Below are 57,671 nucleotides of genomic sequence, written 5' to 3' on the forward strand. Positions count from 1 at the left end.
ACGGTAAAACCACTTTGGTTGATAAAATTATGTATCACTGTCAATTATTTCGTGACAACGAAAATACAGGTGACTTAATCCTTGATAACAACGATTTAGAGCGCGAAAGAGGTATTACCATTACTTCAAAGAATGTTTCGGTAGTTTATAAAGGAACAAAAATTAACATTATCGATACTCCTGGTCACGCTGATTTTGGTGGAGAGGTAGAGCGTGTATTGAACATGGCGGATGGTGTTTGTTTACTAGTAGATGCTTTTGAAGGACCAATGCCACAAACTCGTTTTGTATTGCAAAAAGCAATCGATTTGGGATTAAAACCTTGCGTTGTAATTAATAAAGTGGATAAAGAAAACTGTACTCCTGAAGAAGTTCATGAAAAAGTTTTTGACTTAATGTTTGAATTAGGTGCCGAAGAATGGCAGTTGGATTTTCCAACCGTTTATGGTTCAGCCAAAAATAACTGGATGTCTGATCATTGGGAAAACGTAACTGATAATGTAGAAGCATTGTTAGATATGGTTATCGAAAATGTTCCTGCTCCAAAAGTATCAGAAGGAACACCACAAATGTTGATTACCTCATTAGACTTTTCAGCCTTTACAGGTCGTATCGCTATTGGTCGTCTTGAAAGAGGTGTTTTGAAAGAAGGAATGCCAATTTCTTTGTGCAAAAGAGACGGTACAATAACTAAATCTCGTATCAAGGAATTACACACTTTTGAAGGATTAGGTCGTAAAAAAGTACAAGAAGTAATTGCGGGAGATATTTGTGCCATTATTGGTGTTGAAGGTTTTGAAATTGGGGATACTATCGCTGATTATGAAAATCCAGAAGCGTTGAAAACTATTGATATTGATGAGCCTACAATGAGTATGTTGTTTACTATTAATGATTCTCCTTTCTTTGGGAAAGAGGGTAAATTGGTAACTTCTCGTCACATTAGAGAGCGTTTGACAAAAGAATTAGAGAAAAATTTAGCCATGAAATTGGGTGAAACTGATTCGGCTGATAAATTTATGGTGTTTGGTCGTGGTGTACTTCACCTTTCTGTTCTTATCGAAACGATGAGAAGAGAAGGATATGAATTGCAAATTGGTCAACCACAAGTTATCATCAAAGAAATTGATGGTAAAAAATGTGAGCCTATTGAGGAATTAACCATCGATTTACCAGAATCTCTTTCTGGAAGAGCGGTAGAGTTTGTTACTTTGCGTAAAGGTGAAATGTTGAGTATGGATGCTAAAGGGGAACGTATGATTATAAAATTCAACATTCCATCTCGTGGAATTATTGGATTGCGTAATCAATTGCTTACTGCTACTGCTGGTGAGGCTATCATGGCACACCGTTTTATAGGATATGAGCCTTACAAAGGAGAAATTTCTGGACGTAATAAAGGTTCGTTGATTTCTATGGAAAAAGGAAAAGCAATTCCTTATTCTATCGATAAATTACAAGATCGTGGTAAGTTTTTTGTTGAACCAAATGCTGAAATATACGAAGGTCAAGTAATTGGTGAAAACTCTCGTGGTGATGATATGTGCGTGAACGTAACCAAAGAGAAAAAACAGTCTAACGTTCGTTCTTCTGGAAATGATGAAAAAGCAAGAATTATTCCTCCAATTATTTTCTCTCTTGAAGAAGCATTAGAATACATTCAAAAAGATGAGTATGTTGAGGTAACTCCAAAAAACATTCGTTTGAGAAAAATATATTTGACTGAAACTGATAGAAAAAGATTCAAATTCTAAACGTTTTTTTATTTACTATTCAAAAAATCCCAAATTCCTATTGCTGGAATTTGGGATTTTTTTTTGCTATAATTTTGTATATTTGTACTTTAAATCAAGAAATTATGGGACTAGTGTATGTTGATATTGAATTGATTAATGCCGAAGATCTAACTTTGGCTAAAAATCATATCATTGGCGAGGATGATGTTAAGCGTATGACCGTGAATATGCTTGTAGATTCTGGTGCGTATAATATGTGCATTAACGAATCGATTCAAGAACAACTTGATTTGCCTTTTGTTGAAAAACGAAAAGGGATTCTAGCTAACGGTAGTATCGAAGAATATGATGTGGTTGGTCCTGTTCAAGTGAAGTTCAAAAACAGAAAAACGATATGTTATGCTATGGTTTTGCCTGGTAGTAATGAACCGCTATTGGGAGCAATCCCCATGGAAGATATGGATGTTTTGATTCATCCACAAAGACAAGAATTGATTGTAAATCCAGATCATCCGTATTATGCTCAAATGTCGTTGAAGGGAATAAGAAGTTAGTTTAGTGTAGTATTTTTAGCAAAAATCCCAAATTCCAGCAATAGGAATTAGGGATTTTTTTTTTGGGGAAACTGTTTTCGCTTTACGGGTGCGTGAGGGATAGGAGCAATCCGCCATGCGGAGCGGATAGCCCGACCTCATTTATAACAGGCGCAACTAAGCAGTTACGAGAGAGCGCCTGTTATAAATGAGGTCACGCCCAAATTATGATTCGAAGGGTATTACCGTTTTAGGCTAAAATGACCTTTGGCTTCTCGACCTTCTTCTAGTTTTATGGTAAACCAATAGTCATCGCTGGGGAGTGGTGCTTTGTTGTAAGTCCCGTCCCAACCTATGCTGTTAGGAGACAATTGCTTTATTAATTTGCCGTAGCGATCAAAAATGTAAATAACGGCATTTTTATAAATAGGGGAATTAATTCCTTTTAAATTCCAATAGTCGTTGTAGCCATCATTGTTTGGGGTGAAATAAAATGGTGCTTCGAGTACGGCTACACTTTGAAAAATAGGACCGCAATTACCTTCCTTATTTTTGATTATTAGTTCATGAAAACCTCCTGGGACATTATCAAAAACAGGTGAGTTTTGTAAAGCGGTGGTATTCCCATTTTGATATTTAATGGCGTAAAGATAATTATCCGGGTTGGTTACATTAACCGTTATCTGGTTGTTGGGCTGTAAATCTTGAATGGCAATGCTATTTATTTTGGCGAGATGGGATAGGGTTACTTTGCAAACTCGGGTGGCGGTACAACCTGACTTGTTGGTAACGGTTACGCTATAATCCCCTTCTTTAGTTACGCTAATTGTGGGTGTCGTTTCACTAGTTGACCATAGAAAAGTATAGTCCGTTGGAGTGTTTGGTGGAGTAAGTCCGGCATTGAGTAGGAGTGGGGTGGCGTCGTCTTCGCAAAGGATTCTATTTTCGGATGGTAGGATAACGGGTGTAGAATCTACTAGGAGCTGTAGCTGTCCTGTGCCGTAACAGCCGTCATTGTTTTCGGCTCGAATGAAGATTGTCTTTGCTATTGAAATATAGCTTCCTATAAGTTCGTTAGTTCCTAATGCTGCATCTTTTGGATTTTCGTAAAAAAACAAGCGCACATCAGCGGGTAAGTTCAATTCGGTTAGGATTGTTGCTTTTTTTAGCTCTAAATTGAAGGAGGCGTTTGCATTCCCTAAATCGCAAGCATGAAAAGAACTTGGCTGCAAATCGTTGTTTTTATTGGCGTGCAGGATCACAGTTGCTAGGGAGTAACAGGAAGAATTGGGTTGGGTAACTTTGGCATACACTATTTCGTCAGGAATGGTGTTTTGGTACAAAAGCGGAAGCGATTCGGTGTTGGTTTTATCGGCATCAGCTTCATTTATACTGTGGTAGTAAAATACATCATAGTCTTTGTTTCCTAGCGCAATAGGCTCATTGGCCAATGCCAAATTAAAGGTTGACAAGCCATCCATAGGGAAAGCATCTTGGGTATCGCATTGAACGAGTTTGTGGGTGGTTGCGAGCACCTTTGGGGTTTCATAAATGGTAATTGTTTTTTCAAGCGGTTCTCTCGTTTCGCCATTTATGGTTTTTATTAAAGTGACTTTGTAATCGCCTGGTGTTTTATAAATATGATGCGCATCCAGCGTTGTTGCTGTAGTTCCATCGCCAAAATCCCAAAGAACACTATCGATTTTTTCGACTGAATTAACAAAAAAATGAGTGGATTGTCCCAAACAATTGAATTCATAACTAAACGCATATAGAAACAAAGAGGTTATAAATGGTGGCAATCCTAAACGAGCTACTTTTCCGTTTAAGCTGATTTGGTTTTGCAAAAAATTACAAGCCGTTCCATCTAATTCGGGATTGTTTATTACGGATAAATGATCGCTACCATCCGAAGAAAAGGGGTATCCAGAGCGGTATATTTTTTCGTCTATTGCGAGTTGCAAAGCGCCTGCCACATTGCTTGACGAATTTACGGTAGTATTAGAAGTAGCGATATTGGCACTTTTTAAATTAAATTGCAGTAGCGAGCTTCCTAACGTAACTCCATTTGTATCGAATTTATTTATGGTTACGTATAGCTTTTTTGATTTAGCCGAAAATTCTAAACCATAGGGATTACTGCCACTCAATAGGGAAAGTCCATTGGTTAATTTTCCGGTTTGTGCATCAAAATCAAAGAGCCAAACGTTGCCAGTATTTCGTTTAATTTCATTTTTGGGACCTAACTCACTCGTGGGTCTTGTGGCGGTATTGGCAATAGCTACCTTTTTCCCGTTTGGAGACGCTTTTAGATATCCAATAGCATTAAAAATATAACCACCTGTTGGTATGTTGAGCGGTGTAGTGGTTACTATTGGTTTTTTATCAACGCCTTTTGTATCAATTTTGAACGCGTAGAAATTGTTTTTGAAATGGGTTATTACCCAAAACGAAATCCCATCTGAATGTTGTACGGCTGTTATTTTTTCGGAGGATTTGTATTTTACTTCTTCGGAATCATTGGGATTATAGGTCGTTAATGGAACGTTTTTTTCGGTTGCAACGATATCGCCTTGACCACCATTGAGCCTTAAATCGACCAAGGAATAATTCAGTCCATTATTGGGGGGGTCTTGGTCATTTAGCGGATTGTCATCGACATTTTTTGGATTTGGTTCATCAACTGTAAAAATATAATAGAAATTAGGGTTACCCGGTTTTGGAACAATAATCGCAGATTGTGTACTTGAATTGTGTCCTAATAATCCAAAGCCATTTGGCATAACCTGATGCAATTTGTCATAAACAATGGTACCATCAGTATAAAAAAGCAGGTTCCCATTTTTATCCGAAATGGTTGTACAGCCCTCGGCGGTATAAAGTTGCCCATTGGTAACTGCTACTGGACTTCCGGAATTAAAATCCAATCCAGCATTATTACCAAAGTACCAATTAGCCGCTTCTTTTTGAGAAAAAGCAGGAATTGAAAAAAATAGTAGTGTACTTACAATAAATTTGAAAATGTTCATATTTTCAAAAGTAATTTTTTTAACACAAAATAATTAATGTTTCTTCTTGATTTTGAGTAATTACCATAAACTTTAACGTTTCAAACTAAAATGTCCTTTTGCCTCTCGGCCATCCTCTAGTTGTACGGTGTACCAATAATCATCTCCTGGCAACGGGTTTCCATTTGATGTTCCATCCCATCCCTGACTATTAGTTGGAATTTTTGCTATTAATTTTCCGTAACGGTCAAAAATATAAATAATGGAATTGGAATTAAAGTCTGCGTTGACTCCTTTTACAGTCCAATAATCATTGAATCCGTCGCCATTTGGTGTGAAATATTTAGGAACGCCCACAACAGCAATGACTTGGCTAATGGTGCCACAACCGTTTTTGTCATAAATAAATACTTCGTGAATTCCTGCTGCTACATTATCGAAGAAATTTGATACTTGAAAAGGGCCTGTTCGCTCGTCTAAACTATAACTGTAATCGCCTTTACCACTCACATTTACCGTTACCGAGTTTACGGCTGTTAAATCAACAATTGTTAGGGAGTCAATTTTAGCAATATCGGAAGCGGTAACTACAATGGTTCTTGTTCTACTGCAACCCAAAAATGTATTTACAGTTACGGTATAAATTCCTTTGGTATTTACTTGGAGTGTGGCATCAGTTTCATTGGGTAAAAGGATTTCGTCTTTTTTCCAAGTATACGTAAAGTTGCTTGTTGGACTTCCGTCTAGAATCCCTGCATCGAGTTGCACAAAGAACGTTGGCAAATTAGAACATACCAATTTATCGTCATCGCCAGTAAGATTGATATCAATATTAGGCAAAGGATTTACAATAAACTGCAAGATGGTTTGCTCTGGGCATACTGTATTTACTAGATTGGTTACAATAGCAGTTACGTTTTGAGTGGCTGTAACAAAGGGATTTGGCAACGGACTAGATAGTGGTTTTCCATTGGCATCCAAGTAAGTGACGGTCATTCCTGATTGTCCTTTTAAAATGTCATTTTGAATTGTAGTGGTGTCAAATCGATTCGAACCATCGGTATCGCTTGGGGATTCATCATCGCATGCAGCGGGTATCACAACAGGATGTGCAATGGGATGTGCAGTAACCGTAAAGCGAATGGTAGTTTCGTCATAACAGGCAATTCCATTGGTGGTATTGGTGCTTGCATTGGTAATTCTTGCTTTTATAGTTTGTGAACGGGTGGCAAAAGTACTAGGGAATGGACTGGGTAGTGGATTGTTTTTTTCGTCCAAATAGGTAACAATTGCATTTTGTCCTTGCACTAACTGTGTTTCTAAATTTGAGGTGTCAAAACCAAAAATGCCGTCATTGCTGCTATCATCACAGGCTACATAATCAGGAATTGTATGGGCTATTGGCAAATTTTCGACGGTTAAAGTAATGAAGTCGCCTAAACCAAAACAGGCATTACCGATGGTGCTGTCAACACGTACCCAAATTTTTTGTTGGTTAGGATAGCCTACATTTCTATAGGATGAAATGTTGCTGATGGGATCTATTTCGGCTAGTGCATTAATTTGATTACGGTAATATTTAATGATGTAATTGCTGCTAGGAGCGGGAAGTTTATTTTGAATATCCGCAATAACATTACTGAAATCAAAAGTTGCAATGCCATCTCTATCCGTATTTGAGGCATCTACATAATCATCACAAACGGTAAACGAACGCTGAAAACTGGAATTAATTTGTGTAGCTGACACCACTAATTGTAGTTCACTAGTTGTAAAACAACCATTTGCATTTTCTATTCTTACCCAAATGGTGCGGCTACTAGTACGATACGCAGTTGGTGTTGGGATTTTGGTAGTACTATCATTGGCATTGGCACCAGCAAAAGTTTCAAAATAACTGAATTTTTCGAGTTCATAATTGACTGAAATGAAATCATTTTTTTCGGTTAAATTAAAATCCGAAATACCATCGCTGTCATCATCGCATTGTTTTAATGTAATTTGAGGAGCTACAATAGGCAAGGATAACGTATGTAAGGTTGCAAAATCCGAGAATTTTTCGCAGGAATTTCCAGTTCTATGCAACAGCACTCGGTAGCGATAGCCTTCCATTGCGGCCGTTACTGTTAGGGATACTTGTGCAGTATTGACACCAGTATAAGTCGCATCATTTGTTAAAACATTCCAATTAATGCCATCGCTAGAAACTTGCCATTCAAAAACATCGGCGTTGGTAGCAATGGTAAAAGTGGCGCTTTGATTCCAACAATTCAATTGGTTTTGAGGCTGTGTTGTAATGGTTATGGGGGCACCAAGAATATAATTACCGTTTGGAGTTGTATAGCCATTGGTGCTAGTTACAACACCATTCGTGTCAATGATTACGGGATTATTACCTAAATACCCATCAAAATTAGGATCCAAGAATCCTGCTTCAATGACATCATTGCATAGATCATTATCGCTGTCTAAATCCAGGTAATTAAAGCGACCATCGGCATCGGTATCTACAATTGGAGTTTTTAATATGCCACTATCGGGACTGGTTTCTAGGGAGTCAAACAAACCATTTGTTCCAAAGGCATTGAGCAATCCGTCAATAATGCCGTCACTATTGCTGTCCATTGCGCTACTTCCTGATTCGGTTACATCATAAATTCCGTCATTGTCACTATCTAAATCTCGGTTGTCTGTTTTTAGAACACCATTAAAGGCATCGGAATCTGTATTTATAGGAGTCAATCCGGGTTCAAAAGCATCGTCTAAACCGTTTTTATTGGTATCCGTTCCTGAAAAAACGTGGCTTATTTTTCCTTGGGCTTCCATAGTATCTGGTATGCCGTCGTTATCGCTGTCAATATCCAATACATCTGGAATTGCATCCAAATCCGAATGAACCAAATTCGTAGTGCTGATCATAAAAATCGCTTTGTTCGCAGTCGTATCCGATAAATTATGATGAACAAACGTCACCGAATCAGTAAGATAACTTGAAATCGAAAACTGACTTGCACCGGGTACTAATGGCAGGGTACTCTTGACACGGAAGCGGATTTCAAAAGAAGAAAATTCGGTTACGCCACTTTCATAAATGCCATCATAATTGGTATCAATTAGCAATTCGTTCAAAGGATCTAGTATGGTTAGCGTTTTGTCTTTTGGCACACGTAGTATAAAATCACCATCAGCATTAGTGTATTCTGAAGGGTTTGTTGTTTGTGTTGCGTCTAATGGAAGGTAGCTAAACCGAATGGTTTTTGGTTCATTAAACTGCAATGCGTAGCTCACATTTTCGGATTTTCCTGCTGGAACTTCGGAGACAAATCCGTAGGTTGGTTTACCTATTATGCTGCCAGTTCCAGAAATTGTTCCCGTATAATTGGTTCCTGTTATGGTATTCGATTGGTTTAGAGAAGTAATTTCGGCTTCCATGGAGTTGAGAATTCCGTCGTTATCCAAATCAATATCGATATTATTATTGGTACCATCAGTATCCGTGTCCAAAGGGCAATCGCTTACCGGAATTTTATCCGAAAAAACATCGCTTACACAACCTGAAATACTTCCTTTTACTTGATAATACCCCGATGCTGTTGGGGTGTAGGTGCTTTGTGTAGCCGATGGAATTATAACATCATTTTGATACCATTGAAAAGAATCGTAAGCGGATAGGCTACTAATTTTGAGAACGATATTTGGAATACAAGACGAAGCTCCTACCGAAATTTTATCGGTTACAATTTCTGGCTTTAAATCAAAACCCGAATAATAACCGCCGTAGGTCGCAGCACCATTGGTTCCAAAATACGAAACATAGACCTGTTTTGTTGATTTGACAGCAATATTCCCTGATAAATTATTAATGGTGTAACGAACAAAATTAGGATTTCCAGTAATGGGAATAGGCGAGCTGGAGATGGGATTGTTGTTTATAGTAACCGTTGCACCCGTTTCGGTAACAATATTCAAACCACCACTAAAAACGACATTCCCTACGGATTGGATTTCGGGAATATTGTCTACAATTCTTGGCGTAGAACAGTTTATAGGAGGGACAAAAAACATATTTTGATTGGCCGGTGTAATCGTTCCAGCAATACTTTGATATGCAAAAACGTTTTGTGTACTGGTAATGTATAAATTTCCATTGTCAAAAAAACTGCCATCTATGACTTTGTATTCCCCTTTGTTAAGCGTTGCAAATGGAGTCGTGCTACCATTAGCAAAAAGTTGGGTTTGATCCACATTGGCAATTAACAAAACCCGTTCTAGCTCATCAGTTCCTATGCCTTTTACAAAAATGTATTCCTTGCCCGTACGCTCAAAAGGAACAATTTGGTCAAAACCCACATCCCTTCCAGTTGGACTAGTAAAACCATCTTCATCAATTCGGGTTACCGTACTATTGCTTCCGCAAAATGAGCCAGAATTGACAACAACCGGTTTATCAGTTTCGACTAAAGCACCTATCATTTTGGCACTATTAGAAAGTGTTCCCGTATTAAGATAGTTTTTTAATGCCAAAACAAAACTTTCATTTTTATTTAAAGTTACTTTTATGGGGCCATTTACTAGGGTCCCGTCGGATAAAATGGTACCGTCTGGAATATTAGAAATGGTTACTTTTGTTCCGTTTTCAGTAGACAAAATGGAAGCGAAATTCAATAAAGTGGTGTCATACAAAGGATTTAGCATCGCACCCAACCGAAACGAATTTCCCAAAGCACTATTTCCTTTGGACACTAATCCACCAGCGTGATTGTAAGATCCGTTGTCATTTAAACCCGCATTAATCCGAACACTTACATACACTAAATCTTCGGCTTCAATGATATACCCTTTGTTTTTTACGATTCCGTTAGTAGCGTTGGGCGTGCATAATTGGGTGTCGTCACCTTGTCCTATCGAATAAATAAATGGAGTAGTATTGCTCACGGTATGTGTAGAAACGGTACCGCCAATGGCTATGATTTTAAAATTAACGACTTTAGTGCTCGGTGTAGAAACATACAAATAATGGTCTTCGGCTAGACCTGCACTTGCCACTATGGGCGGTATGTAATGTGTTTTACTAAATTGTGAAAAACAGGTACTCGATAAAAGTATAAAGTAAAGGTAGGCAATTTTTTTCATCGTATAAAAATAATAAAAATTGCCTTATCTTTTTAATGAAAAATGTCCTTTTGTAGTACCACCATCAGCAAATTTTAGGGTAAACCAATAATCATCCGCAGGCAGTGCCACTCCATTAAAAATTCCATTCCAACCGCTGCTTTTATTCGAAAATTCGTATATCAGTTTTCCGTATCTGTCAAAAATAATTCCAGTTGCATCGGGTAGTATACTCCAGTTTTGAATATTCCAATTGTCATTAATTCCATCGCCGTTGGGTGTAAAATAATGAGGATAATCCAAAACATAAACGGTGTAAGGAGCCGATAATCCACAGCCATTTTTGTCTTTTGCATACGCAAAATAATGCCCAGCAGCCACATTAGTAAACAAAGGGTTGTCTTGAAAAGTAACCCCATCAAGCGAAAATTCATAATTGCCAGTTCCAGTATAAGCTATCAAAACCGTATTTTCTTGACCCTTGAAATCCGAGCTAGTGACGTTGGTAATTGTTGCCACTCCAGATGGTTTTAAAGTATATTTTTTGGTTCGTTTGCAACCATTTCCATTAGTTACGGTAACCGAATAATTGCCAGATTGGTTTACGGTTATGGCATTTGTTTTTTCGCCCGTGTTCCACAAATAGCTCAAAAAATCGGGTGCAACAGTCAATTGTGTGGCCCTTTGTTCGCATAAAGCTTTGGTTTCGTCTTGAAAATTTGGTGGGTCAAAAAGAATTACTTTGATTGTTATGGGAATAATCCCGTAACAATCGGCAGCATTTATAATACGGGCATAAAGGGTTTGCTGGTACGGAATGGTGTTTTTGAATAAATTTGGCACGGCATTTTGCTCAAGAGTAGCATCCGAAGCACTTAAATAATAGGTGATAAGTAAACCGCTTGGCAAACCATATAAAAGTGTTGGTGTTACTTGGGCATCCAAATCAAATTCAGCCAAACCATCGGCAATAGCATCGGTGTCACAGGTAGAAATAGGACTTGGAGTCACCATTTGATTGGTAGCAATTACCAGTTTTATTGGTTCGTAATCAACGCAGCCAAAAGAGTTCGTGACTCTAGCAACTGCTATTTGATCCTTGTTCGTATTGGTGTAATTTGTTGGGTTTGCAATGGTGTTTTTATCAGTTTGCGCATCAGCCATATTGGGATAATACTCAATTTTCAAAAGACCTGAACTGTTGTTGTTTATCGCTACAGCTACTTTTGTCAAGTCAAAAATTGTTTTTCCATCTGCATCAGTGTCGCATTGAATTAATGTCGTGGGTTGCAACACAATTTGGGGAGTAAATTCTATTTTTATGTCATCGCTAACGGTGCAAGTAGTAGCCAGAATCACATCAACTTTATAAACACCAGAATCGGTAACTTGGTAGGAAGGACTTTTTTCCAAAGGCAATTCAACTCCATTTTTGTACCATTTATAAGTGTTTGTTGCGGCTTGTTTGGTGTCAATTAACCAAGTGTCGCCATAGCAAATGGGATTCTTATTCGCGATGGTTCGATCGACTCCCAAATCTATTTTGGCGTCAAAACTACCTGCTTCAACAAAAACAGCCGAATCAAAATACGCATTATCATCATCAGCAATGACTAATTTTACATGATACGTTTTACCAGGAATGACCGTAGTTTGGGCATTCATTACTTTGGTCTGTCCTGCAAAATTTAGCGGACTTTCGGTTGGATTGTAGCCATTAAAAAAAGCTTCGTTTACCGCATCGCAACCGGGTATCAAAAAACCATAAATGTCCAGTGAAGAATTGATTTTGGGATGAATTTTTATCGAAGAAACAGGAACTGCCGTTGCTGGAATTACAGCTAAATTAGAATAATTTTCGGAACTGCCTTTTTCTTTTATCAAAAAAGCAAATCCATCGGAATAGACACAAGGAAAATGATATTGGTATTCATTTGACGCAAAAATATAATTGAAACTAATGAAGTTAGTCAAGGCGGTAAAATCAAATTCCAGTGCAGTAGTATTCACACTCGAAATCCCTAATATTTGATCTAAATCACGGTCGCCACCCCATTGCGAATCCCCGCCACCTCGAACTCCACTTACAAATGGGCCTTTAACAGTGGCGCTTGAGGACGTGCTCAAAAAAATACCACTTTGTAGCGGAAAGGCACTTGTTCCTGCTTTAAAAAAGCCATAACTTTTTTGATTAGGGGTGTACAAATCCCCTTTTTCAGTACTATTGCTTACCGTTATACAGCTGCTATTGACCAATACGTTTTCGACAAGTTCCTTGGCCGTATAGCTGTCGTCAACTTGAATATATTGCGCTGTTCCAAGGTAGAAACAACATAAAAATAAGGCACTTAAAATTGATTTCCTGCATATCATAGTGCCACAAAGATACTATAAATCTCTATTTTTTAATAATCGAAAGGAAAGGTAAACGAATGCAAATGTCCAAACCAAAACAATCAAAATACTAGTAAAATGAACGCTGTAATCTATGTTGTTTTCAACACCAATTTGTGCTCCAATGGTTTTTACAATCGACAATCGGGAGAAGGGTTCCTCGATTAAATTTGACATGGATTGTAGCGGAAAAAATTGGGTAATATAACCTGCAATTGGACTGTCTGGAAAAATTCTAAAAGTCAAAATTCCTTTTATAATGGTTTCTACAATGGATAAAACTAATAAAAATCCCAAAGCAAAAGCAGATCGCTTCACTAAAATTCCAAGGAATAAACAAAGAGAAAAGAAACCCATTAATTTCACAAAAAAGGCAATTAAATAGTCTAAATCAGAGAAAATAATACCAAATTCAGTGTAAGAGGAAAAACACAACCCCAAAATTAAGCTCATTACAAAAACAAATGCGGTAGATGCCAAAGCAAAAACTACCACCGTTAAAAATTTAGATAAAACGAATTCTTTCTTGCTCATTCCATCAATTAGATTCTGTTTCAAAGTACCATAACTGTATTCATTTGCCATCATTGAAACGATTACAATGGCCAAAAATAATTTCAAAATTGCCGCAATGTACGTGTTGAAATGCCAAATAAAAGGAAAATTAAAAATCCCCATTTCGGCAAGGTGGAATTTAAAAACCCCCAAATCAAATTTTATAGAGGCAATTAATGCAATGAACGAAAGGAGTATGAAATAAGTTAAAGTCAAGACACGACTGGCTTTATTCAACCAGATTTTTTGTAATTCTATAGCGAGTAATCGTTTCATTTTAGGAGGAGTTTAGTTTTTTTTATTTTTTTTAAAATTGAAATTGCCATTTATCGTTGAAATTGCCATTGCCATTGAAATTGCCATTAAAATTGTCATTGCCATTGAAATTGAAATTGCCATTGAAATTGCCATTTATAATTACTTCTTTGTCAATTCCAAAAATTGTTCTTCAAGGCTATTTTTTCGTTTGACCAAATGGTTGACACTAATATTTTTTTCGAATAAAAAGCGGTTTAGGTCACTGGCTTTTAAATCTTTTTTCAAATAAACAAAAAGTTTACCCTCTTCAGAATTGATTTTTTCGATATCGGGATGCAATTGCAATACCGCCATCAGGTTTTCGGTATCATCGGCTTGAAGTTCAAAGAAACCCTCGTTGGCAGAGATAGCGTCGACTAAACCGGAGTATAAAACTGCTCCTTTTTGCAAGACTACAACATGGGAGCATACTTTTTCGACTTCGTCCAATAGGTGCGAAGCCAGTAAAATAGTGGTTCCTTGTGCCGCGATATGTTTGATAATGGCTCTAATTTGATGAATTCCTTGCGGATCCAAACCATTCGTAGGTTCGTCAAGAATTAAAATTTCAGGATCATTCAACAATGCTGATGCAATGGCTAAACGTTGCTTCATTCCCAACGAGAAAGTACTGAATTTGCTGTCTTTTCGTTCAATTAAACCTACTAATTCGAGTTTTTCCTCAATTTTGGTATAATTAATATTTTTGATATTGCACACCAATTTTAGGTTTTGCTCCGCCGTCATGTACGGGTAAAAATTAGGTCGTTCTATAATAGCTCCTACTTTTTTGAGTGCATCATGCGTGGCTACTTTCCCGTCAAACCAACTGTAGGTTCCCGAAGTTTTATTTACCACATTCAAAACAATACCAAGAGTAGTCGATTTTCCGCTACCGTTAGGGCCTAAAATGCCGTAAACGTTGCCTTTTTTAATTTCAAAAGTCACGTTTTTTAATGCTTGCAAACGACCGTATCGCTTGTTGAGGTTTTGGATGGTGAGGATAGTTTCCAATAGCTTTTGTCTTTTAGTTTCCAGTAGGACGAGTAACCGCTAGTTTTGTTACCAGCCAATAGCAAAATACTGTAAATTTGTACCAAATACATTCAAAATGAGCGAGCCTTTAATGGTTTTCAAAAAACCATCCTATCCTATAATTCATCAGTTGTCTGACTATTTAGAACGCTTTGATCGCATTTCAAAAGTGCCTATTTGTTATGACGATTTGCTTCGGTTTTCGGGTTCGATTACCGTTTATGACAAGAACGATCAAGATACTTTATGGATTCGGGTGTATTATAATGAGTTCGAAAGAATGGAAATTGACCTTACCCTGAAAAAAATCTATTCGCTTTTGCATTCTGATGGAAATCTTGAGATTATCAAATTTTTGAATGTTGATGCCATAGATTATTGCACTTTTGGGAACTCAAAACCGTTCCGAATAAAAGTCAGAAACATTTTGAATGACAATTATACGCATTTTTATATCAAGAAAGCCGATGCTTCTCGGGTTTATGGTCTCGAATTAGAGCACATTCTCTCGCCAGATAAAATCAATTTTTTGGTCTATAACGATACTTTAATCGAAGAACATATTATAGGTATTCCAGGTGATATTTTTATGAAAACCCTTTTGCAGCAATGCACCGAAATCGAAAAAGCCCAAATCGCCAAGGAGTTTGTCAAGTTCAACGAGCGGTGTATGATACGCTTACTGGGCGACATGCGTGCCTACAATTACGTGATTGTGCCTACTCATGATTTTGACCATGTGGTGTATAAAATTAGAGCCATTGACTTTGATCAGCAGTGTTTCGAAGGGAATTTTAAGGTGTATCGGCCCCAGTTTTTCAAGGAAAATTATCCTATGGTTTTGTTAGTCAAGGATAAATTGCAAAGCAGTTCGATTGAGCAATATAAGGACGAGGAACGCTCCGCAATGGCCAAACGGATTCACTCTGCCGAGAATAGAGTCAAGCGATTGTTGCACATTATGACTCAAGATTCGATTTCATTGGATGCGAATATCAATAAGTTGAAAATAGAATTGTATCAGTACACGAACGATTTGAATTTTAAAAACGCCAATTCTATGGGGAATATTATGACTGCCACCTTTGAGTTTATTACTAGAAATTTCAAGAATACAAATCCCTTTAAAACGGATTTTTAAACTATTTTAATTATGAAAAATTCCTGTGTTATTATTAGTTTGCTTTTTTTATTGGCTTGTCAAAAGGACACTTCGGTGTTAGAAACTAAATTTCTACTTCCCAAAAACCTAAAAGAGGTTTCGGGAATGACCTACGATACCGCTACAAAATTGTTGTGGGTTCTTGAAGATAGTGGCAATACCAATGTTCTTTATGCACTCAATTCCAATACAGGAACAGTCGAAAAAAGCCTTCCTGTTTTGAATACTAAAAATATAGATTGGGAGGAATTAACCAAGGATACAGCGGGGAATGTATACATTGGCGATTTTGGCAATAATGATAATGTGCGTCAAGATTTGTGTATTTACAAAATTGCAAAGTCAGAACTGAATAAAAGCCAAGCGCAACCTGCCTATAAAATTTCGTTTTCGTTTCCCGAACAAACGGATTTTCCGCCCAAAAAATCAGCAATGTTCTATGATACCGAAGCTTTTTTTGAGTACCAAGGTTCTTTTTATCTTTTTACAAAAAACCGAAGCAAAAACTTTGATGGTACGTCCTTGGTGTATAAAATTGCTAATAAACCGGGTTTGCAATCTGCTAGATTAATAGGAAAGTTAAAAACCTGTTCTAATTATAATAGTTGCCAAATAACGGGCGCCACCATCAGTCCTGATGCGACCCAAGTGGTTTTGTTGTGCCACGACAAAGTGTTTGTTTACGAAGGTTTTACAGGCGATAATTTCCTAAACGGAAAACGCTCGCAATATGATTTGAATCATTTTTCCCAAAAAGAATCCATTTGTTTTTTAGATTCCAATCAAATTCTCCTTGCCGATGAGCATTCCAAAGGATTGAAAGCCAAAGTTTATGCCACTTCGCTAAAAAAATTAAAATCCAAATCCTAACCCAAAAGAAATTCGGGCTTCTTCCTCGGGGCTTTTAAAATAGGTTATTCGAGCGGTTACTACATTCAAAGCATTGAGCCAAACGCCGCCTCCAATGGCATTGTGCCACCTTCTAGATTGGTCATTCGTTGTCCAAACGCGACCATAGTCAACACCGCCTAGAATGCCGTAGGACATTGGGATCACGCTTCGTTTTATTTGTCCAATGCTCCAGCGGATATCCATGCTTTGATAAAAGGATTGTTTGCCCAGAAAGCGTTCGTTTCTATACCCTCTTAAATCATAATCACCTCCCAAAGCGGCTCCTTGATAAAACTCGAAATTGTCGTTGAAGAGTATTTTTGACTTGATAATAGTAGCCAATACAATTTTGCCATTGCGATCCAACTGGTGGTTGAAATTGATTTTACTTTCTAATGCCGCAAAGTTTTGTTGGGTCAAATCGGTATTCATTTTCCAACTTCCCATCACCGAAAATCCAAAACCCATAGACGGAAAAGCGGGTAAATCATAATTTTCAAAACTGTATTTCAGGGTCGCTCCAGCAAATTTTTGTCGGTCAAAAACAGCTGGATTTACAGTACCAGGCACATTGACAAACCGATTCTCGGTTGCGGCAACGGTGATGCGTTCAAAAGTCGTTGCTAGTGCGATTTCGCTCCCCATTCGTCCCATTTTTTTGATTGTTGGCGCAATTTTAAGCGTTCGGAGTCGGACTCTATTGTAATCCATTCCGTAAATATCATCCTCGTTTAGAGTTTCATTTCCATACCCAAAATAATTAATGGTAAAATTGGGACTGGTATATTTTGTTTCTAAATCAAGATTCCATTTTCCAATTGTTTTTGGGAAATGGGCGGTGTACAGCAACTCGAAACCATTGGTTGCAAAAAAATAATTGGCTGTCAAAATGTGTTTTTGTGTAAACGGATTTTGCTTAAATCGGTTCACGGTATAGCTGGAAATAAAACCTAATTTTACCCCATCATCGGGATTATAACCTCCAAAAGGCAATCCAGCAATGGCATTGTATTTTGGTTTTTCGTAATTATAAAAATTGGTTTCGTAATCGTCGGTTAGGATTTTTCGGGTTTTAGCATCGATTTCGAAGGTGTTTTTTTTGGTTTTAAAATCATAAACAACAACTTGTTTTCCGTTGTTGATTGTATAAGTATCAGGATCAGCACCACCGAGTAATCGGACGGTTATTCCTGATTTTGAATTGTCTTTTACTTCAAAAGTGTCCTCGTTGTCCAATCCATAAATCCAAACGGTTTTGGTTTTTGGAGCGGTAAATTTTTTGGTGTATACAAGTGTTGTCGTGTCCTTTTTGATGCTGTAAACGGCAACTTCAAGTTGGTTTTTGGCAGGCGATGAAAGAATAAATTTGTCTTTTTTATTGGTGCCCACAATCAATACTGTTTTTTGTAAAACTGCATAATATTCTTTGGCATACCGCTGTAATTGTAGTTTTCTAACTTTTAATTGTGCTTTTATTTTTTCAATAGTGGCATCTTGCACTTCTTTTGGCAAATTGTCAAAAGCTCGGTCAATAGCCGCATCCGAGAGGTTGTCTTGAATGTATTTGGCCTGTACAATCCAATCCTTTTCGACAGCAGTTTTCAACAAAGCCAAGTCTTGGGGATAGGGTTCGCGATTGAACCATTTTACATTCTTAATATCAGCATCAAAGGTTTGCATGTGGCGTAATGCGGGCATTTTCATCAATAACGAAAGCAAATTCCCGTCGTATTTGTTAAACGCCTGATCCCGATCTTTAGGAATGGGTTTGTATATTTTGTTGTCACCATCCTTGAATTCGCTCCAACGCCATTGGTCGCTATGCCGATCCCAATCGCCTATTAACATGTCAAATAAACGGGCTTTGATATAGGCATTTTCGTCGATTTTGTATTTTTCGTCTTTATGTAAATTTTTCAATACGTCTTCGGTACTGATTATTTTATTGGGATTGTCAAACAGTTCTCCTGCTTTTTGGCTGTCACTTGGTCGCTCTTCAAGAAGGTATAATTCATTGCCGTAAGTGGCATTAAATCCTTTTAAAGCATTGTGTTTCGGGATGTAAAACAGTTTTGGATTCGTGTGATAGACACCAATTTTTTCGGCTAAATTGCCAACTGCAAAAGGCGTATAGGGGTGCGAAGTGGTATAAAAATCAAACAAAAAATCCTCGGCATACGTGTTTTCAAAATCGGTTACAACATATTGGTCTTTAAACGCTACCGATTGCAGGAACCGAGTGGCGCTTTTTTTCAAGGCACGCATCACGTATTCTTTTCCGTCTTTGTCAACGAGTTGTAAGGAATTTGACTGGTGTCCGCCACCCGCTCTTTTGGGTTGTAGTCCGCCGTACAAAGTGTCCAGCGTAGCGGTAGGTACGGTTACAGGAGTGCTGTAAACTTTGCGAAAATGAGTGCCAAATAAAAAGCGGTAAAAACCATTTTTTTGAGTTTGTTTTGCGCTGTAAATCGTTGCCGTAGTGGTTTTTGGGAACGAATTAGTTGGCAACGGAACAAAAACTTCATTGGAAGGCAAAATAGTGGTTTCAAAAAGTAATTTTTCATTTTGATGGGCATTGCCATAAAAAGCGGCTTTTGCACCTCCATTTTCATAAATAGAAAGTGCTACATAGCCATTTCCTCCATAGGAGAAATCGTTAGGAAAAACAGCTTTTGCCGCCTCTGATTTTGACCCTGCACCACTTATAATTTGTTTCACATTATCATGGTCAATGTATTGTAAATTATGATCGTGACCAGAAACTACGACAACATTTGTATAACTTTGCAGCAGCGTTTTGATGCGTTTTACAAAAATAGTATATTGCTTGTTTTGAATGTCTTGTGGACTAATTCCAGATGTTTTTCGTAAAATATTGATAAACGAACCTACAACTGGCAACGGAATTTTTTGTTCCAATGGAAAGAGTTGCTTTGCTACCGAAAATTGTCCGCCATGAGTGCCGTTGCTCATCAGCGGGTGGTGCATGGCGAGAACCACGTTTTTGTCTTTGTTTTTATTCAAAAGATCTTCTAATGCATCAAAAAAATCTTCTCTGGTTTTAATGTCCACATCTTCATTTATGGTGGGATTTTTGTCCCAATCTTCTAGAAACCATTGGCTGTCGATAGCAATTAACAACAGGTTGGAATTGATTTTTACACTTTCAATTGGGCCATTTTTTTGAGGCAAAAAACTTTTTTTATCCTTCAAATACGTGGTCACTATTTTTGATTGTCGCTCTAATCCCTTGATGCCGCTGTACCAATCGTGATTTCCAGGAATGAAAATGGTATTTCCTTTGAAATTATCGGTTAGTTTTAATTGATTGTTTAGTTTGGTTTCGGCAATTTTTCTGGCTTTTGGATTGTCGTTATTAGGCATTCCTTTGGGGTAAATATTATCGCCTAGAAATAGTAAGGTGCTGTTTTTATTGGCTTTGCCTAATCTTGTAGTAAGTAAATTTAGCGTTTGTTGCGGTAGTACTTCGTCCGCATTTCCGGCATCGCCAATAAGGTAGAACGTATGCGCAATTCTAGCTGTATCCTCACCGTTTGTAGTGGCTTCCGTGTGGCTTGATTTCCCAAATTGTGCGTGGTGTGTTGCACAAGATTGGAAAATAAAAATAGCTAGCAGAGTCAAATACGTACTTTTAGCACCAATAAAAATTTTATTCCAAAACAATTCCATAATTTAGTGGTATAATAATTTATTTATATGACTCTTATAGAAAAAACACAAGACTTTGTTTCAAAGTTACTCAAAGATAAACTTTCTAGCGAATATACCTACCATAATTTAAATCATACTCAAGGCGTTGTCAAAGCGGTGGAGACGCTTTGCGAAAAGGAAAACGTAAGTGATTTAGATAAAGAACTTTTGGTAATTGCCGCTTGGTTTCACGATACGGGTTACACGAAAGATGCCGAAAACCATGAAGTACATAGTGCGGTTATTGCTACTTCTTTTTTGATTGAAAAAAAAGTAGCTACAGATTCTATTACCCAAATTGTAGCACTGATTAAGGCTACCGAAAAAAAATATGTTCCCCAGAATGAGTTGGAAAAAATCATAAAAGACGCTGATTATTACCATCTTTTTGGTTCCGATTATCTGTTTAGTTGTGAAGGATTGCGAAAAGAATGGCAAAACACCGAAAATAAAACCTTCACCGACAAAGAATGGGCGTTGCTCAATTTTGATTTTATGGTCAATGTGCATCAATTTTACACGGAGTATGCTATCGCTAATTGGCAACCTTTGAAAGATAAAAATTGTATTGCGCTTCAGCAAAAAATCAACGCCAAAGCAGATAAATCGATTACAAAAGAAAAGAAAGCCAAAAAAATAAAAACAGAAAAGACAGAGAAGCCCGAAAAATCAGAACGTGGCATAGATACTGTATTTAGAGTAACATTGGGCAATCATACAAGATTGAGTGGTATTGCTGATAGTAAGGCTAATATTCTTTTATCGGTAAATGCTATTATTATTTCGATTGCTTTGTCTACTATAATCCCAAAGTTAGACAATCCAAAATACGTTCATTTAATGATTCCTACTTTAATTATGATAGTTTCAAGTGTCACGACTATCATTTTTGCCATTCTTTCTACCCGACCTAAAGTAACCAAAGGTATTTTTACCAGGCAGGACATCGAAGAAAAAAAAGTAAATCTCTTGTTTTTTGGTAATTTTTATAAAATGCCTCTCCAAGAATACCAATGGGCTATGAACGAAATGATGAAAGACAAAGAGTATATTTACAACACAATGATTAAAGATTTGTATTTTTTAGGAGTTGTTTTGGAACGAAAATATCGTTTATTGCGTGTGGCTTACAACTTTTTTATGTTTGGAATTGTAATCACGGTTTTATCTTTTATTATTGCCTTCAAAATGATTGGAAATTAATTTTCCTCTAATAATTCTTCATACGAAAAACTTTTAAAGGCTTCGTTTTCAATAGTATTGAGCACTTTTACACGAATAGCGCGCAAACCCGAAACGCCTTGTAAATCTTCAACCTCAAATTGTTCTATTGTTGGTTCCAGTATTTTCTTGAACTGCAAATATTTAATGTATTTTAAGTATTCTTGTTGTTCATTGTTGTGGGAATAGACAATCGTGATTTTTTCTTTTTGCGTAATGCGCTCTTGCGTTCCTTTGATGTGCGCTTTGTCAATTCGTTTTTTGACCACTTCATAGCGCGCATTGTAAGTGCCGTCAACATCAAAACGTTTTTCGTCCATTCTAAATCGAATCGAAAGTGGCGAACTAAAAACCAAAATCAGCGAAGTAACATCGAGTTCGTAGGGCAAGGAGGATTTGAGTTGGTGGTGTTCGAGTTCCATTTCACACAAGGTTTGCAATTGCCATAGTCGTAAATTATTCAAATACATGATTTCAAAAGCTTTTGTAGGCGTAATTGTAGCACCAATATAAAGGTTGTGCTCCACGCCATCGGTCTTAAAACGCTCGTAATAATGCGGATAAATGAGTTGCGCTTCAAGTTGTTTTTTGTCCAAAACCATGGCTAATTTTTTATTGATAATCGACATGGCGTTGTCAAATTTCTTTCGAGATTGATAAAACAAACCGGTTTTTTCGTCCAGCGTATTAAAGTATTCTGTTTCTAATTGTTCGCTGTTAAAATCCATTTTGGTATTGCGTAAAATGGGATGGATTTCCTTTTCGATGTAGTTTTGAATTTGCTGTTCAGAGTCGGCTTTTAACGGAAAATCAAGTTCGTTATAAAACGATTGCAACTCAAATTGGCGTTGTTCTAATAAAACTAAATTTTGATTTGATTTTTGGTTTTCAAAAATGGCCAATAATGATTTTAATTGGTTTTTTAAATCTTCTTTTACCGTTTCATTTCGATGTTCCGAGGAGCCTTTTATATCAATTTGACCATACAATGGGAACACTTCTTTGAACACAATTTCTTTAAAAATATATTCTTTGTTGTGGTTGTTGGTTTGAAAATATTTATAGGCTTCCCTCTTAAATTTCCAGTACACGCTGGGATGAATAGCCGTATATTCTCGTTGAATAATGGCTTCAACTTGGTGCAACATATCCGTATTATAGCGTTCAATGGTATCGACTAAATAGGGCAAAATCAGTTCTAGTTTTTCGGCATTGAGGCTGTTGAGGACTCTGGGCGTAGAGGCGACTAATTCGACAATTCCCAGCAGTACATTGTTCTTGGTAATAGGGGCAAAAACGGCACTTTGAATGCCTTGTCGCAACAAATGATTGCCTAGATTTTCATTCTTGGAATCCAAAATATAGTGATTCACATCAGCTATAATTAGAGCTTTTTTGTCCTCTAATGCTTCTTTAAAACAAGAGCCGAATATGCTATTTGTACAACTTAATTCTTGACCGCTATGGAGCAAATAGCTCGATAAATTGTTGTCAATATAAGGTGGTCTAACAAAAGAATCGTCCTCTTGATTGTACATAATAAAGCCAATTCGTAAATCAGGAATTTTGAAAACTGATCTAAAAATAGATTCAAAAGTACTTTTCAGTTCGGCTTGTTCGGTTTCGGATTTTAGCAAATTGCTTTTCAAATTAGAAATAGCACTTTCCGTTGTGGCATCGTACAGGGTTACTATTCCAAAACCTTTTAGAATCCAGCTTTCTTTAGGAAATTTTTCTTTCCAAAGCGCAATATCGTCGTAATTATCCAATAAGGCGTTGATTTCTTCGGGCAAAAGCGGTACTGATTTTTCGGTGGGAATAATTTCTATAAAATCGGCATTGTAGAGAATTCGGTAATGATTCATTATTCCATTTTGATCTGTGATATCAAAAAACAAAGGTTTGTTGAAGTTGATATTTTGCCCATAAAAAGCATTCAAAATCAAGGTGCAATTTAAAACATACAATTGGTTGTCGCTCATGTCCCGAATCGAAATTTCCGAGGAAAATCCATCTTGCTGGAGTATTTTTTTGAAGCGTTCCGTATAATTAAAAGTCAAATCCTGAAACGGAATGGTAACCGCTTTTATCTCGTTATTTGTCAGTGCGGTAGGAAACAAATCGGCTAATAAATTCCGAACCAACGTTTCGTTTTCTTGTAGGACTTTCAAATCTTGAATTCCTTCTCGAAATTCAGGAAAAGCCGTAGTTTCTTGCAATAAAGCAGTAGCGTAATTCGAACGATAATCCACATCCGAAGCCGCAATTTGCTCCAATGATTCGATTAGTTTATGAAACGAAATTAGGGTTTTAAAAGGGCTTTCTTTGAGTACAATTGTATTCATTATTTAACTTTTTGAAAGTAAATTTACAAATAAAGCAGGAGTAAATTTGGTTTTTTATTCATTAAAAAATCCCCAACTATTTTGATAATTGGGGATTAATTGATTTAGAAAAAAAATAAAACGGTATTAACTTTTTTGTTCTTTGTTAAAATAAACCAAGTAATAATACATTTGTTTTTCTTCGTCCCAACCTTTTTCTACATATTTTTCGGCGCTTTCGGGATTGATGAAATCCATTTTTATTTGAATGTGCGTATCTAAATTGATGACATTTTTTATAGATTTTCTAGCGTCAGACACGGCTGCGTTGGCAATAGGAAACGAGGTTACGTCTTCAATACTGTATTTTTCGCCTTTGTCTACTTTGTAATTTTTGAATTCAGGAATCAAATCGGGATTGTCTAATACTTCATTCAAGAAATTGGTTTCCTCGAACTGATCATTTTTGGCAAAATAATTTACAGATCGGTTCATGAACATTACTTCTTCTTTCTTGTCTTCGGCAGGAAAAACAACGTCTTTGGCAAAACTCTGACAAAATTTCAAGTATTTTTTGGTGATAAAATTTTCATCCTCAAAAGCATCTACAGATAAGAAATGTTCCAACCAATAGCGGGCATCATAGCGGTTGCTGTCTACAGATAAAATCTTGAAGCCTTCCTCTTTTTTGTAATTAAAAATCAAACAACCTTTGTCTAGTTTATTCAAACTCACGCCTTGTTGCAGGATCATTTCTAGATGCGTGCTTTTCTCTTCGAATTGTAAAAAATCAGATTGAATTTCGCTTTTGAAAATCCCAATAGCATCTACAACATTGTTATCGATACTTAAATTGGTCAAATAAGTCACGTACACTTCGCCGTTTTTAATATGTGGATGGTTCGATTGTTCGTATAAATGTTTGGTTATTTTTTTGGAAACCTCGTGCAGCGCATCTGGTTTGTCAAAAATTTCGCAAGCATATTTAAACATATCATTGTAGTCTAAATCAACTTCATGAGCAAACTGAAAGTAGTTCTCTTCTTTTTCTCTAAAGGGTTTAAAGAAAAATTCCTTCATCAAAGGCACAATTTCATCGTTTAAATTAAACGTTTGTTCGGATAAGAACAACGGTTCGTTTTTGCTTATATTTCCCACTCGGTGAATGGATAACGTGTCGATGTGCGTGTTAAATAAGTTGATCATTTTTTTTGTTTTTATGTACTAATTAAGAGAAAAGAGGCAAGAAACAAGAGGTAAGACTCTCTAAATCTCTCCTCTTGTTTCTTGCTTCTTTCCTCTAATCTCTTATTTCTGGTTAATTCCAATTTTCTTCAAACCCAAAATCTTCAAAGCTGTCGTCACCGCTAAACATATCCAGATCATCTTCATCTAAATCATCTTCAAATTCGCCGTAAATATCATCGTGCATATCGGCTTCAAAGTTTTTCTCCATGGCTTCATCAGGCATTTCTCCGTGCGAAAAAATGGTTTCAGGATACATATTTCCTGCAACTTGATCTTCTACAGCGGCTAATTCTACTAGGAAAGTCCACATGTTAATAAAATCGTACACGTAAATAATCTTGGTATTTTGTTTGTCTAAAATTTCCGATAAGATGTAATCGCTCATTGTTTTTTGTTCGCCAGGAATATCGCCAGTATCAAACATAGGGATTTCATCTTCTTGATTCCAAGTTTCATCGCAGGTATAAAACGAGGCGACTTCCATGCCATCAAATCCAAAAGAATTGAAAATAGCATTGTGTAAATCTTCTAAAGTATCGTCTTCCAGTATGGCAATATCTCTAAAAATGTCTTCTTCGGCGTCTAAAATAACTCTGAATTTGTAAACCATAATCTTTGTTTTTATTGAAAGTTCAAAGGTAAATTATAAATTATGAATTCCGAATTCCGAACTGCGATTTGTTGAAAATATTTTGGCTATTTTTCGTAAAACTCAATGGGCAAGCCGTCTGGGTCAGCAATAAAAAAGAATTTTTTTTGAGTAAATAAATCAATTCGGATTGCTTCGGCTTCTTGATTTTGAGCTCTTAAATAGTCACGAGTCGCTTGAATGTCATTAACTTCAAAGGCCAAATGGCGCAAACCACACGCTTCAGGACTAGAAATCCGTTTAGGAGCATTGGGAAATGAAAACAGTTCCAGGACAAAAACACCATGGAGTGCCAAATCTAACTTATAGGATTCTCGCTCTTCCCGATATATTTCTTGAATACTCGTCAGCCCCAAAATTTGGGTGTAAAAATGTTTGGATTTATCATAATCAGCGACAATTATGGCAATGTGGTGTACTTTGTTTAAGGTAAGCATCGTTTTTACTAATTACAGTTCATCCCAAAATTACAACAATTGGGTGGATTAAAATTTAGAACTTCAAATGTTCCAAATATATTTGCTGCATCAAAATCAAAAGCCATGAAGAAAATCTTTACTTTTATTATTTTAGTATGTACCACAACTCTTTTTTCGCAAAGCACGCTTTCGGGAAAAGTGGTAGACGAAAAAGGAAATCCCATTGCAGGAGCTAATATTTATATTGAAGGAACTTACGACGGTGCCTCGAGTTCTGAAACGGGGGATTTTACCTTTGTAACTACTGCTGCGGGCAATCAAATCTTGGTGGTGAGTTTCTTGATTTACGAAACGTCAAGAACACCCATCGAGGTAGCGCATTTTACCAATAAAACCATCAAATTACGGGAAAATGTCAATTCACTAGACGCCGTAGTGGTCACGGCAGGAACACTGGAGGCGGGCGATAAAGCTAGAGTCTCGGTGCTAAAACCGCTGGATATTGTGACCACAGCAGGTTCGGCAGGAAATATTATTGCCGCCTTGCAAACCCTACCTGGGACTCAAAATGTGGGTGAGGACGGTCGGTTATTTGTTCGCGGTGGCGAGGCAAATGAGACTCAAACCTTTGTTGACGGCATTCGGGTGGCACAACCCTATGGTGCATCGACTAATAATTTGCCTACTCGTGGTCGTTTTTCTCCGTTTTTGTTTAGTGGTATTTCGTTTTCTACAGGTGGGTATTCGGCGGAATATGGTGAGGCTTTATCGAGTGTTTTGTTATTGAATACACAAGATGAACCCGATCAAAACAAAACCGAAATCTCTCTTATGACAGTAGGTTTAGGTCTTGGCAATACCCAAAAATGGAAAAAAAGTTCCTTGAGTGTCAATACCGCTTATATTAATCTGGCGCCTTATCAAGCTGCAATTCCTCAAAATGTAGATTGGAATAGTCCTTTTCAATCCTTATCTGGTGAAACGGTGTACCGCTACAATTTTAATAGTGGGATTCTAAAAGTGTATGCCGCTTTCGACGCTTCAAAATTTGATTTGAATCAAGAAAGCGTTAACTATACGGATAAAGTTAGAGTCGATTTGAACAACAATAACTTCTATTTTAATGCTTCGTACAAAGGCGGTTTTGGAACTAATTGGCAGTTGACATCCGGATTGAGTTATGGGTATTCTAAAAACAAAATCGGTTTGGATTTAGATGATGTTGCCAATGATGAAAATGCCTCTCATTTGAAAATCAAACTCAAAAAAAGTTTTTCGGATCGCGTGAAAATTGCTTTTGGTGCGGATTATTTTATAACCAAATTCAACGAGAATTTTACTCCAAATTTAGCTTCAACATCTCAAAGTGGATACAATTCAGCTATAGCAGCAGTTTTTACCGAAGCCGATATTTTCTTTTCCAAAAAATTAGCAGCCAAAGTTGGTTTGCGCGCTTCGAACAATGATTTATTAAACGAAACAACGGTTTCACCTAGGATTTCGTTTGCGTACAAAATGGCCAAAAACAGTCAATTCTCCTTTGCTTACGGCGATTTTACCCAAACACCAAGTGTTGATTATATTAAATATTCGAAATACCACCAATTCGAAAGTGAGAAAGCGTCTCATTATATATTGAATTTTCAATACAACAAAAGCGGCAAAACCTTTAGAGCCGAAGCGTATTACAAAGACTATTCGAATCTAGTAAAATACGATACATCGAGTCCCGTTTACAACTCGGTTTATGCCAATACGGGTTCAGGATATGCTAAGGGAATTGACCTTTTTTGGCGAGACGGAAAATCCTTTAAGAATTTAGAATACTGGATTTCCTATTCGTATATTGATACGCAAAGAGAGTATAAAAACTTCCCCATACAAGCCACACCTAGTTTTGTTGCAGATCACAGTTTGTCAATTGTGACTAAATATTGGATTTCGGATTGGAAATCACAAATCGGTTTTACCAATTCCTTTGCAACTGGGCGACCTTACAACAACCCGAACGAAACCCAATTTATGAATGGCAAAACCAAAGCCTACAACAATTTGAGTTTTAATTGGGCGTATTTGTTAACACAACAAAAGATTTTGTACTTCTCGGTTTCGAATGTTATGGGAACGCAAAATGTGTACGGGTATGATTATGCCAAAAATCCAAATGCCAGCGGGATCTATAACCGTAAAGCGATAGTTCCTACAGCAGATCGTTTCTTTTTTGTGGGTTTCTTTTGGACTATTAGTAATGATAAAAAAGACAATCAATTAAAGAATTTGTAGCTTAAACTGCAATTTATGGATAAAGATTAAAATGGATTGGACTACCAATTTTTTTATAAAACAAGTATTGGATTCCACGAGTGCTCACCAATTAACAACGTCATTTTGTGATGTGGATTTAGTTTTAATTGGGCTATGTTGATGACTTTGAGGTATTAAAAAATACAAAATAAAGGAATAACCCATACAATTCAGTCTTTAAAATCGACAGTTCAGTCAGAATGAATTTTAAAACAACAAATGGCAACCTACTTTTACATCAGAAATGAAAACAATTTCAAAAAATAATTAAATTAAAAATAACGAACCCTTTAAAACTAGAAATCATGATTAAAATTTTTACAGCAACAGCCTTATTTATTTGCAGTCTATTATCCGCACAAGGACAATTCGAACAGGGAATGGGAAAAGCATTTCAACTTTGGGGAGCCGGAAAAAACACAGAAGCTTCGGATATGTTCGAACGAATTGCCGCTGCCGAAAAAACCTCTTGGCTACCTAATTATTATGTTGCCTTGGTAAATACCACAACCGCTTTTGGTACAAAAGACAAAGAACAAATCAATTTATTATTGACCAAAGCCCAAAACGCCTTGAATATCGAACTGGCTAAAACGCCGGATAATGCGGAACTTTTGGTCATGCAAGCCATGATTAATACCGCCTGGATTGTTTATGATCCTATGACTAACGGAATGCTACTATCTCCCAAAAACATGGAATTATATGCCAAAGCCGAAGCGATTGCTCCTACTAATCCTAGAGTTATTTTGTCTAAAGCTGAATTCCAAATAGGAGGTGCGAAGTGGTCAGGGATTGATACCAAACCTTTGTGTGTCCAAATTGATAAAGCTATTGCTCTTTTTGCTACTTTTAAACCAGAAACCCCTTTTTCGCCAAAATGGGGATTGGATAGAGCACTCGAAGCACAAAAAAACTGTGGGAAATAATATAAATTGCAACCGTAAAGCATTCTGAAATGAAAAATCAACGCAAATCGATACTCGAAGAAATCAAAAAAGGAACTTTGGATTGTTTAAAGATTTCGTTGATTTTTACTTTGGTTTTTTCGCTAATGCAAGGCAGTTATGAGCCTAAAAATGTTATTATTACGTTTTATGTGAGTGCTTTGTATTCGTTTGGAATTGGTTTTGGGAACAGCATTATAAATGTGTTTCTTGACCGCAAATGGGATTGGTTAGAACAAACTAATTTGAGGGTCTATTTTGGAATTATTGCCACTCTTTTGTACACAATACCCGTTGTTTTGGTCATTGACTATTTTACATTTATCGTTTTTCAAAAATCAAATCCGGCTACTTTTTTTAATGAAAGAATGATTTGGGTGCATCTTTTTTATATCATATTATCCTTGGGAGTTTCGACTTTCATGCACGCACGAAGCTTTATGCGCAAATGGAAACAAGCGTCCAAACTAGAAATTACCGAACAAAAAATCATTGCAGGAACAGCTTCGGCAAAGTTCGAAAGTTTAAAAAATCAAATAGATCCGCATTTTCTTTTCAATAGTTTGAATGTTTTAAGTTCTTTAATTGAAGAAAATCCCGAAAACGCGCAACGATTCACGACTTCATTATCCAAAATTTACCGCTATGTTTTGGAACAAAAAGACAAAGAATTAGTATCAGTCGAGGAGGAATTGGCTTTTGCCAAAACCTATATGAATTTGCTCAAAATGCGTTTTGAGAATAGTTTAACCTATGAATTGCCAGAAGTCATTAATCCAGAAACCAAGGTTGTACCCTTATCGCTGCAACTTTTGTTAGAGAATACCGTGAAACACAACATCGTTTCGGAACAAAAACCATTGCATATCCATATTTTTATTGCCAAAGACTATTTGTGTATTCAAAACAATTTTCAAAAGAAAGAAGTGTTGCAGGACAGGCAAGGTGTTGGCTTGCAAAACATTATCAATCGATACGGAATTATCACCAAACGAAAAGTATTGATAGAACAAAACGAAGCATTTTTTACCGTCAAAATACCCATTTTAACCAAACAAGTAACGGTCATGGAAACTACTGCAAATTTCAGTCAAAATAATGCCTATTACAAAGCCAAAAAACGTGTAGAGGAACTCAAAGGATTTTACGGAAACGTAATTTCGTATTGTTGTGTGATTCCGTTTTTAATTTTTATAAACTTAACCTATTCACCTCAATTTCAATGGTTTTGGTTCTCGGCTGGCGGCTGGGGATTTGGGGTAATTATGCACGCTTTTAAGGTTTTTGGCTATAGCTCGAATTGGGAAGAACGAAAAATCCAAGAAATTTTGAGCAAAGAGGAACAAAAACAAAATTGGAATTAGATTCGGGACTATGGAAAATGAGTGTCAAGAAAACGAAGAACGCTATTTAAAAGCAAGAAAAAAATTAGAGAAAATCAAGGCCTTTTGGGGGCATTTGATTCTATATTTTAGTATGATTTCTATTGTGATTTTAATTAATTTGGAATATAATCCAGAATTTCAATGGTTTTGGTATTCAGTTATTGGTGGTGGAATTCCCTTGTTGATTCATGCTTTAAAAGTTTTTACATTTAACGCTAATTGGGAAGAAGAAAAAGTTCATGCGATTTTGAAAAAAGAAGCTAATAATCAAACATGGAAATAAGTATGGAAAATAATTTTCAAAACGAAGAACGCTATCATAAAGCCAGAAAAAAAGTGGAAGAAATCAAAGGATTTCATGGTCATTTATTAGCATTCATCGTTATTAATGCTGGTTTATTCCTTTTCAACATAATTACTTTTCCCAATCAATTGTGGTTTGATTATTGGTTTTATTGGCAAGTATTAATTTGGGCAATCGGAGTTGTCATTCACGGATTGAAGGTATTCAACTACATTCCGTTTTTCAATAAAAACTGGGAAGAGCAAAAAATAAAACAATTCATGGCAAAAGATGAACTATCCAAAACTACTTGGGAATAATTTAAAAAAACAATACAATGGGACGATTTACACAAAGAAATTTTGCGGATTATCAAGCAGATACTCCAGACGAGAAATATAATTTAGCCTATAGACGAGTGAAAAAAATCAAAGGGTTTTATATTCACGTCTTGGTTTATGTACTCGTGAATACTTTTATCATTATTTCAAGCTTCAATAGGAGTTTGCTTGGTAATGAAATTTTCTTTCGATGGGAAACTTTTTCGACAGCCTTATTTTGGGGAATTGGATTATTAGCGCATGGATTATCGGTTTTTGGGAGTACTGTTTTTTTAGGTCAGAATTGGGAAGAAAAGAAAATTAAAGAACTCATGAACAAGGATAAAAGCGACAATTGGGAATGAAAATAGTATTCAACTTGCAATTCTCTAACTTCTAATTTTAAATATGACAACTATAATAATTGAAGACGAAAAACCAGCAGCCCGATTGCTACAACGCAAACTAGAAAAACTGAACATTTCAGTAGGCAAAATGCTGCATTCTGTAGAGGAATCAATCGCGTGGTTTAGTAGCAACGAACACCCTGATTTAATCTTTCTCGACATTCAACTGTCCGATGGATTATCCTTTGAAATCTTCGAAAAAATAACCATCAAGAGTGCCGTGATTTTTACCACCGCTTACGACGAATATGCCTTACGCGCTTTCAAACTAAACAGTATTGATTACTTACTGAAACCCATTGACGAAGAGGATTTAGCGGAGGCAGTTTCTAAATTTAAAGCAAGATTGCCCAAAAAAGAAACGGTACAACTGGACTTTGATCAAATAAAACGAATGTTGGCAAACCCATTTGAAAAAAGTTTCAAAAAGCGATTCACTGTCAAAATTGGACAACATTTAAAGGTAATTGCTACCGAGGAAATTGAATGCTTTTTTAGTGAAAATAAAGGAACGTACATACACACCTTCGACAACCGAAATTATTTAATCGAAAGTACTTTAGAGCTTTTGGAACAAGAATTAGACACTGCAGCTTTTTACCGCATTAGCCGTAAATTTATTATTCCGCTTCAGGCAATCAAGGAAATCGTGGTGTATAGTAACTCCCGACTAAAGGTTATTTTGCCCACATACAAGGACGATGAGGTTGTGGTGAGTAGAGAAAAAGTATCCGATTTCAAAAATTGGATTGGGTAGTTTTAATACTCTTCTTCTCCTTTAATTTCTAATGCTCCCAACTTCCATTCGGGGTTTATTTTCAGCGCGTCTTCGGGTTTTAAAAAAGTTATAGCCGCTATTTTTTTTATTTTTTCACTCAAAGTATAAGTGTCAATGTAGTTGTAAAATTCATCATACGGTTGATTTTTACTATCTGGTTTATGACTTACAATTCCAATTTTAAGCAAATCATCTGGCACATGAATGTCGTTTTTTAGTCCTGAATTTTCGATGTAGTTTTTATAAAAAGTATCCAGAATAAACTTCTTTGTAGTGATGACAATCACTCCAGAATTCGAACCGTATTTTTGGCAAACAATACTGTCTTTGTAAACCGTTACAGTCGAAATATCATTGGGATTTAGTGCTTCCATTTCTTTAGACAAATCCTGCATAAATCCTATTTTTTTGGCGTCTAATACAATTAATGGATTTTGTTTTCCTTGCGAATACGAATATTGAATACAAAAGAAGAGTAGTGCTAGATAGGCGTTTTTCATAGTTTTTTATTCAAAGATAAGCGATTGTTGTTCAAACATAATCAAAAAATAATTTAAAATAGTGCTTCTTTTTTTAACCTTTATAAACAAAAGTAAACCTGTTTTTTTTGTGTTCTAAAGTTATAAAATAGTTTAAATGATTTTATTTAAAATACTGATTGTTAATTGCATAAATTCCAAGTATAGATTATTTCTATGATGGTTTTAAGCAGGTAAAATTATTTTTCGGATTCCAATTAGAACAAAAATAAACAAGGTGTAAACGATAAAAAAAGGTACAATATACTCAATCAAATGCAGGGGCAACATGACTGCAATAATGAGTAGCTGAAAGCCCAATCCATAAACCGACAAGAGCGTCATGAACCAGTTAGGAAAGGTTTTTACTTTGTAGGCTTCGGGATCCAATGCGTGAATTATTTTGTCAAAAGTGCCATAAACTATACTGTATATTCGGAACAAAATATCGACCCACTTTTGGCTTTCGCCAGGTAAAGCACGGGGCGATTTATACTCGAAAATCTTGCTTGTAGTATCGCCTCCTACGGATTTGTTTCTCAAAATAACGTAGTAATAATTATACAAAGTCCCTTGCAATTGAATGCCAATAAAAGCCAAAATAGTAAACCCAAAAGTGGTTTTTGACACATAACAAATCGTCATAAAAAACAGAAAGTTGAGAACGATGTCAAACACACTATCCAGATAACGCCCCACATACGAAGGCGTGTTTTTGAGTCGTGCCAATTCGCCATCGGCAGCATCAATTGCTGATTTTAAAACAATAAAAAAACCTGCAAAAAAGTAATGCCCTTGCAAAATGCAGTATATAGCAATCAGCCCCGAAACCCCAAAAAGGAAGGTGACGTGTATGGGCGTGAACCGGGTATTTTTTAGTTTATTGGCAAAAAATTTACCAAAAGGACGACCGTAATCTGATAAATCTAGGAACTTATCTTGAGCTGCAAGTTTAGACATTTATAGGAACAAAGAGTAACGTGACAATATAGTCAATTGGCAAATGTACCGCTATTTTGAAAACGAAAAGCAGTAAACACTAGTTAAATTTTTGATTCTCGACTTTCTAAAATTAAATAAAACTGAACTCCAAAGAGCAACGATGCGATAACGACATGAATGGGTTGTGATGTGTACGGAAAATCAAAATAATACATCGCTATTCCGGTTATAATTTCGATTCCAATAAAGGATAGTACCCAATTTATTTTGGCGAAACCCAATTGTATTTTGCTGTTTCTGAACCATAAAAAAGCATTCAAAGCCAATATCAAAATCGAAAACGAACGGTGTATATAGAACGTAACGGTTGGGTTTTCGAGCACCAATTGCATTTGGTTATAGCCCAAAACTTTTATCTGTTCATCAACATATTGCCGCACTTGCGTTCCCAGTATAATTTGTATTACCGTTAAAAATAGCGTAATAAGTAGTATGTTTTGGACCCTTTTATCGGTTTTAAAAGTAGTTATTTTTCCTGTTGCGGTTCTAATAATATAAAGTAAAACCGCTACAATAAGTAAGGCTACGATCATGTGAATGGTTATTTTTATGGGATTCAGCACCGAGTAAACCACTCTCGCACCCAGCCATCCTTGAAATCCCATCAGCAATACGGTGCTCCAAGATAATACTGTGATTTTTTTGTTTTTTTTCCAAAAAGAAACAGACAAAACTGCCATTGCAAAAACAACAATTCCGGCCAATGCTCCCACTAGACGATTCATGTATTCGATCCAAGTTTCTACGGCATTAAAAATGGCATAATCGTGTTTGGAATACGGTCGCCAATGACTTTCGTCAAAAGTTGTTTCGGTTTTGAAATCGGTTTTGGCTACCCACAATTTTTCGTCTTTTATGATGACCTGCCCTTCTTCAAAAGCACGGTTGGGAGTCCAAGTAAGTTCTTTAATATCAGTTGGCGGAATGTAATATCCAAAGCATTTTGGCCAATCGGGGCAACCCATTCCAGAGCCTGTCATGCGGACAAGCGCTCCTGCTACAATAACGAAATAAACTAAAACGAGTGCGATTTTTGCGGTTTTGAGGAAGTATTTTTTCATGGATGCTGAAACAAATTTCAGTGTTATTTTACTGGGTAATGTGATGGATTTTGTCTGGTGTCCCAAATGTCTAGAACGAGAATTTGGGTATCTGAAACGGAATAAATAATTTCGAAATGACTTGCGATTTTTAGTCTAACATTTTGATTGCTAGATTTTATGGAACTCTCTGGAAAAGTAAGTAGTAATTGCAATGATTCTTGAAATAGCACATTGAGTTTCTTGCTATACAGAGTAGATTTGTTTCTCTTATTCCAATAGGCAAAAATGGAAGCTCTTGATGCTCTAGCAAAACTTGTCCAAACTATTTTTCTTCTTGTTCCTCGAACCATTTTTCTATTTCAATTTGTGCTTCTTCGTCAGAAATATAGTCGCCATTTTCAACTTGTTTCAAAGCAATATCAATTCGTTTTTGTTGCCATTCGTTAAAAATATAGACTGCCTCGGTACTCGTTTTTTCATAAATTGCAACGGGTTCATTGACTATCGTTAAATGGTTTTCTAATTCGGGCTCATTTTTTGAATTCAATACCTCATTTAGTTTCACTAGTAAATCAATATTATTGGTCGCACTGATTTTTGCTGTTAGTGCTGTTTTTAATTCGGAAATCGTCATAATGGCTAGTTTTTAGTAAAATTATCGAAAATTATTGAAAAACGGTGAACCTGAAGTTGATTAATTTTTCAAACCCATTTTCTCGGCTCTTTTTAGTATAAAAGCATACGCCTCCTCATAATTATTGGCAATTTCACCTTCTAGAATGGCTTCTTTTACGGCTTCCTTCAAAACGCCAATTTCACGACTGGGTTTTAAATCAAAAAGTGCCATAATTTCCTCTCCCGTAATGGGCGGTTGAAAATTTCGCACCGAATCACGCTCCTCGACTTCCACAATTTTCTTGCGGACGATTTCGAAATTGCTGTGGTATTTTTTGAATTTATGAGGATTTTTGGTGGTGATGTCAGCTTCGCACAACGTCATTAGATTTTCTACATCCTCGCCAGCATCAAAAACCAAGCGACGCACTGCCGAGTCGGTCACGGTATCCTGCGATAAAACAATTGGGCGGGAACTCATCATGACCATTTTTTGCACAAATTTCATTTTGTGATTTAAAGGCATGTGTAAACGTTCGAATATTTTTTTGGCCATTTTTCCGCCCAAAAATTCATGACCGTGAAACGTCCAACCTTGTTTTTTGTTAAAACGTTTGGTGGGAGCTTTGCCTATATCGTGCAACAATGCTGACCAACGTAGCCAAACATCATCGGTATTGGGGCAAATATTATCAACTACCTCAAGCGTGTGGTAGAAATTGTTTTTGTGCGTGTGTCCTTCTATTTCTTCGACTTGATTTAGTGCTGTAAGTTCGGGAAGAATAATATCCAAAAGCCCCGTTTTATAAAGCAATAAAAATCCAATCGAAGGTTTTTCAGTAGAAAGAATCTTGTTCAATTCCTCTACAATGCGTTCTCCGGAAATGATTTTGATTCTCTCGGCGTTTTTGGTAATCGAATTCAGAGATTTTTCTTCAATCTCAAAACCCAATTGTGTGGCAAATCGTATCCCACGAAGCATTCGCAAAGGATCGTCAGAGAAAGTGATGTCCGGATCCAAAGGCGTTTGGAGGATTTTGGAATCAAGATCCTTTAACCCATCAAACGGGTCTATTAATTCGCCATAATTATGCGGATTTAAAGAAATTGCAAGTGCGTTTATGGTATAATCCCTGCGGTTTTGGTCGTCTTGCAAGGTTCCATTTTCGACAACTGGATTGCGACTTTCGAGATTGTAGGACTCTTTTCGAGCACCAACAAACTCAATTTCGACACCCTCAAACTGGAGCATAGCCGTGCCATAAGTCTTGAAAACTTGCACTTTTGGTTTGTTAGGTAATAGTGACGAAACCTTCAAAGCCAATTCAATACCACTGCCTACGGCAACAATATCGATGTCTTTTTTGGAGTTTCTATTCAATAGTAAATCCCTAACAAAGCCACCAATCACGTAACTGTCTACATTAAGTTCTTGGGAAGCTTGAGCGATTACTTCGAAAATTGTATTGTTTAAAGCTGATTTGTAGTTCATTCGATTTGGCACTATTTTTTGCCGCAGATTCGCTGATTTTATATTGTAAACTCTGATTTTCAGCTAATTTTTTGACATTACTATTCGTTTGTGTTCTAAAGAGGTTTTGTTGAAATTTACTAAAAGAGCTAATTTACTATTTGAAACTTTTAAATAATTTAAGCATTGTGAAATATGACTGCTACTAAAAGATTCACAAGATTTTATTTCAAGAATTATAGAGTCAAAGACGACAAAATCAGCATAAAATTTATGATTTAAAACAGTGGTTTTATAATTTACCACATATTCTTTTTCTCGTTCAAACGGAATATTATTTATTTTAAATTCATACTCTAATGCATCTTTATATACAATTTCCGAAAATCCTTTTCCAAGATTTTTATGGACTTCAAATAAAATACCTATTATTTTATATGTTTCTTCTTCAAATAAATATTGAGCCATAAATATAAAAAATCATATTAATTTATAAAGCTAAAATCAGCGAATCTGCGGCAAAAAATATTTCAAATTAGTGGTTAAACTTTATTTCCGAATCACTTTTACCTGCGAGTCATTTGTGAGTTTTATAATCGTAGATGGTTTTCCTCCTATTTTTTCACGGTGCAAATTTACAACATAATCGACACCTTTTATAATTTCGGGATTAATGTCTTTGAAAGCAATAGGAGTGGGCTGTCCAGAGATATTTGCGGAGGTAGAAACGAGTGGTTTTTTCATTCGTTCTAGAAGTTTGAAACAAAAAGGGTCTTTTACAATTCGTATTCCTAGTGTTTTATCTGGAGCGATTAAGTTTGGGGCTACATTTCGTGGATTGTCCAAAATTAAAGTTGTTGGTTTCTCGGAAATATCTAGAATTTGCCAAGCCACTTCCGGAATGTCCTTGAAAACGTTGTACATCATTTTTTCGCCATTCATCAGGCAAATCATGCTTTGGGTTTCGGCTCTTTGTTTGAGTTGGTATATTTTGGCAACTGCTACGGGATTTGTGGCATCGCAGCCTATTCCCCAAACGGTATCGGTAGGATATAGGATGATGCCACCGTTTTTTATGATTTCGTGGGCGTTGTGGATTTCTTGATTAATGTCCATTTTGGGTTTTTTATAATTGACAAAGGTGTTTTATTTGGAGTCAAAGGGTATGGAAATAATTAAACGAAATGGTGCAGTTGACATTGGATTAATTTTCGTAAAACAAAAAAGTTCGAAATAAGATACAAATCCTATTTCAAACTTTTTAAGTTTTATTTTCAAAATTATTTTTTCAAATACAATCCTATAATCATCAATGCCAATGCAAAAAACATCCCAACAAACCATTTTAGCATGTCGTTTTTGCTTTCTTTTATTTCATTTTTCAGATCTCCTTTTATGGATTCTATTTTTGTGTTGACTTGTTCTAATTTTAATTCCAGTTTCAAAAAGTCTTCTTTGACAGAACTTTTAAAATCAGAGTTTTCATATTTGATATCATTCTGCACTTCTTCTCTAATAGCATCAACAAATTCTTTCGCTTTTGCATCAGATAATTTGAAATCGGTTTTTAATATCTGATATAAATTTAAGTTTACAGTATTCATAATTAAATATTTGTTTTACAAAAATAATCTTTTTTTTGCTATAATTTAGATTTCTGTTTTTTTATTCCTGTAACTATTTTTGAATATGTTTCGAAAAACTGACCTGTTTCTAGGATACAGGTTTGAGTTGGTATATTTTGGCAACTGCTTCGGGATTTGTGGCATCGCAGCCTATTCCCCAAACGGTATCGGTAGGATAGAGAATGAGGCCACCTTTTTTTATGATTTCGAGGGCGTTGTGGATTTCTTGGGTCATTATTGAGTAATTGTTAAATAACTTTCTACTTTTGTGCGGTATAATTTTTTGCAAAGATAACAATAATGTCAAAGACTAAAACAATAGCAATACTAGCAACTCATTCTTTTGGATATATTGATTTTTTGGTCGAGAAATTGCAAGCTTCGAATGCTGTTGATTTGACGTATATTAATATTGATGCGATTCCGTTTTCATATAAAAATAGTTTTTCGAGACTGGCGAATTCATTTTTGAAACTGTTTTTGTTTGCAGGATTAAAGGAACAAAATAAAACCAAAGTAATACAAGAGCTTCTTGGGGAAACCGTTTGGGATCAAATTCTTGTAATTAGACCCGATAAAATTCAAAGCAAGACACTGCTTTTTTTAAGAGAGCATGCCCTAAAAATGTCTTGTTTCCTTTTTGATGGAATCGAAAATTATAAGGAGCAAAAAAAGACAATTCCTTATTTTGACACTATTTACAGTTATGATAAAAAGGATGTAGCCAAATATAATTTTACATTTTTGACAAATTATATTTTTGACGATACAATTGATTGTAACGAAATTAGAAATAAGGTGTTTAATATATCATCGTATGATTCAAGATTTCCTTTTCTAGAAAAACTAGCTTGCTATTTCTCTGAAAATAAGATACTGTTTCAGTTTATAGTTAAAACCGATAAATTCTGCGAACATAAAAATATTGAAGTAACGAATACTTATTTGACAATCAAGGAGGTAAAAAATATAATTTCGGCTAGTTTAGTGTTGGTTGATCTTCAATTTAAAAACCAATGTGGATTGAGTTTTCGTGTTTTTGAAGCGCTTGGTTACAGCAAAAAACTAATAACCAATAATCAGGATATTGTTAATTATGATTTTTACAACGCAAATAATATTTTTGTCATTTCAGAGGAGAATTACGAAATTCCTAAAGCTTTTTTCGAAACACCATACATACCTATAAAACCTGAAATTCTAGAAAAGTATACCTTGAAAAACTGGATTTTGAAAGTTTTTGAAATTGACGTGGCGCAATAAAAAACAAGTATTTTACTATCTTTTAATTTAAAATTTGAATTACTTTTACAATATTAAAACCAAAAAAAATGCGACTGATACATTTTACGGCTTCTAAAGTTTGGCGGGGTCACGAACAAATGATTGTAGATATTTATGAATCGTTACGGGATAATTCCTTGGTAACACATCAGGTAATTGTATGTGCAACGAATTCAGAAATTTATAAAGTAGCAGTAGAACGAAATTTGCAAGTAATGACATTTGATTTTAAATCAGAATACAGTCTTAAATTTGCCAAAAAATTCAAAAAGCTCGTAGCGGATTTTGAAACCGATGTAATTTTGCTTCACAATAGCAAAGCGCATACTATTGGGGTTTTATCAGCTACTTTTTTTGGTTTGAAAGTGCCAATGATTTTATTTAGAACGTTAATTAAAAATGTAGGTACTAACTTTTTTCGAAAATACAAATACAATTATAAAGGAATAAAAAAAATTGTTTGTATTTCTCAACCCGTTGTCGAAATATTAAAATCAGCAATTACGGATCACAACAAGATGACTGTAGTAGGAAGTGTTGTGGATACTGAAAATTTTGTTCATAACAGGAGAACTGGATTTCTTCACAAAGAATTTAATATTCCTTTAGATTATAAAATTATAGGCAATGTTTCGGCATTTTCAAAAGTTAAAGATCATTATACTTGGGTTGACACCGTAGGTGAGCTCTTTGAAAGAGGGTTGAAAGCCAAATATATCTTGATAGGCGATGGGGCATTGGAGTCCGATATTAAGGAATATGTTAAAGCAAAAGGATTGCAAAACGAAATCATTTTTGCAGGCTTTAGAAAAGATGTCAATAAATGTTTGGCAGAGCTGGATTTGTTCTTGTTTACTTCCAAAAGTGAAGCAACAGGAGGCGTAATTCTAGAAAGTTATGCTTGCAAAGTTCCTGTAGTAGCAGCAAGGGCAGGAGGAATTCCTACGGTTTTGATAGATAATGAAACGGGCTTATTGGCAGAGGTAGGTAATCCAATTGATTTTGCAAATAAAGTAGAGGAACTCATTGGGGATGTCAACAAGCAACAGCAGTTTACAGCCAATGGATATGATTTTTTGATGGCTACTTCTACACGACTAATCATTGGGGCAAAAATCTTCAATATTTTGAATGAAGTTATGAATAATTTAAGTTAAAATTTAATATGCTATATACATTACTCTTATTATTGGTCGTTTTAATTGTTTTTTTAGTTTTCCTGAATATTCAATACAAGCTTTTTTTTCCAGCCTCTAAAAAATTAAGAATTTTAGAGTATCATTCTATTTCTACAAATGGTTTTGAGGATCAAATAACAATTAGGAAGGAAAAGATAATAGCGCAATTTGAATACCTTAAAAACAATTCGTACACCACGCTCTGGTTATCCGAAGTTGATGAATTGATAAAAAACAAACAACAATTACCACCAAAATCAATTGTTCTAACTTTTGATGATGGTTTTGTTGACAATTATACCGAGTTGTATCCATTATTGCAGCACTACAATTTTAAAGCCGTTTGTTTTATGGTTTTAGGTAGAATAGGTCAAAAAGTAGATTGGGGTGGAAAATTTATCAATGACGCTATGTTTTTAATGAACAAAGAGCAATTACTGGCAATAGGTTCTCATGTGGAGTTGGGCTTTCATACCTTTAAACATGACAATTACGCACTTTTGACACTTGATGAAATAGAAAAAGATTTGCAGTTATGTCACGAAATAATTGCAAAAGAGCAATTGACTGTTTTTCCTGCTTTGGCATATACTTTTGGAGGATATTATAGAAAAAAAGGAGCAAAGCAACAGGCATTTTTCAAATTGCTTGAAAAATATGGAATTCAATACGCTTTGCGAATAGGAAACAGGATTAATATACTTCCTATAAAAAACCGGTATAAAATGCAACGTATCGACATTAGAGGATTAGACAGTATGGAAGATTTTAAAAAGAAAGTGACCTTTGGAAGAAAAAAATTATTCTAATAACGTTTTGTAAAACGAATAATAATTAGCTTTCATTACATACAAGTCATGGTTTTTTTGAACTAAATCAAAGGCTTTGTTTTTTATGTTTTCTATTAAAACTTTATTAGTTATGGCTTCTAGTACCAAATCCGAAAGGGTTTCGTAGTCTTTACATGCAGCCAAAAAACCGGTTTCTTGATTAATTATTACTTCTGGAATTCCACCTGCCTTAGTGGCTACAACGGGTATTTTGCAGGCCATAGCTTCATAAACCGTAAGTGGCAATCCTTCAGTGATGGAAGTAATTAAAAAAACATCAAATTCAGGCAATAAATCAGCGACATTGTTCCTATACCCCATGAAGATAAGGTCTTTTTCTAGACCGTTTTGTTGGGCATAGGCAGTTAAATCGTTCTTAAGTGGGCCGTCACCAATCAAAACAAAGCGAATGGGCAAATTGGTTTTGTTTTTTTCTTTAATTTTTTTGGCGGCATCAATAAAGGTATAGAGATCTTTTTGATCGGTAAGTCCTGCAATATTGCCAATAAGCAGTGTGTTATGGGGGAGATTGTATTCTTGGTGAATGAAGCTTTTGTTAGTTTTTTGACTAAATTTTGCCACATCAATCGCATCATAAATGGTGGTTAAACGGTCTTTATTGGTAATTATAGTGTCAAAAATGGATTCAACAGCTTTAGAAACACTAATTATCTTGGCAATACTTGGGTGCGAATATTTATACCTGTTCAGGAATTTGTCTTTTATGGGATTGTTCCTTTTCCTGCTTAATACTAGAATTGGAGGTTTTTTTAGAATTGTAACGGCTATCAATGCGGCATTTAATGCTTTTGAATCGTGTACATGAAGGATTTCTATCGCTTGATTTTCGCAAACTTCAAGAATCATTTGAATTAAATTCTTAAGTTTTAAATTGTTTTTAGTATACGTAAAATAATTTGCTTGATCTGTTTCACAAATTGTAGCTAAAACTGAATTTGAAGGACATAAGATAAACTGTTTAATGTCATTTTCTGCTTTCAGTAAGTTATACATCGTGTACAATTGCATATCACCACCTCGTAATTCCGTAATTGAAGTAATATTTAGTATATTCATTTAGCTACGAGTGATTTGTTATAAAGAACAATTTAGCGTAAAGCAAAAATAGCGTTTTATAACTATTTTTTATAAATGTACCGTTATATTATCGTTTAGGAAACGCATTTTCTTATTTTTGTAGCATAAACTTATAAAATATATTTCATGGAAGTTGTTATTAACGCATTATTTCTTTCGAAAGAAAAAGAGTTAAAAGAACGGATAGCTAATTTTAATTCTTCAGGAAAATTGTTTGACAATAGACAACGCAATACCATAAAACTTTTTGAATTTGAGGGCAAAACAATTAATATAAAATCGTTTAAAGTGCCCAATTTGATTAATAAAGTAGTCTATAAATATTTTAGAAAATCAAAAGCAAAACGCTCCTATGAGTACGCAACCCTTTTGCTCGAGAAAGGAATTGGAACGCCACAACCCATGGCTTATTTTGAAAATTTTAATTGGCTGGGATTGGAAAAAAGTTACTATATAAGCGAACATCTTCAAGTTGAATTGACCTATAGAGAACTTGTAGAAATTCCAGATTATCCCAATCACGAGACTATTTTAAGGCAATTTACACGGTTTACTTTTGATTTGCATCAACACGGAATTGCATTTCTTGACCATTCACCAGGCAATACTTTGATTAAAAAAGAAGCTAACGGGAAATACTCCTTTTATCTGGTCGATTTAAATAGAATGGCTTTTCACGATCAAATGAGTTTTGAGTCTAGAATGCAAAATTTTAGTCGCTTGACGCCAAAAAAAGAAATGATTGCAGTAATGAGTAACGAATATTCAAAATGCTACACGGCAAAAAGTGAAGCGGAAATAGTCGAAAAAATGTGGCATGAGACTGTTCAGTTTCAAGAAGAATTTGCAAAAAAGCAGCAATTAAAAAAGAAACTTAAATTTTGGAAATCGTAATTCTCCTAAAGATTGCTTTTCAAAAAAAGTACTACTTGTTCCTTAAATAAGTCGGGCTCGAATTTTTGATACAACGAAAGACTGTTTTTTTTAAGTTCTTTTTCTGAAACGGAAACAAATAATTCGGGTTTATAATCATTCAAATGTACTGCAACATGTTGTTTGCCATCTTCAAATGTGGCCCAGATTTTCTTTTCAATCCAAGGAGAGAAAATAATAAAAGTTGGTTTTTGCAATGCTTTTGCCATATTAATTGCGCCGCCATCATTACCAATAATGAGGTCACATTGGTTCATTAAGGCAATAAAACCTCTTAAATCACCACCCAAAACATTAAAATATATTTTTTCCTGCGTAGTCGTTTTGCAAGAATCATAGATGAATTTTGCTTCTTGGATTTGTTTTGGAAAATAATTAAAAAGAATACTCACATTTTGATTATCGGGAATGGTGTCAACGACTTTTGCCATATAGTCTAACGGATACGTTTTTATAGTTTCGCTACCAAGAAGGCTAATCATTACTATTTTTCTGTCCTTGCGAACACCATTTGTATGGAGAATTGCTTGTGCTTCTTGGTTTTCGAAATCGGTCACAAATAATTTCGGGAAAGGATCAATTTTTTGTTTTAAACCCAGAGGTTCCAATAAGGAAAGACGTCTTTCTATAGCTAAACCTAGATTTGTTTTTAGTGTTTTTTCAAGAGGAACGGTATCGGTATATAAAAAGGTACGTCCCCATTTTTCATAAGAGATTTTTCTTTTGGCTCCGCTACATAATACAAGCAACCAACTTTCGAGCTTTGAGTACGCATCAATTAGTAAGTCGTATTGGTTAGCCCTAATTTGTAGCGCTAAACGCAGTAATTCTTTTTTGCTTTTGCGGTGTTTTTCTTGAAACAGAATGATATTGTCTATAGTTGAGTTTCCTTGCAAGACAGGAGTTGTGGCTTGGTAAACTAAATAATCAATTTGAGCATCAGGATAAGCGTTACGCAAGTTGTTGCATATAATACTGCTTATTAATACGTCTCCAATCATTTTTTGTTGTATCACTAGTATTTTCATCTGGGAAAAGAAATCAATTTTTAATACTACAAATTGAAGCAAAAAAAACTAATTTTTAGAATTTAGTTTTCAAATAAAAAAATCCAAATACCAATTGATTGATCAATTGGTATTTGGAATTAAAATGGTTTGCATTTATATTTTAAACCGCTACGTCGTATTCACGCAACGCATTATTCAAGGATGTTTTCAAATCTGTTGATGGTTTTCGAGTACCTATAATCAAAGCGCAGGGTACTTGGAACTCGCCAGCTGCAAACTTCTTGGTATAACTTCCGGGGATTACTACGGAACGCGCTGGTACAAATCCCTTCATTTCTACGGGAGTTTCGCCAGTTACATCAATAATTTTTGTTGATGCCGTTAAGCAAACATTGGCACCAAGAACAGCCTCTTTGCCCACATGAACGCCTTCTACAACTATACATCGTGACCCAATAAAGGCACCGTCTTCAATGATTACGGGTGCTGCTTGTAACGGTTCTAGAACGCCACCAATACCTACACCACCACTCAAGTGAACATCTTTGCCAATTTGCGCACAACTGCCCACAGTTGCCCATGTATCGACCATAGTACCAGCATCTACATACGCACCAATGTTGACATAACTTGGCATCATAATAACACCACTCGCAATGTAAGCACCATAACGAGCAGAAGCTCCAGGAACGACACGAACGCCTTTTTCGGCATAGTCTCTTTTGAGTAACATTTTGTCGTTGTATTCAAAAATTCCAGCTTCTAATGTTTCCATTTTTTGAATCGGGAAATACATAACAACGGCTTTTTTTACCCATTCGTTAACTTGCCAACCGTTTTCAACAGGCTCGGCAACGCGTAGTTTTCCTGCGTCTAATAATTCGATAACTGCTCTAATGGCATCGGTTGTGGTTGTTTCTTGCAACAAAGCACGGTTTTCCCAAGCTTGCTCTATAAGGGGTTGTAGTGGATTCATTTTTTAAAAATTTTTGACAAAGATACCATTTTTAACCAAAAGCAAAAATCCAAATTGAATTGAAAATGTTATATATTTGTATACTAATTTCGAATTATGGAAACCCTTACGATAGAATTTCAGCCTAATATAAAAGCCAAAATTTTAGAATTATTAAGTTCGTTCTCTTCAAATGAATTGAAAATAGTTCCTGAAAGAGTAACTTTTGAAGAAGAAAAAAGTATGCTTCAGTCCAGAATTGATAAAATTCATGATGGAACTGTTGTGTATGCTACTTTTGAGGAATTGGATATTTTACTGGAAGAAACGATATCACAATATGAAGATTAAATTAACTATTGAATTTAATTATGATTTGAAAGATATCATTAATTTTATTTCAAAAGATAAACCTGTTGCTGCCAGAAAATTCAAAATTGAATTAATTAAAAAGATACAAAAAGATTTGAAACAACCTTTTCTATTCAAAAAATCAATTTATTTTGAAGATGAAAATATACGGGATTATGTTTTTAAAGGATATACAGTTGTCTTTATGGTTGATGCTGAACTTGAACTTGTTTCAGTTGTTGCGATTTTGAAACACCGAAATTCAATATAAATAAAAAATTATGGAAACTATTACAATAGAATTTCAGCCTAATATAAAACACAAAATTTTAGAATTATTGAGTTCGTTCTCTTCGGATGAATTGAAAATAGTTTCTAAAGATGAAAATTATATTGCGATTAAAAGAGAATTAGATTCTTCTTTAGAAAAAATTCATAATGGTACAGCAAAATTATACTCATTTGAAGAGTTAGATGCAATTCTTGAAAAAACAATTTCGGAATATGAAAGTTAGTTTTGAAGAAACATTTATAGAAAAATTGAATGATCAAGTGCGTTATATTTCAAAAGATAAGCCACAAGCTGCAAGGAAATTTAAAAGTGATTTGATTGCTAAATTAAAAAAAGATTTGACACAACCTTTTCTATTCAAAAAATCAATTTATTTTGAAAATATTAGGGATTATGTTTTTAAAGTATATACTTGCGTTTACGAAATAGATGTCGAACAAAATTGTATCGTTATTTTCGGTTTCATAAAATATAAAAACTCCTTATAAATGCCAAGAATCCTCGCTATAGACTACGGACAAAAACGCACTGGAATTGCCGTAACCGATGAATTGCAAATTATAGCTTCGGGATTGACAACTGTTCCTTCTCAAACGGCTATTGCTTTTTTGAAGGATTATTTCTCCAAGGAAAATGTTGCCGCCGTACTCATAGGCGAACCCAAACAAATGAACGGGCAACCCTCCGAAAGTGCCTCGATTATAAAAGGTTTTGTCACGCATTTTACCAACCATTTTCCCGATATGAAAGTCATTCGTGTAGACGAACGTTTTACTTCAAAAATGGCTTTTCAAACCATGATTGATAGCGGTCTCAATAAAAAACAAAGGCAAAATAAAGCACTCATCGACGAAATTTCGGCCACAATTATGCTTCAGGATTATTTGACTCGAAAAATGATTTAGTACCTATTTTAATAGCTAAATCGTTTTCGCAATCCATAACTTTTCTGTGTTATTTTAAGTTTTTTTTTGGCATTTTAAGGACTATCTTTGCACCTTAAATTTTTTTGATATGTCTGACACAACAATACGTTCAAATGCCGATGTAGTTCTTATTGGCGCAGGAATTATGAGCGCCACACTTGGCGTAATTTTAAAAGAATTGCAACCCGATTTAAAAATTGAAATTTACGAACGTTTAGATGTTGCAGCTGCCGAGAGTTCAGATGCTTGGAATAATGCTGGAACAGGACATTCGGCTTTTTGTGAATTAAACTATACACCCGAAAGCGAGGACGGAACAGTAAGTGCCAAGAAGGCAATAAGTATAGCGGAATCTTTTGAAGTTTCCAGACAGTTTTGGTCTTTTTTGGTAGCAAATGAATATGTATCTTCTCCCGAAAATTTTATAAAAAGTATCCCACATTTGAGTTTTGTTTGGGGCGAAAAAAACGTAGAATACCTCAAGAAACGTTTTGATGCATTGCATGAAAATCCTCTTTTTGAACAAATGGTTTTTAGTACTGATTTTGCTCAACTTGCCCAATGGATGCCACTTGTTATGGAAGGAAGAAAACCTCTGGAGAAAGTTGCGGCTACCAATATGGCCATTGGAACGGATGTAAATTTTGGCGAATTGACACGAAATATGTTTGATCATTTGTCTAAATTAGACGGAGTTACCCTTTATTTTAATCACGAAGTTCAGAAACTAAAACAAAGAGAAGACAAATCGTGGAGAATTAAAATTGTTGATTTGGCTACGGGTCAAAAACGAAAAGTTTACACCAAATTTGTATTTATAGGTGCTGGTGGCGGTTCATTGCCATTGTTAGAAAAAGCCAATGTTCCAGAAGGAAAAGGATATGGCGGTTTTCCTGTGAGCGGACAATGGTTAAAATGTACCAATCCAGAAGTAATTGCAAAACACCAAGCCAAAGTATACGGTAAAGCGAGCGTGGGCGCACCACCAATGTCAGTTCCTCATATCGATTCCAGAATGATTAATGGCGAGAAAGCATTGCTTTTTGGCCCTTTTGCAGGATTTTCGACTCGGTTTTTAAAAAATGGTTCTTATTCGGATTTGCCTTTGTCGATACAAGCGGATAATATTTTGCCCATGCTGGCCGCTGGAATAAAAAACATTCCCTTAACGAAATATTTAATTCAGCAAGTGCGTCAATCGCCAAAAGATAGAATTAATGCGTTACGCGAATATGTTCCGGGAGCACGATCCAAAGACTGGGTACTAGAACGCGCTGGTCAACGGGTTCAAGTAATCAAGAAAGATGAGAAAGAAGGTGGAATCCTAGAATTTGGTACCGAAATTATCAACACCGAAGATGGGACTTTGGCTGTTTTACTAGGAGCTTCTCCAGGCGCATCGACAGCGGTTTCTATCATGTTGGATTTATTGCACAACTGTTTTAAGGATCAAATAAACACCCCAGAATGGCAGACTAAATTGAAGGCAATGATTCCTTCTTATGGGAAAACTTTGAACGACAAACCAGAATTATTGGATACTATTAGAAAAAATACAGCAGCCGTTTTGAAACTAAATAATTAATAGCCATATTGCTTCATAAGCAGTATTGGATTTTCAAGAATCCGTTTTTATTATTTTGCCATTCGCAAACTAGTAAAAACGGATTCTTTTTTTAAGTTTCCATTACTGCTTTTGTGTTTTTCAAGATGTTTTCGGATAAGTTGGTGAGCCAAACCAATTGCTCAATTACCAGTTGCGCTTCTTGCATTTTTAATAAAAAAGCGGCGTCAGTACTGGTGTTTCCCTCCTTTAATTCTTTGAATCGGATGTTTTTAAGTTCGGTAAATCGCTTGGCAATATCTTCTTTTACAGGATTTTCGGTGCTTTTTTCGGTGTTTTCTTCTTTCAAAATAGCAACTGCTTCTTCTAGATTTTTAAGTACTGTATTCACTACCGCATTGAACGCTTCGGAGGCCGATGTTGTTTTATGGGATTGAATATACGTTCCCATTGAGGCCATTGAGGAGAGTAACGTGTGGTTTAAAACCGCCAATTTATAGACTTGTGGGACTAATTTTTGTTTTGATTTAGGCTCTTGCACCATGCGTTGTATCGATGCCATAAGATTCCCAATTTCGATGAAAGCATTTTTTCTAGCCAATTTATATGTCGTTGAAACAGTTCCTTTTTGGTTGTAAAAAAGGGAGATTTCTTGTAAATAATTCCTGTTGGCTTGTATTGATTTTTCTAAAAAAATAGGGATATTCATAAATTCCCACGAAGGCCAAAAAAAGTAATTAGACATCGATGCCAATAGTGAGCCAACAATGGTATCGAGAATGCGGTATTGTATAACGTCGCCTATATTTGGTGTCAAAATTCCGTAAATAAAAACAATGTACATCGTTACAAATGTGGCACTTATTCGATAATTAATGTGTGTAAAGGAAAAGCCCAATAGCATAGAAATAATCGCAAAAAGACTAATTAAAATGCTATTATGTACCAATAAAATAATGCCAAAAGCAATTAATCCTCCTAGAATTGTGCCAAAAGTACGCTGATAGGAACGCTCCTTGGTCAGTCCATATCCAGGTCGCATAATCACAATTATGGTGAGTAAAATCCAATAAATATTTTGAAAAGGAAGCAATTGCCCGATTACAAAACCAATTAAAATAGTCAGCGTTAATCGCAAGGAGTGTCTAAAAAGCGTAGACGAAAAACTAAAATTTTCAATCAAAGTGCTAATGGGATAGTATTGTGGTTTTAAAAATTTTTCTAAATCTTTATCTTTTCCTTTAAAATCACTTTCTTTAATTTTCAGGCTAAATGCTTTTTCGACAATTTTTATTTTTTCGACTTGCTTTTCAGCGTATTCCAGCATGGTGGTGAGCATGAATACGCCCTCGGAAGCTTCTATTTTGCCTAGATTGTTTTCATATTCTAAAATGGCTTGCTCCAGCGCATTTAAATCTTGAAGCAGTGAATGTTTGTAGGTATATTTGGTTCTGTTTTCGACACTTTTGGCAATTTTTTTCAAAGTTGACGCTAGATTGTAAGCCAGATTTTGATACGTAACAAGCACTTTTGGATGCGCATCAAATTTTTGATGGAGTTTATCATGGTCAAAAGCAGTTGAAAGAGCCAATTCTAATATCTCGACAAGTGCAATAAAAACGATTAGCACTTTTCGGTTTTGAGCCGATGCTGCCACAGTAGATTGATTTCCTAGAAGTACCTTTCTAATGTTTTGATGAATGGTATTTAGGGCCACTTGCAGGTGCAACTGTTTGTCGATAATTGTTTTTTTATCGGCATCAATTTTCCAAAGATCGCCCCTTAATTTTAAGTATTTCGAAGTCAAACTAATGCAAGACGCAATTTGTAATTCGGCGTAGCGATGCGGACTAATATAATAAAATAACAATGAAATCAAGAGATAAAAAAGCCCTCCTACAAGTAATAATCCTGAATATTGGAGCATTTCTAACCCCGAATGAATGTGAGCAAATGCCAATGAAAAGGTTAATAATGCCGAAAAAGAAACCATAGTCGCTCTTTGTCCATATACCGAAATCATAGAAAGGAAGAAAATTAAGAGCGCCAAAAACGGATAAAAAAACCAATGCAGCGGATACACAATATTAACCACTAAATTGACGCCCGCCACCAAAAATGCGGTGACAAGAATACCGTTGATTTTGTGCTTTAAACTACTAGGAATGTCGCTAGGATAGGTAAAAAATGCACCCAAAGCAATGGTAAAACCCGTTTGAAAATGCCCTAAAAACGAGAACAATAAAACAGGCAAAACGGCAGCAATGGTAACTTTTAGCGCATTGGTAAAATAAGTGCTGTCAGTAAAATTTCGAATTTTAGCAATCATATTTTTTGAATTGATTGCAAAGGTAAGAATTGTAAATTTTGATTGTGGTATAAAGCTAGTCCAAACTCGACAAACTCTTTTAATTTTTTTCGGTTAATTGTTCGTGGTTCTAATGTAGACATTTCATGAAAAATAAAAAAAATTGTAGCATTCCATTTTTAACCCGTTTACTTTGTACCGTTTTTGGTAAAAAGTTCAAAAGAGAATCCTTTGTAAACCCTTTGAGAATAGTAGAATTTTACAAACATTATGTTATAAAAAGCAATTGTCAATTATTCCTTGTTGATTTTTTACTATTTTTGCGCCAATAAATAAATTAAAACCATTTATTATAATACAAAATTACTTAATACAACAACCATGATTTTACCAATTATAGGATACGGAGATCCTGTTTTGAGAAAAATAGGAGAGGAGATTACCCCAGAATACCCCAATTTAAATGAAGTAATTGCTAACATGTATGAAACCATGTACAATGCTTATGGAGTAGGGCTTGCTGCAGAGCAAGTAGGTTTATCAATTCGTTTATTTGTTATCGATACGACTCCTTTTAGTGATGATGAGGATTTGCCATCATCCGATCAAGAAAAATTAAAAGGGTTCAAAAGAACTTTTATTAATGCCAAAATGATCAAAGAAGAAGGGGAAGAATGGAGTTTTAACGAAGGTTGCTTGAGTATTCCTGATGTTCGTGAGGATGTTTTTAGAAATCCAACCATAACAGTACAGTATTGCGAAGAAGATTTTGTGATGAAAACCGAAGTTTTTGACGGTTTGATTGCCAGAGTTATTCAGCACGAATACGATCATATTGAAGGTGTTTTATTTACGGATAAAATTTCGTCTCTAAAAAAGCGTTTGATTCAAAAGAAATTAAAAAATATTACCGAAGGAAAAACATTTCAAGACTATAGAATGAAATTTTTTGCCAAGAAAGGAAGATAAAATAGTTGTTTTCTTTTGAATTAAAGCCGATTTTGAAATCAAAAAGAACACCGAAACACTTTTTTCGGTATAATTTTTGGTCGCTAATAAATTACAAATAAAAAAGAATTCTTAATAATTAAATAAAATGAATTTAGAAAAAGTATTGTCTATTTCTGGGAAACCGGGTTTGTATGTTTTGAAAGTACAAACTAGAACTGGTTTTGTTGCAGAATCATTATTAGATGGAAAAAAAATTAGTGTGAGTTTAAAAAGCAATGTTAGTTTATTGTCTGAAATTTCGGTGTATACGTATGAAGGCGAAAAACCATTAGCCGAAATAATGCAGTTAATCGCTACCAAAGAAAACTACGGATCGGCCATTTCGCATAAAGAGGATACTGCAACTTTGGCTGCCTATTTTAGAGAAGTGCTTGCTGATTATGATGAAGAAAGAGTGTATCCTTCGGATATTAAAAAAATACTGAATTGGTACAACACGCTTCATGACAAAGGATTACTTGTTGCAGAAGCTCCGGAAACACCAGCTGACGAAGCTCCAGTTGCGGTAGAAAAAGTATAAATGTTCCGATTTTAATTTATAGTAATCCTGTTAAGATGATTTCCTAACAGGATTTTTTTATTTTTACACAAAAAACAAATACAATGAATTCTAGAGCCCTTCAACTTCAAGCTTTCGATAGATTGCTGACCATTATGGATGATTTGCGTGAGAAATGCCCTTGGGACAAAAAGCAAACGATTCAAACCCTGCGGCATTTAACCATTGAGGAAACCTATGAATTAGGCGATGCTATTTTAGATAATAATCTCGAAGAAGTTAAGAAGGAATTAGGCGATTTATTGTTGCATATTGTTTTTTATGCCAAAATAGGAAGCGAAACTAGTGCATTTGACATAGCTGATGTTTGCAACGAAATTTGCGAGAAACTCATTCATCGGCATCCGCATATTTATAGTGATGTCGTGGTAAAAGACGAAGAAGAAGTCAAACAAAACTGGGAAAAACTGAAATTGAAGGAAGGCAAAAAGTCAGTTTTGGAAGGTGTTCCTAAAAGTTTACCAGCACTTGTAAAAGCCAGTAGAATTCAGGATAAAGTAAAAGGAGTAGGTTTTGATTGGGAGGAGCCACATCAAGTTTGGGACAAAGTTCAAGAAGAATTGCAAGAATTACAAGTAGAAGTCAATGCTGGCGATCAAGATAAAATGGAAGCCGAGTTTGGTGATGTCCTGTTCTCGATGATTAATTACGCCCGATTCCTGAATATAAATCCCGAAGATGCACTGGAGCGAACCAACAAAAAATTCATCAAACGCTTTCAATATCTCGAAAGCAAAGCGGGAGCATTAGGCAAACCATTAATGGACATGACTCTAGCCGAGATGGATGTTTTTTGGGAAGAGGCGAAAAAGTTGTAGATCAAAATTTTACTAGTAGCTTCAAAAACAGTTTACTCCGCCATTTTTTTTAGTTTGGGAATATCTTTAAGAAGGATTTTTTTGCCAATCAAAGCAATTAATCCTAATTTATTAAATTCAGATAACAAACGGATGCAACTTTCGGTAGCGGTACCTATTAAACTGGCTAATTCTTCACGTGATAGCTGTATTTTCAGGGTGTTATCATCATTGATTCCAAAGGTGGTATGCAGGTACAATAAAGTTTCGGCGAGACGATCTTTGACGGTTTTTTGCGCCATAGAAACCATGTGCTCATCGGCTTCTTTCAAGTCGCCACAAATGCTTTTCATCATATTCAAAGAGAACTTATTGTTTTTGTCAAAAAAACCTAAAACATCATTTTTTGGAATAAAACACACTTCCATATCCTCCAAGGCTATGGCACTTAAGTTGGCTGGTTCATCGCTAACCATAGAACGTTGTCCTAATAATTCGCCTGCTTTTACCAATTTTACTATTTGGTCTTTTCCATTGGTGCTTAATTTGGATAGTTTGCAAATTCCTTCTTTTATACAATAAATACCGTTAACAGTTTCTCCTTCTTCAAATAATGGTTCTCCTTTTTTTATCGTGTAGGACGTTTTGCAATCTGCAATTTTCAAAAGCTCCTCTTTGTTCAACGCTTTCAACGAACTAAATTCTCTAACGATACATTGTTCACATTTACTCATAGTTAGTAGGAATATTTTATACAAAATTAAACTTTATTATGACAATTGTCATGTTTTTAAAGGAATCAATTTGTGACTTTTGTCATAGGTATAAGGAGCAAATAATTATGAGCAAACACAACTGTTTTCATTGTGGTTTGGATATTGTAATGACGAAGAAACCCAGCGAAATCGTGTGGGAGAATCAAATTTTTTTTGATGATAAACTATTTTGTTGTAATGGTTGCAAGACTGTTTACGAAATTTTTAGTCTCAACGATATGTCTTGTTATTATGATTTCGAAAAATCACCTGGAGCAACACCACTGGATATAAATGGCAAATACGATTTTCTTGACAACGAAAGTATTGTTTCAAAACTACTGGAATTCCATGAGGATTCCACGGCAATTGTTTCACTTAACATTCCTCATATTCATTGTAGCTCGTGTATTTGGATTTTGGAAAATCTACAGCGTCTTCAAAAAGGAATAAACACATCACAAGTCAATTTTCCCGAGAAAAAGGTTCGGATTACTTATAATCCCCAAATAGTTTCGTTACAAATGATTGTCGGTTTATTGAGCTCCATAGGCTATGAACCCTATATAAGCTTGGATAATTATGAAACGGGTACAGCCACAATTGACCGAAGTTTGACTTATAAATTAGGCGTTGCTTTCTTTTGTTTTGGTAATATTATGTTGCTTTCTTTTCCCGAATATTTTGAAGTCAAAGAGTTTTGGCTCGACCAATATCGCGGTTTTTTTAGGGGATTAATTTTTGCGTTATCTTTACCTAGTTTTTTCTATTCGGCAAATGGGTATTATGTCTCGGCGTACAAAAGTATAAAATCAAGAATGCTCAATATTGATATTCCCATTGCTTTAGGGATTATTGTGATGTTTGGGCGCAGTACTTTTGATATTGTTATGGATTATGGGTCTGGTTTTTTTGATAGTTTAACGGGATTGATTTTCTTTATGCTTTTGGGCAAAATGTTCCAAATAAAAACCTACAGTTTTTTAAGCTTTGAAAGGGATTTTAAATCGTATTTTCCTATTGCCATTACCAAAATAAATAGCAATACTACCGAAGAAAGTATTCCTGTTTATGATATTCAAAAGGGCGACCGCTTACTCATTAGAAATCAAGAATTAATTCCAGTTGATGGGATTTTAATAAGCGAAAAAGCTCAAATTGATTATAGTTTTGTAACTGGTGAAGCCATTCCGATTACCAAAAAATCAGGTGATAAAATTTTTGCAGGCGGCAAACAAATGGGTAAAATTATCGAAATGGAAGTCCTTCATACCGTTTCACAAAGTTATTTGACGCAGTTGTGGAGCAATGCTATTTTCCAGAAAAATGTCGAACAAAAACACAAAACGATAACCGATAGCATCAGTCGGTATTTTACCCCCATTTTACTGTTGATAGCTTTTTTGGGATTTGGCTATTGGATTTTTATAGATGCAACCATAGCGTTCAATGTTTTTACGGCGGTGTTAATTGTAGCTTGTCCTTGTGCCTTGGCATTGACTGCACCATTTACGTTTGGGAATGTGTTGCGACTGCTGGGAAAACAGCATTTTTACCTCAAAAATGCGCTTGTAATCGAGCAATTGGCCAAAGTAGATACACTTGTTTTTGATAAAACAGGAACAATTACAACCAATATGAAATCGAATATTTCGTACCAAGGTCAACCGCTCGATAATGAAAATATAAGGATTATAAAAAACGTGCTTCGAGCCTCAAATCATCCTTTGAGCAGGATGTTGTATGCCTTTTTGCCTGAAGCTAACCCATTGAAAATGGATGCTTTTGAAGAAATTGCTGGTAAAGGAATACTTTCTTGTATTGGTGCTATAGAAATTAAAATTGGTTCCTATGAATTTGTAAATCAAAATGCTATTAATCCAGTTTTGGCTTCCTTTCCTTTGGGGATATCTGGGGTGGAGAACACCTCCGTTCACATCACGATTGATGGCGTTTATTTTGGCTGTTATATTTTTAACAATCATTACCGGGATGGATTGGCTGATTTGTTCCAAAAATTAAAAGCAAATTACCAAATAAAAGTCCTATCAGGCGATAATGCGGGAGAGAGAGCCACGCTAGAACAGCTTTTGCCAGCTGGAACCGAATTGGTTTTTAATCAAAAGCCAGAGCAAAAATTAGCATTTATAAAAAAATTACAGGACGAAGGCAAGAACGTCATGATGATAGGCGATGGGCTTAATGATGCTGGGGCTTTGGCACAAAGTAATGTAGGAATCTCCATTTCCGAGAACGTGAATGTTTTTTCGCCCGCTTGCGATGCTATTTTAGATGCAAATGAGTTTCAAAAGTTGGATTATTTTTTGAAATTATCCAAAAATGCTATCAAAACCATCAAAATGAGTTTTGTTTTATCCCTTTTATACAATGTAGTTGGATTGTCATTTGCCATTACGGGAAATCTATTGCCGTTAGTTGCCGCTATTATCATGCCCTTGAGTACCATTACGATAGTGAGTTTTGTAACGCTAATGAGTATGTATTATGCAAGAAAAAAATAAAATTCTGAAAGTTTTTTTGTTCGTTTTTCGCATAAATTTAACAGAATGGTAGGAATATGATAAAAATCATGTTTTTAAAGGATTCATAAAAGTAATTTTGTTAACATAATTTTAAGGTATGAGTGTTATTTATTTATTAATCACCATTAGTATAGTAGTTGCTATTGGGTTTTTTATTGCTTTTATAGTGGCAGTAAAAAGCGGTCAATACGACGATGATTATACGCCTTCAGTCAGGATGCTCTTTGACGATGAACTCAAAAAAGAAAAACCAAAATCAGTACAAATAACTAAAGAAAAACAAA

Annotated in this window: 52 protein-coding genes and 1 pseudogene (2 of these 53 cut by a window edge); 27 read left to right on the forward strand and 26 right to left on the reverse strand. The window is 35.5% G+C overall.

Annotation, left to right across the window (positions count from 1 at the left end):
• Positions 1-1,754, forward strand: partial view of a translational GTPase TypA gene (gene typA, locus FNW21_RS04355; RefSeq protein ID WP_144255522.1) — the 3' portion only. The gene continues 43 nt to the left of window position 1, outside the view; only the last 1,754 of its 1,797 coding nucleotides appear in the window; the start codon falls outside the window, past its left edge; it ends in the stop codon at positions 1,752-1,754.
• A gap of 104 nt (positions 1,755-1,858) precedes the next feature.
• Positions 1,859-2,290: a clan AA aspartic protease gene (locus tag FNW21_RS04360; protein ID WP_144255523.1), complete on the forward strand. Its 432-nt coding sequence runs from the start codon at positions 1,859-1,861 to the stop codon at positions 2,288-2,290.
• Between the two features lie 221 nt (positions 2,291-2,511).
• On the opposite strand, the gene FNW21_RS04365 is transcribed toward FNW21_RS04360, so the two are convergent.
• From FNW21_RS04365 to FNW21_RS04385, 6 genes are all read right to left on the reverse strand, one after another.
• A complete protein-coding gene (locus FNW21_RS04365; RefSeq protein ID WP_144255524.1) occupies positions 2,512-5,298 on the reverse strand; it encodes a T9SS type B sorting domain-containing protein in 2,787 nt (928 codons plus the stop codon).
• A gap of 72 nt (positions 5,299-5,370) precedes the next feature.
• Positions 5,371-10,410 (reverse strand): T9SS type B sorting domain-containing protein, encoded by a 5,040-nt coding sequence (locus FNW21_RS04370; protein ID WP_144255525.1) that lies wholly within the window; start codon positions 10,408-10,410, stop codon positions 5,371-5,373.
• Between the two features lie 24 nt (positions 10,411-10,434).
• Positions 10,435-12,762, reverse strand: coding sequence for a T9SS type B sorting domain-containing protein (locus FNW21_RS04375; protein WP_144255526.1), 2,328 nt, complete (start codon positions 12,760-12,762; stop codon positions 10,435-10,437).
• Positions 12,763-12,777: 15 nt separating this feature from the next.
• On the reverse strand, positions 12,778-13,614 hold the full coding sequence (locus FNW21_RS04380) for an ABC transporter permease (protein WP_144255527.1): 837 nt from the start codon (positions 13,612-13,614) through the stop codon (positions 12,778-12,780).
• 12 nt (positions 13,615-13,626) lie between these two features.
• The gene (locus FNW21_RS16665) at positions 13,627-13,749 is read right to left on the reverse strand and encodes a hypothetical protein (protein ID WP_262710610.1); all 123 of its coding nucleotides are present in this window, start codon (positions 13,747-13,749) and stop codon (positions 13,627-13,629) included.
• A 6-nt stretch (positions 13,750-13,755) separates the two neighbouring features.
• Entirely contained in the window at positions 13,756-14,649 is an 894-nt protein-coding gene (locus tag FNW21_RS04385; protein WP_144255528.1) for an ABC transporter ATP-binding protein, read from the reverse strand.
• A 97-nt stretch (positions 14,650-14,746) separates the two neighbouring features.
• On the opposite strand from FNW21_RS04385, the gene FNW21_RS04390 reads away from it, so the two are divergent.
• Positions 14,747-15,811 carry a hypothetical protein gene (locus FNW21_RS04390; RefSeq protein WP_144255529.1) on the forward strand — a complete coding sequence of 355 codons (1,065 nt, stop codon included), beginning with the start codon at positions 14,747-14,749 and terminating at the stop codon, positions 15,809-15,811.
• Positions 15,812-15,823: 12 nt separating this feature from the next.
• Positions 15,824-16,702 (forward strand): hypothetical protein, encoded by an 879-nt coding sequence (locus FNW21_RS04395; protein WP_144255530.1) that lies wholly within the window; start codon positions 15,824-15,826, stop codon positions 16,700-16,702.
• Here the strand turns inward: FNW21_RS04395 and FNW21_RS04400 are convergent.
• Entirely contained in the window at positions 16,685-20,413 is a 3,729-nt protein-coding gene (locus FNW21_RS04400) for a metallophosphoesterase (RefSeq protein WP_144255531.1), read from the reverse strand. The genes FNW21_RS04395 and FNW21_RS04400 overlap by 18 nt on opposite strands.
• 27 nt (positions 20,414-20,440) lie before the next feature.
• Between FNW21_RS04400 and FNW21_RS04405 the strand changes: the two genes are divergently transcribed.
• Positions 20,441-21,637 carry a Pycsar system effector family protein gene (locus FNW21_RS04405; RefSeq protein WP_144255532.1) on the forward strand — a complete coding sequence of 399 codons (1,197 nt, stop codon included), beginning with the start codon at positions 20,441-20,443 and terminating at the stop codon, positions 21,635-21,637.
• Here FNW21_RS04405 and FNW21_RS04410 read toward each other — a convergent pair.
• The 4 genes from FNW21_RS04410 to gloA2 form a co-directional block, all read right to left on the reverse strand.
• On the reverse strand, positions 21,634-24,000 hold the full coding sequence (locus tag FNW21_RS04410; protein ID WP_144255533.1) for a GAF domain-containing protein: 2,367 nt from the start codon (positions 23,998-24,000) through the stop codon (positions 21,634-21,636). The two genes, FNW21_RS04405 and FNW21_RS04410, sit on opposite strands and share 4 nt — an antisense overlap.
• A 126-nt stretch (positions 24,001-24,126) precedes the next feature.
• A complete protein-coding gene (locus FNW21_RS04415) occupies positions 24,127-25,185 on the reverse strand; it encodes a nucleoid-associated protein (RefSeq protein ID WP_144255534.1) in 1,059 nt (352 codons plus the stop codon).
• A gap of 112 nt (positions 25,186-25,297) precedes the next feature.
• Complete coding sequence (locus FNW21_RS04420) at positions 25,298-25,837, reverse strand: IS1096 element passenger TnpR family protein (RefSeq protein ID WP_144255535.1); 540 nt, start codon at positions 25,835-25,837, stop codon at positions 25,298-25,300.
• Positions 25,838-25,923: 86 nt separating this feature from the next.
• Complete coding sequence (gene gloA2 / locus FNW21_RS04425; RefSeq protein ID WP_144255536.1) at positions 25,924-26,313, reverse strand: SMU1112c/YaeR family gloxylase I-like metalloprotein; 390 nt, start codon at positions 26,311-26,313, stop codon at positions 25,924-25,926.
• Positions 26,314-26,418: 105 nt separating this feature from the next.
• Between gloA2 and FNW21_RS04430 the strand changes: the two genes are divergently transcribed.
• From FNW21_RS04430 to FNW21_RS04460, 7 genes are all read left to right on the forward strand, one after another.
• Positions 26,419-28,578, forward strand: coding sequence for a TonB-dependent receptor (locus tag FNW21_RS04430; protein ID WP_144255537.1), 2,160 nt, complete (start codon positions 26,419-26,421; stop codon positions 28,576-28,578).
• A 326-nt stretch (positions 28,579-28,904) separates the two neighbouring features.
• On the forward strand, positions 28,905-29,528 hold the full coding sequence (locus tag FNW21_RS04435) for a hypothetical protein (protein ID WP_144255538.1): 624 nt from the start codon (positions 28,905-28,907) through the stop codon (positions 29,526-29,528).
• Positions 29,529-29,557: 29 nt separating this feature from the next.
• Entirely contained in the window at positions 29,558-30,910 is a 1,353-nt protein-coding gene (locus tag FNW21_RS04440) for a histidine kinase (RefSeq protein WP_144255539.1), read from the forward strand.
• A 10-nt stretch (positions 30,911-30,920) separates the two neighbouring features.
• Complete coding sequence (locus tag FNW21_RS04445) at positions 30,921-31,214, forward strand: 2TM domain-containing protein (RefSeq protein ID WP_144255540.1); 294 nt, start codon at positions 30,921-30,923, stop codon at positions 31,212-31,214.
• A gap of 2 nt (positions 31,215-31,216) precedes the next feature.
• The gene (locus FNW21_RS04450) at positions 31,217-31,534 is read left to right on the forward strand and encodes a 2TM domain-containing protein (protein ID WP_235889589.1); all 318 of its coding nucleotides are present in this window, start codon (positions 31,217-31,219) and stop codon (positions 31,532-31,534) included.
• Between the two features lie 17 nt (positions 31,535-31,551).
• The gene (locus FNW21_RS04455; RefSeq protein ID WP_144255542.1) at positions 31,552-31,899 is read left to right on the forward strand and encodes a 2TM domain-containing protein; all 348 of its coding nucleotides are present in this window, start codon (positions 31,552-31,554) and stop codon (positions 31,897-31,899) included.
• Between the two features lie 43 nt (positions 31,900-31,942).
• Positions 31,943-32,698 (forward strand): LytR/AlgR family response regulator transcription factor, encoded by a 756-nt coding sequence (locus FNW21_RS04460; protein ID WP_144255543.1) that lies wholly within the window; start codon positions 31,943-31,945, stop codon positions 32,696-32,698.
• Positions 32,699-32,700: 2 nt separating this feature from the next.
• On the opposite strand, the gene FNW21_RS04465 is transcribed toward FNW21_RS04460, so the two are convergent.
• From FNW21_RS04465 to FNW21_RS04510, 10 genes and pseudogenes are all read right to left on the reverse strand, one after another.
• Positions 32,701-33,219, reverse strand: coding sequence for a SusC/RagA family TonB-linked outer membrane protein (locus FNW21_RS04465; RefSeq protein ID WP_144255544.1), 519 nt, complete (start codon positions 33,217-33,219; stop codon positions 32,701-32,703).
• 204 nt (positions 33,220-33,423) lie between these two features.
• The gene (locus FNW21_RS04470) at positions 33,424-34,197 is read right to left on the reverse strand and encodes a CDP-alcohol phosphatidyltransferase family protein (protein ID WP_144255545.1); all 774 of its coding nucleotides are present in this window, start codon (positions 34,195-34,197) and stop codon (positions 33,424-33,426) included.
• Positions 34,198-34,280: 83 nt separating this feature from the next.
• Positions 34,281-35,300, reverse strand: a complete 1,020-nt coding sequence (locus FNW21_RS04475) for a COX15/CtaA family protein (protein ID WP_144255546.1) — start codon at positions 35,298-35,300, stop codon at positions 34,281-34,283.
• Positions 35,301-35,323: 23 nt separating this feature from the next.
• Positions 35,324-35,632 (reverse strand): type II toxin-antitoxin system RelE/ParE family toxin, encoded by a 309-nt coding sequence (locus FNW21_RS04480; RefSeq protein ID WP_144255547.1) that lies wholly within the window; start codon positions 35,630-35,632, stop codon positions 35,324-35,326.
• Positions 35,605-35,916 carry a hypothetical protein gene (locus FNW21_RS04485; protein ID WP_144255548.1) on the reverse strand — a complete coding sequence of 104 codons (312 nt, stop codon included), beginning with the start codon at positions 35,914-35,916 and terminating at the stop codon, positions 35,605-35,607. Before FNW21_RS04485 ends, FNW21_RS04480 begins: the two co-directional genes overlap by 28 nt.
• Positions 35,917-35,976: 60 nt before the next feature.
• Positions 35,977-37,389, reverse strand: coding sequence for a CCA tRNA nucleotidyltransferase (locus FNW21_RS04490; RefSeq protein WP_144255549.1), 1,413 nt, complete (start codon positions 37,387-37,389; stop codon positions 35,977-35,979).
• Between the two features lie 63 nt (positions 37,390-37,452).
• Positions 37,453-37,836 (reverse strand): GxxExxY protein, encoded by a 384-nt coding sequence (locus FNW21_RS04495; RefSeq protein ID WP_144255550.1) that lies wholly within the window; start codon positions 37,834-37,836, stop codon positions 37,453-37,455.
• Positions 37,837-37,917: 81 nt separating this feature from the next.
• Positions 37,918-38,484: an L-threonylcarbamoyladenylate synthase gene (locus tag FNW21_RS04500; RefSeq protein ID WP_144255551.1), complete on the reverse strand. Its 567-nt coding sequence runs from the start codon at positions 38,482-38,484 to the stop codon at positions 37,918-37,920.
• Positions 38,485-38,648: 164 nt separating this feature from the next.
• Positions 38,649-38,972: a coiled-coil domain-containing protein gene (locus FNW21_RS04505; RefSeq protein WP_144255552.1), complete on the reverse strand. Its 324-nt coding sequence runs from the start codon at positions 38,970-38,972 to the stop codon at positions 38,649-38,651.
• 121 nt (positions 38,973-39,093) lie between these two features.
• Positions 39,094-39,228: pseudogene (locus FNW21_RS04510) on the reverse strand (L-threonylcarbamoyladenylate synthase); the annotation flags it as partial.
• Positions 39,229-39,293: 65 nt separating this feature from the next.
• Between FNW21_RS04510 and FNW21_RS04515 the strand changes: the two are divergent.
• The 3 genes from FNW21_RS04515 to FNW21_RS04525 all read left to right on the forward strand — a co-directional run bounded on the left by FNW21_RS04515 (position 39,294) and on the right by FNW21_RS04525 (position 42,264).
• Positions 39,294-40,256 (forward strand): hypothetical protein, encoded by a 963-nt coding sequence (locus tag FNW21_RS04515; protein WP_144255553.1) that lies wholly within the window; start codon positions 39,294-39,296, stop codon positions 40,254-40,256.
• A 68-nt stretch (positions 40,257-40,324) separates the two neighbouring features.
• Positions 40,325-41,434, forward strand: a complete 1,110-nt coding sequence (locus FNW21_RS04520; RefSeq protein ID WP_144255554.1) for a glycosyltransferase — start codon at positions 40,325-40,327, stop codon at positions 41,432-41,434.
• Positions 41,435-41,442: 8 nt separating this feature from the next.
• On the forward strand, positions 41,443-42,264 hold the full coding sequence (locus tag FNW21_RS04525) for a polysaccharide deacetylase family protein (protein WP_144255555.1): 822 nt from the start codon (positions 41,443-41,445) through the stop codon (positions 42,262-42,264).
• Here FNW21_RS04525 and FNW21_RS04530 read toward each other — a convergent pair.
• A complete protein-coding gene (locus FNW21_RS04530; RefSeq protein WP_144255556.1) occupies positions 42,256-43,362 on the reverse strand; it encodes a glycosyltransferase family 4 protein in 1,107 nt (368 codons plus the stop codon). The two genes, FNW21_RS04525 and FNW21_RS04530, sit on opposite strands and share 9 nt — an antisense overlap.
• A 147-nt stretch (positions 43,363-43,509) precedes the next feature.
• Between FNW21_RS04530 and FNW21_RS04535 the strand changes: the two genes are divergently transcribed.
• On the forward strand, positions 43,510-44,277 hold the full coding sequence (locus FNW21_RS04535; RefSeq protein WP_144255557.1) for a lipopolysaccharide kinase InaA family protein: 768 nt from the start codon (positions 43,510-43,512) through the stop codon (positions 44,275-44,277).
• 5 nt (positions 44,278-44,282) lie between these two features.
• On the opposite strand, the gene FNW21_RS04540 is transcribed toward FNW21_RS04535, so the two are convergent.
• Positions 44,283-45,317 carry a glycosyltransferase family 9 protein gene (locus FNW21_RS04540; RefSeq protein ID WP_144255558.1) on the reverse strand — a complete coding sequence of 345 codons (1,035 nt, stop codon included), beginning with the start codon at positions 45,315-45,317 and terminating at the stop codon, positions 44,283-44,285.
• Positions 45,318-45,486: 169 nt separating this feature from the next.
• Positions 45,487-46,302, reverse strand: a complete 816-nt coding sequence (locus tag FNW21_RS04545; protein WP_144255559.1) for a 2,3,4,5-tetrahydropyridine-2,6-dicarboxylate N-succinyltransferase — start codon at positions 46,300-46,302, stop codon at positions 45,487-45,489.
• Positions 46,303-46,398: 96 nt separating this feature from the next.
• On the opposite strand from FNW21_RS04545, the gene FNW21_RS04550 reads away from it, so the two are divergent.
• From FNW21_RS04550 to FNW21_RS04575, 6 genes are all read left to right on the forward strand, one after another.
• Entirely contained in the window at positions 46,399-46,632 is a 234-nt protein-coding gene (locus tag FNW21_RS04550) for a hypothetical protein (protein ID WP_144255560.1), read from the forward strand.
• The gene (locus FNW21_RS04555; RefSeq protein WP_144255561.1) at positions 46,622-46,903 is read left to right on the forward strand and encodes a type II toxin-antitoxin system RelE/ParE family toxin; all 282 of its coding nucleotides are present in this window, start codon (positions 46,622-46,624) and stop codon (positions 46,901-46,903) included. Before FNW21_RS04550 ends, FNW21_RS04555 begins: the two co-directional genes overlap by 11 nt.
• Before the next feature lie 10 nt (positions 46,904-46,913).
• Complete coding sequence (locus FNW21_RS04560; protein WP_144255562.1) at positions 46,914-47,147, forward strand: hypothetical protein; 234 nt, start codon at positions 46,914-46,916, stop codon at positions 47,145-47,147.
• Positions 47,137-47,412 carry a type II toxin-antitoxin system RelE/ParE family toxin gene (locus FNW21_RS04565; RefSeq protein WP_144255563.1) on the forward strand — a complete coding sequence of 92 codons (276 nt, stop codon included), beginning with the start codon at positions 47,137-47,139 and terminating at the stop codon, positions 47,410-47,412. Before FNW21_RS04560 ends, FNW21_RS04565 begins: the two co-directional genes overlap by 11 nt.
• On the forward strand, positions 47,413-47,829 hold the full coding sequence (ruvX, locus tag FNW21_RS04570; RefSeq protein WP_144255564.1) for a Holliday junction resolvase RuvX: 417 nt from the start codon (positions 47,413-47,415) through the stop codon (positions 47,827-47,829).
• A gap of 109 nt (positions 47,830-47,938) precedes the next feature.
• On the forward strand, positions 47,939-49,435 hold the full coding sequence (locus tag FNW21_RS04575; protein ID WP_144255565.1) for a malate:quinone oxidoreductase: 1,497 nt from the start codon (positions 47,939-47,941) through the stop codon (positions 49,433-49,435).
• 91 nt (positions 49,436-49,526) lie between these two features.
• On the opposite strand, the gene FNW21_RS04580 is transcribed toward FNW21_RS04575, so the two are convergent.
• Complete coding sequence (locus FNW21_RS04580; protein ID WP_144255566.1) at positions 49,527-51,743, reverse strand: FUSC family protein; 2,217 nt, start codon at positions 51,741-51,743, stop codon at positions 49,527-49,529.
• Positions 51,744-52,103: 360 nt separating this feature from the next.
• On the opposite strand from FNW21_RS04580, the gene def reads away from it, so the two are divergent.
• The 3 genes from def to mazG all read left to right on the forward strand — a co-directional run bounded on the left by def (position 52,104) and on the right by mazG (position 54,110).
• A complete protein-coding gene (gene def, locus FNW21_RS04585; RefSeq protein ID WP_144255567.1) occupies positions 52,104-52,691 on the forward strand; it encodes a peptide deformylase in 588 nt (195 codons plus the stop codon).
• A gap of 127 nt (positions 52,692-52,818) precedes the next feature.
• Positions 52,819-53,253: a DUF5606 family protein gene (locus FNW21_RS04590; RefSeq protein ID WP_144255568.1), complete on the forward strand. Its 435-nt coding sequence runs from the start codon at positions 52,819-52,821 to the stop codon at positions 53,251-53,253.
• 83 nt (positions 53,254-53,336) lie between these two features.
• A complete protein-coding gene (gene mazG / locus FNW21_RS04595) occupies positions 53,337-54,110 on the forward strand; it encodes a nucleoside triphosphate pyrophosphohydrolase (RefSeq protein WP_144255569.1) in 774 nt (257 codons plus the stop codon).
• Positions 54,111-54,142: 32 nt separating this feature from the next.
• On the opposite strand, the gene FNW21_RS04600 is transcribed toward mazG, so the two are convergent.
• Positions 54,143-54,823: a Crp/Fnr family transcriptional regulator gene (locus FNW21_RS04600; RefSeq protein ID WP_144255570.1), complete on the reverse strand. Its 681-nt coding sequence runs from the start codon at positions 54,821-54,823 to the stop codon at positions 54,143-54,145.
• 107 nt (positions 54,824-54,930) lie between these two features.
• Between FNW21_RS04600 and FNW21_RS04605 the strand changes: the two genes are divergently transcribed.
• A complete protein-coding gene (locus tag FNW21_RS04605; RefSeq protein ID WP_144255571.1) occupies positions 54,931-57,366 on the forward strand; it encodes a heavy metal translocating P-type ATPase in 2,436 nt (811 codons plus the stop codon).
• Positions 57,367-57,484: 118 nt separating this feature from the next.
• Positions 57,485-57,671 carry the 5' portion of a cbb3-type cytochrome oxidase assembly protein CcoS gene (ccoS, locus tag FNW21_RS04610; protein ID WP_144255572.1) on the forward strand. 5 nt of this gene lie beyond the right edge of the window, so only the first 187 of its 192 coding nucleotides appear in the window; it begins with the start codon at positions 57,485-57,487; its stop codon lies off the right edge, out of view.

The sequence above is a fragment of the Flavobacterium restrictum genome (genome assembly GCF_007097245.1).
In the GTDB taxonomy this organism is placed as follows: domain Bacteria; phylum Bacteroidota; class Bacteroidia; order Flavobacteriales; family Flavobacteriaceae; genus Flavobacterium; species Flavobacterium restrictum.

Bases quoted from the DNA above. Each gene is read 5' to 3' on its own strand.
- FNW21_RS04360 (WP_144255523.1), top strand. From the start codon at position 1,859: ATGGGACTAGTGTATGTTGATATTGAATTGATTAATGCCGAAGATCTA.
- FNW21_RS04365 (WP_144255524.1), bottom strand. From the start codon at position 5,298: ATGAACATTTTCAAATTTATTGTAAGTACACTACTATTTTTTTCAATT.
- FNW21_RS04370 (WP_144255525.1), bottom strand. From the start codon at position 10,410: ATGAAAAAAATTGCCTACCTTTACTTTATACTTTTATCGAGTACCTGT.
- FNW21_RS04375 (WP_144255526.1), bottom strand. From the start codon at position 12,762: ATGATATGCAGGAAATCAATTTTAAGTGCCTTATTTTTATGTTGTTTC.
- FNW21_RS04380 (WP_144255527.1), bottom strand. From the start codon at position 13,614: ATGAAACGATTACTCGCTATAGAATTACAAAAAATCTGGTTGAATAAA.
- FNW21_RS16665 (WP_262710610.1), bottom strand. From the start codon at position 13,749: ATGGCAATTTCAATGGCAATTTCAATTTCAATGGCAATGACAATTTTA.
- FNW21_RS04390 (WP_144255529.1), top strand. From the start codon at position 14,747: ATGAGCGAGCCTTTAATGGTTTTCAAAAAACCATCCTATCCTATAATT.
- FNW21_RS04395 (WP_144255530.1), top strand. From the start codon at position 15,824: ATGAAAAATTCCTGTGTTATTATTAGTTTGCTTTTTTTATTGGCTTGT.
- FNW21_RS04400 (WP_144255531.1), bottom strand. From the start codon at position 20,413: ATGGAATTGTTTTGGAATAAAATTTTTATTGGTGCTAAAAGTACGTAT.
- FNW21_RS04405 (WP_144255532.1), top strand. From the start codon at position 20,441: ATGACTCTTATAGAAAAAACACAAGACTTTGTTTCAAAGTTACTCAAA.
- FNW21_RS04410 (WP_144255533.1), bottom strand. From the start codon at position 24,000: ATGAATACAATTGTACTCAAAGAAAGCCCTTTTAAAACCCTAATTTCG.
- FNW21_RS04415 (WP_144255534.1), bottom strand. From the start codon at position 25,185: ATGATCAACTTATTTAACACGCACATCGACACGTTATCCATTCACCGA.
- FNW21_RS04420 (WP_144255535.1), bottom strand. From the start codon at position 25,837: ATGGTTTACAAATTCAGAGTTATTTTAGACGCCGAAGAAGACATTTTT.
- gloA2 (WP_144255536.1), bottom strand. From the start codon at position 26,313: ATGCTTACCTTAAACAAAGTACACCACATTGCCATAATTGTCGCTGAT.
- FNW21_RS04430 (WP_144255537.1), top strand. From the start codon at position 26,419: ATGAAGAAAATCTTTACTTTTATTATTTTAGTATGTACCACAACTCTT.
- FNW21_RS04435 (WP_144255538.1), top strand. From the start codon at position 28,905: ATGATTAAAATTTTTACAGCAACAGCCTTATTTATTTGCAGTCTATTA.
- FNW21_RS04440 (WP_144255539.1), top strand. From the start codon at position 29,558: ATGAAAAATCAACGCAAATCGATACTCGAAGAAATCAAAAAAGGAACT.
- FNW21_RS04445 (WP_144255540.1), top strand. From the start codon at position 30,921: ATGGAAAATGAGTGTCAAGAAAACGAAGAACGCTATTTAAAAGCAAGA.
- FNW21_RS04450 (WP_235889589.1), top strand. From the start codon at position 31,217: ATGGAAAATAATTTTCAAAACGAAGAACGCTATCATAAAGCCAGAAAA.
- FNW21_RS04455 (WP_144255542.1), top strand. From the start codon at position 31,552: ATGGGACGATTTACACAAAGAAATTTTGCGGATTATCAAGCAGATACT.
- FNW21_RS04460 (WP_144255543.1), top strand. From the start codon at position 31,943: ATGACAACTATAATAATTGAAGACGAAAAACCAGCAGCCCGATTGCTA.
- FNW21_RS04465 (WP_144255544.1), bottom strand. From the start codon at position 33,219: ATGAAAAACGCCTATCTAGCACTACTCTTCTTTTGTATTCAATATTCG.
- FNW21_RS04470 (WP_144255545.1), bottom strand. From the start codon at position 34,197: ATGTCTAAACTTGCAGCTCAAGATAAGTTCCTAGATTTATCAGATTAC.
- FNW21_RS04475 (WP_144255546.1), bottom strand. From the start codon at position 35,300: ATGAAAAAATACTTCCTCAAAACCGCAAAAATCGCACTCGTTTTAGTT.
- FNW21_RS04480 (WP_144255547.1), bottom strand. From the start codon at position 35,632: ATGGTTCGAGGAACAAGAAGAAAAATAGTTTGGACAAGTTTTGCTAGA.
- FNW21_RS04485 (WP_144255548.1), bottom strand. From the start codon at position 35,916: ATGACGATTTCCGAATTAAAAACAGCACTAACAGCAAAAATCAGTGCG.
- FNW21_RS04490 (WP_144255549.1), bottom strand. From the start codon at position 37,389: ATGAACTACAAATCAGCTTTAAACAATACAATTTTCGAAGTAATCGCT.
- FNW21_RS04495 (WP_144255550.1), bottom strand. From the start codon at position 37,836: ATGGCTCAATATTTATTTGAAGAAGAAACATATAAAATAATAGGTATT.
- FNW21_RS04500 (WP_144255551.1), bottom strand. From the start codon at position 38,484: ATGGACATTAATCAAGAAATCCACAACGCCCACGAAATCATAAAAAAC.
- FNW21_RS04505 (WP_144255552.1), bottom strand. From the start codon at position 38,972: ATGAATACTGTAAACTTAAATTTATATCAGATATTAAAAACCGATTTC.
- FNW21_RS04515 (WP_144255553.1), top strand. From the start codon at position 39,294: ATGTCAAAGACTAAAACAATAGCAATACTAGCAACTCATTCTTTTGGA.
- FNW21_RS04520 (WP_144255554.1), top strand. From the start codon at position 40,325: ATGCGACTGATACATTTTACGGCTTCTAAAGTTTGGCGGGGTCACGAA.
- FNW21_RS04525 (WP_144255555.1), top strand. From the start codon at position 41,443: ATGCTATATACATTACTCTTATTATTGGTCGTTTTAATTGTTTTTTTA.
- FNW21_RS04530 (WP_144255556.1), bottom strand. From the start codon at position 43,362: ATGAATATACTAAATATTACTTCAATTACGGAATTACGAGGTGGTGAT.
- FNW21_RS04535 (WP_144255557.1), top strand. From the start codon at position 43,510: ATGGAAGTTGTTATTAACGCATTATTTCTTTCGAAAGAAAAAGAGTTA.
- FNW21_RS04540 (WP_144255558.1), bottom strand. From the start codon at position 45,317: ATGATTGGAGACGTATTAATAAGCAGTATTATATGCAACAACTTGCGT.
- FNW21_RS04545 (WP_144255559.1), bottom strand. From the start codon at position 46,302: ATGAATCCACTACAACCCCTTATAGAGCAAGCTTGGGAAAACCGTGCT.
- FNW21_RS04550 (WP_144255560.1), top strand. From the start codon at position 46,399: ATGGAAACCCTTACGATAGAATTTCAGCCTAATATAAAAGCCAAAATT.
- FNW21_RS04555 (WP_144255561.1), top strand. From the start codon at position 46,622: ATGAAGATTAAATTAACTATTGAATTTAATTATGATTTGAAAGATATC.
- FNW21_RS04560 (WP_144255562.1), top strand. From the start codon at position 46,914: ATGGAAACTATTACAATAGAATTTCAGCCTAATATAAAACACAAAATT.
- FNW21_RS04565 (WP_144255563.1), top strand. From the start codon at position 47,137: ATGAAAGTTAGTTTTGAAGAAACATTTATAGAAAAATTGAATGATCAA.
- ruvX (WP_144255564.1), top strand. From the start codon at position 47,413: ATGCCAAGAATCCTCGCTATAGACTACGGACAAAAACGCACTGGAATT.
- FNW21_RS04575 (WP_144255565.1), top strand. From the start codon at position 47,939: ATGTCTGACACAACAATACGTTCAAATGCCGATGTAGTTCTTATTGGC.
- FNW21_RS04580 (WP_144255566.1), bottom strand. From the start codon at position 51,743: ATGATTGCTAAAATTCGAAATTTTACTGACAGCACTTATTTTACCAAT.
- def (WP_144255567.1), top strand. From the start codon at position 52,104: ATGATTTTACCAATTATAGGATACGGAGATCCTGTTTTGAGAAAAATA.
- FNW21_RS04590 (WP_144255568.1), top strand. From the start codon at position 52,819: ATGAATTTAGAAAAAGTATTGTCTATTTCTGGGAAACCGGGTTTGTAT.
- mazG (WP_144255569.1), top strand. From the start codon at position 53,337: ATGAATTCTAGAGCCCTTCAACTTCAAGCTTTCGATAGATTGCTGACC.
- FNW21_RS04600 (WP_144255570.1), bottom strand. From the start codon at position 54,823: ATGAGTAAATGTGAACAATGTATCGTTAGAGAATTTAGTTCGTTGAAA.
- FNW21_RS04605 (WP_144255571.1), top strand. From the start codon at position 54,931: ATGAGCAAACACAACTGTTTTCATTGTGGTTTGGATATTGTAATGACG.